The following is a 57,671-nucleotide window of genomic DNA, read 5'->3' on the forward strand; positions in this document are numbered from 1 at the left end:
GATCCGCAAGAGCGCCAAGGGGATCATCAGGGCCGCGAAGGGGATCAGGTCTTGAGCCCGTCCGCCGGACTTCCCGTCCATGCGGCAGCCGCAACCGCCGTCGATGCCGCTGACCGCCAGGTTCGGGTCGCAGGCGTCGCCCACGCCGTCCTCGTTCGAGTCGGGCTGGAGCGGGTCGGAGATGAACGGGCAGTCGTCGTCCGCGTCCGCGATGCCGTCGCCGTCCATGTCGCCGTCGCAGACGTCGCCCCGGCCGTTGCCGTCGGCGTCCGACTGGTCCGCGTTCTTCACGATCGGGCAGTTGTCGCCGGTGCCGTTCGGACCCGCGTTGCAGATCTCTCCGGCATCATCCGAGACCGTGGCCGGGCCGTCGCAAATGCCGTCGTCATCCACGTCGGGATTCAGGGGGCCTTCGCCGTTCTGGTACGTCGGTCCGTTGACCTCGTCGCTGTCCGAGAGGCCGTCGCCGTCCGTGTCCGGTTTTGTCGGATCGGTGTGGAAGACGCTCTCTTCAAGGTCATCCGGCAGGCCGTCACCATCGCCATCCAGGCTCGTGCCGATCTCACAAGCGTCGCCGACGTTGTTGTGGTTGTCGTCCTTCTGATCCGGGTTCGGCGTGGCCGGGCAGTTGTCTCCCTGGCCCGCCGCGTTGGGCGTACAGGGATTGCCGGTCACGGGGTCCGTGCCCGATTCGGCGCCGTTGCAGATGCCGTCGTCGTCGAAGTCCGGATCCACGATGGTCGTGGCTCCGCCGCAATTTTGCTTGGCCGCGTCGAGCGGGAAACAGTCCACGCCGTCCTTGGCGCCGTCGTCGTCGCTGTCGTCATCATTCGGGTTCGTCCCGATTTCGGTCTCCAGAGTGGTCGTCAGCCCGTCGCCATCGGGATCGGTCTCGCCCGGACTGACCGGCTCCGGAGCGCACTGGCCCAGGCTGTTCTTGACCACGCCGTTCAAGAGCGGGCACGGATCGTTGACGGAGCTGCAGCCTCCCACCATGTTCGGACCGTCGCAGGCGCCGTCGTTGTCGGCGTCCGGATCGTACGGATCGGGATCCGAGCCGTTCTTCAGGCCGTCGCCGTCGATGTCCTCGTCGCAACGGTTCCCGCGTCCGTCGTTGTCCATGTCCTCGGTTTCGCTGCAGGCGGCGGCGTCGCCGACGCCCACGCCGCTGCAGACGTTGTCGGAGGCATTCGAGAAGCAGGCCGCGAGATCTGTGCTGTCGCAGACGTTGCCCGTCGAATCCTTGTCGCACTTGTCGGTCGCGTCGGGGATGCCGTCGCCGTCGCTGTCGTCCGGGTTCGAGCAGGCCGGATTCGTGGAGCAATCGGAATCGTCGCAGTCGACCTTTCCGTCGCCGTCGTTATCGACATGGTCGTCGCAGTCTTCCGTCCCCGAGCAATGGGCGGTGTCGTCCGCGCAGTCGGTGTCCTCGCAATCGATTTTGCCGTCATTGTCGTTGTCGACGCCGTCGCTACAGTTTTCTTCCGTCTGCGGACAGGCGCCCGGGTTCGAGGAGCAATCGGTGTCCTCGCAGTCGGTCTTGCCATCGCCGTCATTGTCGACGCCGTCGCTGCAGTCGGTCTCCGAAGGCGTCCCCGTGCAGTTCGGATCACTCGCCGAACAGATCGTCACGTCGTGGATCCAGGCGTAGTTGCTCTCCATGTTCTCGGGTTCGATGTTCTGTCCACCCTCGGTGCAGATGGCCTTGGCCGTATTATCGACGATGAGTTTGAACTTGATGAAGTCGATCTTCGCCCCGTTGGAGACCTTGATGGGGCAGTCGCCCTTGCCCGAGGCATCGAGGACGACGGCCGTGTCGCTTAAGGAAGGGCAGCCGGCTTCCGCGTTCGGGCCCGTCGAAACGCACTTGCGGAAGGCAAGACCGTAGGTCGCACCGTCCGGAGGCGTGTTGTAAACGAGGAAACCGCTTGGGACCGGGATCGTCTGCTCGGCATAGAATCGGACGGCCTTCTTGCATTGACGCTTGGAGTCGTCGGTGTCGTCGTTCGTATTGCCGCTGTTATAGAGGTCGACCGCCAGCTTCAGGGCCGAAGAGCTCCCGTTGCTGATGTCGCAGTAAATCTCGCCCCACGCCGCGTCGGCCCGGGAGGCTCCCGCCCCCAAAACAAGCGCGAACGCCGCAACCGAGAGCACTTTTTTCATTACCGATTTCATAAAACGGCCCCCTCTTCCTTTCTTCAGGTCAATGGGTTTATCGACCCCCGGGTCAAAAAGTTGCGAAAAAACAAGGGGCGGTTCCTTGCGGAAACCGCCCCTTGACACTGCTGCAAAACCGCTACTTTACGAAGAGTTACGCTTGGTTAACGGCCCGCTTTTTCCTCAGGATTCGGAACAGGATCAACGGAAGGCCCATCGCCATCAAGGGCAAGGCGTCCTTCGTCTGAGAAGCCCCGCCATCCATTCGGCAGCCGCAACCGCCGCCGCCTCCCTGGAGGAAGGAGAAGTTCGGGTCGCAGGCGTCGCCGATGCCGTTGGAATCGCTGTCGTTCTGGTCCTTGTTGACGAGGAAGGGACAGTTGTCGGTGTCATCGCCGATGCCGTCGCCGTCCATGTCGCCCTCGCAGACGTCCCCGACGCCATTGCCGTCCGTGTCGAGTTGGATGTCGCCGTCTGAGATGTCCGGGGTGTTCGGTCCATTGGAGACGAGCAGACAGTTGTCGCCGTGGCCGTCGAACGGCTGGCAGATGACGCCGCCGGCGCCGTCGGTGACCGTGCCCGCGCCGTCGCAGACCCCGTCGTCGTCGCAGTCGGGATCGGTCGGGCCGCAGGCCGGATAGAACGGGCTCGCCACTTCCTGGCCGTCGGAAAGACCGTCGCCGTCGGTGTCGGGGTTATTCGGATCCGTGCCGAAGACGCCTTCCTCCAGGTCGTTCGGAAGGCCGTCGCCGTCGCTGTCGTTGCCCACGGAGTTGCTCCCTCCCGGCTCGCAGGCGTCTCCTGCGGAGCTACCGAAGGTGTTCTCCTGACCGGGATTTGGAACCAACGGGCAATTGTCGGAACCGTCGTTGACCGTGTCGCCGTCGTCGTCATCGTCGCAGGGGTTGCCCAGGCCGTCGCCGTCCGTGTCCGTCAGGTCGGTCGAGGCCACGCTGTCGCAGTTGTCCACGCTATCGATGATGCCGTCCCCGTCGCTGTCACCCGGTACAGTCGGGGTGTCGCAGGCGTCGCCCGTGCCGTCGCCATCGGCGTCGGCTTGGTCGGTGTTGGCGACGAGCGGGCAGTTGTCGGAGCCGTCGTTGACCGTGTCTCCGTCATCGTCGTCGTCGCAGGGATTCCCCTGGCCGTCACCGTCCGTGTCCGTCAGGTCGGTCGAGGCCACGCTGTCGCAATTGTCCACGCTGTCGATGATGCCGTCCCCGTCGCTATCCGGGATCGCGCCGGCTTCGCAGGCGTCGCCAATGCCGTCGGCGTCCGCGTCGGCCTGGGTCGCGTTGGCCACGAGGATGCAGTTGTCGTCGCAATCGGTCGTATCACCAGAGACGCACTTGCCGTCACCGATCGTGCCCGAGGCGTCTCCGTCGTCCAAGATGCCGTCGTTGTCGTCGTCCGGGTCACAGACGTTGCCCAGGCCGTCGGAATCCGTGTCCGTCAGGTCGGTTGACGGCACGCTGTCGCAGTTGTCGACGGCGTCCGGAATCCCGTCGCCGTCGGCGTCGCCGGGAAGGTCGCAGGCATCGCCGATGCCGTCGCTGTCCGCGTCCTGCTGGCCGGCGTTCGCCGTCACCAGGCAGTTGTCGTCGCAGCCGGAGGTCGCCCCGCCCGTGCAGCGGTTGTCCCCGACAATGCCGGAACCGTCGCCGTCATCGAGAATGCCATCGTTGTCGTCATCCGGGTCGCAGGGATTGCCCAGACCGTCCATATCCGTGTCGGTGAGGTCGGTTGAGGGCACTGTGTCGCAATTATCCACGCTGTCGATGATACCGTCACCGTCCGTATCCGTTCCGCCTCCCGGCGTGTCGTTCAGGTCGCAGGCGGCATCGATCCCGTCGCCGTCGGCGTCGACTCCCGTCTTGGTCTGGGGGGTGCCGTCCACCTGGCTGATGCACTTAGTGGGCGGGCAGCCGCCGTTGGCGGCCGAGCCGGCCTCGGTCGGGCATAGGTCGACATCGTCGACCAGGCCGTCACCATCGGTGTCGGTCGTGCCGGGCACATCGCAAACGTCACCGATGGCGTCGCCATCCGCGTCCGCCTGATCGGCGTTCGAGTCGAACTGGCAGTTGTCGTCGCAGGACGTCGTGGCCCCACCGGTGCACTTTCCGTCACCGATCGTGCCCGAACCGTCGCCGTCATCGAGAATCCCGTCGTTGTCATCATCCGCGTCGCAGGCGTCGCCTTCCGCGTCGCCGTCATGGTTTTCCTGGCCGGGATTCGGAACGGACACGCAGTTGTCCACGTCGTCGTTGACGCCGTCGCCGTCCGTGTCGGTCGGAACCGTCGGGGTGACGGTCACGCTGTCATCGCACGACCCGCCGAGGCCGGTCGCATTCAAGGTATACGTCGTCGCCGAGGCCGGATTCACATGCTCCGTTCCGGAGAGATCGGTCGAGATCGTCGCGTCTCCGGCCTTGACGGTGGCCGAGGTCGCGTTGGTCGTCTCCCAAGTGATGTCGAAGCCGCCCGAGGCAACCGCGGCCTTGGTGATGTTGCAGGTCGGGGCCGGGGGCGGCTGGTTGTCCGAGCCGATGATCCGCACATTGTGGAGCCATGCGTATTCGCTGCTCATGTCCTCAGGTGCGATCGGGGCGCCGCCTTCGGTGCAGATGGCGTAATTGACGTCCGGAACCTTGACCGTCAGGTTCAGGACGTCGATCTTCGCCCCGTCGCTGACCTTCATCGGGCATTTGCCGTCGTTCGCCGTGTATCCGGAGAAATCCAGGGTTACGGCCGTATTGCTCGTCGTGCTGCAACCGGCCTCGGCGTTCGGGCCGGTAGAGACGCACTTGCGGATCGCCATGCCATAAGTAGCGCCGTCGGGCGGGGTGTTGTACACGAGGAGGCCCTCGGGAATCGAGATCGTCTGCTCGCCGAAGAGCCGGATGGCCTTCTTACATTGACGCTTGGCGTCGTCCGAATCGTAAGAACCGTTTCCGTTGTTGTAAAGGTCGACCGCGAGCTTCAGGGCGGATCCGCTGCCGTTTGAGATGTCACAGTAGATGTCCCCCCACGCCGCTTCCGCCTTCTTGGGGGCGAGTCCGATGACCGCCGCCAATGTAAGGAGAATAAGACCGCCACGAACGAACCGCTTGCAAGACGCCATAAAATGCCTCCGTGCGGAGGTTGGCTCACCTCCGTCGGCCGCATTATCGCGGGCAGCCCATAAAAGTTGCTCAATACTTGGGAAAATAAGGGTTCTGGGATAGAAAGCAATAAGGGCCGCCCCCCTTTCCGGGGAGCGGCCCTTCCGACCTTGCGGTCTCACTCTGATCTAGTCTTCTTTTCTGCCCCCGCGAACCGCTCCCAGAAGGAGACCCGGGAGGCCGATGGAGAACGACATCATCAGCCCGTCTGATCCCATCGCCGTCGCGCCCGGAACCAGAGAACAGCCGCCCTCACCCGCGCCTCCCTTGAAGAAGGCCAGGGTCAGATCGCAGATGTCACCGATGTCGTTGTTATTCTTGTCCTCCTGGTCGGCGTTCGGGTTGAACGGGCAGTTGTCCGTCTGATCCGGCACTCCGTCGCCGTCGAAATCGCCCTCGCAAGCGTCGCCGACGCCGTCGCCGTCCGTGTCGAGCTGGATCTCTCCGTCCAAGATGCCCGGGGTCGCCGGACCATTGGAGACGATCACGCAGTTGTCACCGTGGCCCTCGAAGGGCGTGCAGATCACATTGCCCACGCCGTCTCCCACCGTCGCCGGACCGTCGCAGATGCCATCATTGTCGCAATCCGGGTCGAGCGGTCCGCAGACGGGATAGAACGGGCTCTGGACTTCCTCGCCGTCGCTCAGACCATCGTTGTCCGTATCGGGATCGTTCGGATCCGTTCCGAAGTTGCCCTCCTCATCGTTCGGAATACCGTCGCCGTCGGTGTCATTGACGGACTCGTCAAAAACGTTGTCGCAGATGTCGCCCACACCGTCGCCGTCCGCGTCCGCCTGGGAGGGGTTCACGGCAAAGGGGCAGTTGTCCGACGTGTTGGGGATGCCGTCTCCGTCCATGTCCGGATTCTCGAAGTCGCAGGACGCTCCGGTCGAGTGGGCCGGATCCAGCGGGGCGCAGTCGGCCCCGTCGCCCAATCCGTCATTGTCCGTATCGGGATCGTTCGGATCGGTGCCGAGCGTGATCTCCAGCGGAGTGCAAACGCCGTCCCCGTCCTGATCCTGGCAGTCATCGCACGCGTCGCCCAAGGAATCGCCGTCGGCGTTCTCCTGGCCCGGGTTCGCGATCAGCGCGCAGTTGTCCGAACCGTCGGGCACGCCGTCGCCGTCATCGTCCGTGTCGCAGGGATTGCCCTGGCCGTCGGCATCCGTATCCGTCAGATCGGTCGAGGCCGTCGTGGGGCAGTTGTCCGACGCATCGGGAATACCATCGCCGTCCGTGTCCACCACCGCCGTGACCGGGTCGCAGGCGTCACCCAGGCCGTCCGCATCGGAGTCCGTTTGCGCCGGGTTGGGGACGCTGGGACAGTTGTCGCTTACATCCGGCACGCCGTCGCCGTCGTCGTCCGCGTCGCAGACGTCGCCGGCGCCGTCGCCATCGACATCATTCAGGTTCGAGGACGCAACCGTGTCGCAATTATCGATGAAATCGAGAATTCCGTCGCCGTCCTGATCGTTCGGATTCTCGCACGCGTCGCCGATGCCGTCCGTATCCGTGTCGGTCTGGGCCGGGTTGGGCACCAGGTCGCAGTTGTCGGTCGTGTCGTTCACGCCGTCGCCGTCGTCGTCCGCGTCGCAAGGATTGCCGTCGCCGTCCAGGTCCGTATCGGTCAGGTCGAGCGAAGGCGTCGTGGGGCAGTTGTCGATATCGTCGCTGATTCCGTCTCCGTCCGTGTCGGTGAACGCCCCGTCGCACGCGTCGCCCAACCCGTCCACGTCGCTATCTTCCTGGCCGGGGTTCGCCACGAACGGGCAGTTGTCGGCTCCGTCCAAGTGGCCGTCGCCGTCATCGTCCGTGTCGCAGGGGTTGCCCAGACCGTCGCCGTCCGTGTCCGTCAAATCGAGACTCGGTGTCGAGTCGCAATTGTCAATGTCGTCCAGGATGCCGTCGCCGTCGGCGTCGCCCGGGAAGTCGCAGGCGTCTCCTAGGCCGTCAATGTCCGCGTCGGCCTGACCCGGATTGGCCACCAGCGGACAATTGTCCGAGCCGTCCAGGACGCCGTCACCGTCGTCGTCGTCGTCGCAGGGGTTGCCCAGACCATCGCCGTCCGTATCGTGGAGGTCTGTCGAAGGCACCGTGTCGCAGTTGTCGATATCGTCGTCGATGCCGTCGCCGTCGCTGTCATTGGAGACCGGCGGGTTCGTATCGCAGGCGTCGCCGATGCCGTCGCCGTCCGTGTCGGTTTGGGCCGGGTTCGGCACCAGGTCGCAGTTGTCCGGACCGTCAAGAATCCCGTCGCCGTCATCGTCCGCGTCGCAGGGATTGCCCTGACCGTCGCCGTCCGTGTCGGTCAAATCGAGACTCGGGGTCGAGTCGCAATTGTCGACGCTGTCCAGGATCCCGTCGCCGTCGTTGTCATTGGGCGTGTCGCAGGCGTCGCCCACGCCGTCGATATCCACATCCTGCTGGCCGGGGTTCGGCACGAGGTCGCAGTTGTCGGGACCGTCCAAGACTCCGTCGTTGTCGTCATCGGGGTCGCAGGGGTTGCCGAGGCCGTCGCCGTCGGTGTCCGTCAAGTTCAGGCTCGGAACCGTGTCGCAGTTGTCGGCGTAGTCGAGGATCCCGTCGCCGTCCACGTCGGTCACGGTGGCCGTCGGGTCGCAGGCATCACCGAGGCCGTCGCCGTCGGCGTCCTCCTGGGTCGGGTTCGCCACGAACGGACAGTTGTCAGCGCCGTCCAGGTGGCCGTCGTTGTCGTCATCCGTGTCGCAGGGATTTCCCTGGCCGTCGCCATCCGTGTCCGTCAGATCCATGCTGGGCGTCGAGTCGCAATTGTCGATCGAATCCAGAATTCCGTCGCCGTCCGAGTCGCCGGGCGAGTCGCAGGCATCGCCCAGTCCGTCGATGTCGGAGTCCGTCTGGCCAGGGTTGGGGACGAGGACGCAATTGTCGGCTCCGTTCGGCACGCCGTCACCGTCCATGTCCGGGTCACAGGGATTGCCCAACCCATCGCTGTCGGTATCGGCGAGATCCGTCGAGGGAACCGAGTCGCAGTTGTCGATGGAGTCGATGATGCCGTCGCCGTCTGAATCCGTGGCAGGCGGCGTGCCCGTGTCACAGGCGTCTCCGATGCCATCCAGGTCCGTGTCCTGTTGACCCGGGTTCGGCGTGAGCGGGCAGTTGTCGGCCAAGTCCGCCACGCCGTCGTTGTCGTCGTCCGGATCGCAGGCGTCGCCCTGGGCGTCACCGTCGGTGTTGGTCTGGATCAGGTTCGGGACGGAGGGACAATTGTCCACGCCGTCCACGACACCGTCTCCGTCCGCATCGGCCAAGATGTCGCACACGTCGCCGATACCGTCGAAGTCGGAGTCCGTTTGAGCCGGATTCGGCACGAATTGGCAATTATCCGTCAGGTCGGGCACGCCGTCGTTGTCGTCGTCCGGATCGCAGGCGTCGCCTTGGGCGTCGCCGTCATTGTTGAGCTGGATGGTATTGGGGACAGTCGGGCAGTTGTCGACCGCGTCGATCACGCCGTCGCCATCCGAATCCGTCGCCCCCGGAGGGAGGTCGCAGGCATCGCCGATGCCGTCGAGATCCGTATCCATCTGGGACGGATTGGCCACGAGCGGGCAGTTGTCGACGCCATCCAGAACGCCGTCGTTGTCGTCATCCGTGTCGCAGGCGTCGCCTTGGGGGTCCGCGTCATGATTGGCCTGATCGGTATTGGCGACCAGCGGGCAATTGTCCGCGCCGTCCAAGACGCCGTCGTTGTCGTCGTCGGCATCGCAGGCGTCGCCTTCGGTATCGCCGTCGTTGTTCTGCTGGCCGGGATTCGCAACAAACGGGCAGTTGTCGAAGGCATCCGCGAAGCCGTCGTTGTCGTCGTCCAGGTCGCAGGCGTCGCCCTGGGCGTCGCCGTCGTTGTTGGCTTGCGTCGGGTTCGCCGTGGTCGGACAGTTGTCGCTCGTGTCGATGACGCCGTCGTTGTCGTCGTCCGGATCGCAGGCGTCTCCCTGACTGTCTCCGTCGTTGTTCTCCTGTCCCGGGTTCGCGACCTTGGGGCAGTTGTCGCTACCGTCGAGGACGCCGTCGTTATCGTCGTCCGGATCGCAGACGTCGCCCAGACTGTCGCCATCGGTGTTCGTCAGGTCCGTCGAGTTGGTCTCGGGGCAATTGTCCGGTGGGACCGGAATCCCGTCCCCGTCGGGGTCCACGATCCCCCCGGTGCCCTCGATCCTCACGTTGTGGATCCAGGCGAAGTTGTTGGCTTGATCTTCGAGAGGGATGGCCTCGCCCCCGCCGGTGCAGATGGCCTTGGCGGGATTGGGAACACGGACGGTCAGGTTCAGGATGTCGATCTTCGCATTATTGAAGACGCGGATGGGGCAGTCGCCCCCGTTGGCCGTATAGTCTGAAAAGTCCAGAACCACCGCGGTGTTGCCGGTGGTGTTGCATCCGGGTTCCGCGTTCGGTCCGGTCGAAACGCACTTCCGGAAGGCGACGCCGAAATTGGCTCCGTTCGGAGGCGTATTGTAGATCTCGATGCCGTTCGGAAGGGCGATGGTCTGGTTACCGAAGAACCGTATCGCCTTCTTGCATTGCCGCTTGGCGTCGTCGGTCTCGCTCGCTCCGTTGCCGTTGTTATAGAGGGCGACGGCGAGATCCAGGGCGGACCCGCTGCCGTTCTCGATGTCGCAGTAAATCTCGCCCCATGCGGCCTCCGCGCTCTTGGGACTCACGATCCCCGACGCGGCGACGAGAAAGACCGCCGCGAAAATCGCCTTCCGCACACCGAATTGTTTGGGAAATTTCATAAACCCTCCGGACGACGAGAGATCCCCCCGCCGCTGCGGGCTTCTTCGCGAAGGCAAAAACTTAGTTGCGTGATTTTTGTCAGGGTCAGGAGATTTTTAAGCTCCTAATTTCCGAGGGTTTTCAGGGTCTTCTCCCGGGCTTCACCTTTATATCTCTTTGGAGCCGAGTTTTCATCGCCCGCAGATGCCCGCCGGACCCGGTTTTGCCGCCCGCTTTTTTCGAAAAAGGACGCAACCTTTGGGACCCCTCCGCGATAATGCTTTCAGTCAGCATTGAAGGGGATTTGTAAATTTTAATATTTTAGGAGGGATCGTCATGAGCATTAACATCACCGTCAGGCCCAGCGGGGCAACGTCGGGCGGAGACAGCAGAACGATCGAGGGCGAAGGCGCCATCGACACCCGGGCCGAGGCTGAAGCGGCATTGACGCTCCTCCCCGAGGGAAGCACGAACGTGGTGGTCGCGGGCGACCGGACCTACACCCGCGAGCAGCTCATCGAAATCCGTGATCGCGCCCCGGCGGCTGCGGCCCCAGTTGCGGCAGACCGCGGCACGACGGCGGCGGACGGCATGGCCAACGGCGTCGAGCTCCAAGGCTATTACGGCGGAGGCGTCGGTTCCAATCCCCACGACGGCGGCGGCGCCCGTCTCTCCTGGGTCCCCAGCTGGCGGGCCGCGGGCGACGAGCACACCTTGCATTTTGACCTCCCGGTTGGTCTCGATATCGGCCACTTCAGCATGGGTTACACGCTCCCCGGCGGCGGAGACGCCAATTCGGCGTTCACGCGCTACGGGTTGCGGGTCGCCCCCACCGCGCGTTGGGTCCCGCCCTGGGCGGACCGGCGGCTTTCGCTCTCTTTGGGCTTAGGGCTGGGCGTCGGAGGTTTCACCACGGCGGACAGCACGATGGTTTCCGTTCCGACCACCTGCACGCCGGGCGATTTCGGCCGCGGCGAGTGCGAACCGGACGCGGGTCCGCGCACGGGCAACGGCGGAACGACCGGTCTCTTCAATCCCCGCATCGGCAATTCGCGCGGGACGAGCGGCGCTTATTTTGATATCGGCCTTCCCCTCACCTTCGGCGTCAACTTCGCCCGCGGTGATTGGGGCAACGTCGGCGGCTTCTTGAGCTTCGAACCGGCCTACACGCACATGATGCCCGGCGACGGCGACGGCTTCGGTTTCTGGTCCATGCGCGGCGGCTTGGGCATCCGCGGCACCTTCGGCGGCAGTTCCGTCGAGCGTCCGCGCCGGCCGGCCGGACCGACCATCGAAGATGCGCGCACCCATTCCACCGAAATTCCGGGGGGCGCCGCCTTCACCCTCGCGGATGACGCGGCCGTGCGCACCTTGGGCGGCCTGGGCGCGAACGCCCGCATCCTGGGCGTCCAGCTCGACGACCATCCGGAAGACACCAGCGCTCCTTATACGTTCGACGCGGCCTGGATGACGCCGGGAGCGCACACGATCAAGATCCGTTATCGGAACCCGGGCGACACGGAAGACCGCATCCGCCCGGTGAACATCACGGTCGGAACTCCGGCCCCGGTCAGCGTTCCGGAAGGGGGAACGGGCGAGGCCTTCGGATTGGTCCTCGACATGCCCAGCACCGCGACCCGACCGGCGCCAGACGTCGTAGGCGGCGTTTCAACGCCGCGCCCGGTCCGGGTCGGAAGGATCACGACGACCTCGAGCTTCCCGGAGGGCGCGACCTATCAGATCTACGTGGACAGCAATCCCGTCGGCTCGGCCGCGGACCTTCCGCGCGACCGCGCGACGGAACTGACGGTCCCCGCGACCATCGGTGACGGGGATCATCAGATCGAGGTCCGAGTCAGCCGTCCCGGCATGGCGGAGATCCGCTACCCGGCCCGGGCGGTCCGCGTCGGACCCGGTGTCGCTACGCTGAGCGCCGCGAGCGTTCCTTCGAATCCTCCGAGCGGCGGCCACTACTACAATGACCCGATCCGCGTCACGGTGACGAGCGATGTCGCGACCCGCGCCCGGATCACGGTCGGATCGCACACGGAAGACGTGAACCTGGTCGTCGGAGTCAACACGATCACGATGACCGGAGCCCCGAGAACCTGGACCACCGGCGGAGCCGCCGGACGGTCGACCCAGACGGTGCGTATCCAGCCGCTCGACGCGGCGGGCGCCCTGACGGGAACGGCCGTGGAAGCGGGATCGGTTGTCATCCGCAGGGCGGGCGGTGGCCACAGACGATCGCCCACCACGACCAGGCCCGCGCGTCCGCTCCCGTAGTATTGGACGGTCGACTCCGGGTGACTGATGCAAGCACGATGGTGAAGAATGGAGAGTATTTATGACCGTATGTCGTGACGTACCTGCCGGGTTGGAACGCAACTGGCAGAACCTCAACGAAATGTATGTGGCCGTGGGCGTAAGACGCGCCGGCGACGCCGGAACGGCCTTGGCGCCGCCCTCGACCTACGCGGACTCGCAGACCTTGTCCTACATGGTGGGACCATCCGGAGCGCCGCGGCGATCCATCGATATCTCCATCTTCAACGACGTTGACGCCCGCGCCTGCTTCTTCCGATGGGCCGGGTACGATGAAACGGCGATCAACGCGCGCGTCACGGCCATCCGGAGCGAACACGCTGATGACCAGGCGGCCGCCGATGCGGCCGTCGCGACCTACCTGGCGACGTTGCCGGCCCTGCAGCAGCAGATCTACCGCGTTGTCGGTATGATCAGTATCTTCCGTCTGGATTACCGGCGGGAGGGCGGGGCGAACGTCGGCGGCGGCAACCGAGCCAATCCCGATTCCCCCGAAGCCGCGGACCCCAACATCATCACCGATTACGAGATCCAGCAGTACGCCGCCGAGGCCCTGGAAGGCGGGGATGAAAATCCCGAATACGTGGCGACCGGCGGACGCATCCTGAGCGGCATCCACGCGATGATCGGTCTCATGCACTATGTCACGACACCGGCACCCGCCGAGGATGGTCCTCGCGTCGTGGCAACCGAACCCGTGGACGCCGGACCGGCGGTCGTTCCGACCGTCAATCCGAATCCTGCGTCAAGCAGGTCTTGGGTTTCAGAGCATTTGACAGAACTGATCGTCGGCGGCCTGACGGCTGTCGGACTGGGCTCCTTGGCAACTTATCTCGTCATGAGAAACCGCGGCGCTTCGACGGCCGAGCCCCGACCGAATACCTCGGTCACTGTAAATACGTCCGTCGACCGCGCGGGAGAAACCCGGACCGAACGCGCATCCACGCCACCGCCGTCCAGCGGGAACAGCCCGCGGGTCGTCGCCGACACCACCGGAAAACCTCCTGCTTCGGGCGGAGACACGGGTCCCCGAGTCGTGGCCGACACGACGGGAGCGCCCTCCGGCGGCGGTACTCCCTCGCGAGGAACCCCGACGGTCGCCGTGCCCGACGACATCGCAAGCGCCCTGGCCGGTATTGACGGCAACGCATCGCCCGCGGGCGGAGCGCGTCCCAGCGGAACCCCGTCCATTGACGGCGTCACGCCCGAGAATGTCATCATCAGCGGAACGACCGCCGAACCCGTCGCGGGCGTCACCCCGGCGGTCGTGCGGGCCCAGATCGTCCTCCATTACCGGCACTTCCTCTCCCAGGCGGCCCGCGAGGCCCTGGCGGCGGGACGGCCACTGCCGGCGGACGGCGAGCTGGTGGCCAGCGCCTTCTCACGCGAAGTCAATGAGCTGACCGACCGGGTCATCGCCGAGTACCACCGGATGTCGACGGCCGACGCCGATGCCCTGCGCGACATGTGGACCTCGCAGCGCGACGACGGCCGCCCCATCGTGCGCCGCGGCGTCCCTCAGAGACTGCTCATGAGCGTCGTGGGCGACTACATCACGGCGGAAGCCGCACGCGCCGGCTCGCCCTTCGAGGGCGGGTTCGGAACGGAGGTCCGCCGCGAGGCCGAGCGCCGATCCGGAGAGACGGACTACTTCGAGAGGGGCATGCGCGAAGTCCTGCGCGACCCCGTCCGCCTCGGACGCTAAGACAAAGTCCAAACAAGTCCCCCAAAAAGCCGCCCCGGCCCAACGCCGGGGCGGCTTTTTTTGCCCTATTCCGGATCTCATTCGTTTTAGAACAACATTTTCAATTTTCCGCCGAAGAGGCCGCTGGAGTCGAAATCCGTCTCTATGGTGGGAACCTCGCTCAATTTGATTTCATTGGGTCTGACCTCTCAAATGGGTCTGGGACTGGGCATCAACCGGCTCGGGGCAAATCTCGGAAATCTCCTGCAATTACAAGGGTCTAACGGAGACGGCTTCAACCTCTCGGAGTTTGTGGCCGACGCCCTCCCCTGGGCGGCCGGCGCGACCGCCCTGGGGATGGCAGCCGGTGCGGGGATCTATTTCGTCCGCCGCTGGCGGGATCGACAAGCGGCCCTCCCGCCTCCGGGGATGACGGACGCGCGTCCGGACCAGCTGAAGACCTATTTTCAAACCCCCTCGTCCGACCGCGAAAGGGCCCGGCCCCTCCTCTTGGGCTACTCGCCTACGGCCTCGGACGAAACCTTGGCCGAGACGGAACGGCGGATCGCCTCGGAGATCGCCGACCTACAGGCCGCTCTCACCGCCCCCCACAACGAAAAGAACAAGAAAAGGATCGCCGAGGCCGTCCAGTCCTACGAAGACATTCAGGCCTTCCTTTCCCTGCGGCGGGGCCGGACGGTGCGGGTTCGCCGGGAATTCCTCGACCATCCGGAAACGGCCCACGCCACCGCCGTTAGACGCCTCTCGGCCCTCGAAGCGCACCGGCTCGTTCTGATCGCCCATTACTTTCAAAAGGCGCACATTTCACGGAAGAGCGACTTGCCGGACACCGAGCCGGAACCGAAAACGGTGTCCCGATACGCAGGCCTGGACGAGAGACAGAGACGCCAGCTCCACCTTCTGGCCCTCCGGACCTGGCAGTCGCTCTCTCCCGAGGACAAGGACTTCTTCTGGGAACTCCGACAAAAGGGCGACGACCTGCGCGGGACCTCCGTCGCGCCGGATTTTCTGAGACTCTTTGCCCGTCTCGTTCCGAATCCAAAATTCCCCATGAATATGGACGCCTTGGCCGGCGAACTCGCGGGCCAAGTCACCGCACGCGTGAACGAGCTCAAGAACGGGCCGGAACTACCGCCTCATTTCCGGAACATCCATGGCGGCATCCTCTTGCTCCGGAGCGGCGAGCGCATGATGGGTAATATCAAGATCCACCGCCACCTGGGGACCGCCAAGGTCCGCATCACCCGCGAGGTCGGACCGTCGGACAACCGGCAGGTGTCCGTATTGGAATACTCTCCGGAACAAGTCCTGACGATCATCGGCGACGAGAAAAAATCCCAAGTACATTGGACGCACCCCGACATCCAGCTGAACGGGGACGACAACAAGACCGCCCCCGGCATCGTCGCCGACCTGCGCGAGTACCCCTCCCCCTCCCTGGGCGGCGACCACCGCGTCCTGGTGAACTTTGCGGACGAGCGGCTGACCAAGAATCTTCAAAGCTTGGAGGTCCTCCGCGAAAAGCTGAAGGGCGGCGAAGTCCCCCCCGCGAGCGCCGTCAGAAGGTTGGCGGGCGCCTTGCTCAAGAAAAACACGAACCCGGACGCAGAAGCCGTCGCCGCAAAGAGCGGTCCCGGCATTCTGCACGCCCTCATGGACGTCCTGAACGCCGGCGGCCAGGCCGAGCGCGCCCTCTTGATCCAGATCATCCTGCAATTCCTCGGCATCCCTTCGGCCTTTGAGCGCCGGGACGCTACGGGCGAGGGCGAGACCGCCGCCTTTTGGGTGCGCGTCGCGGTCCCCGGGGAACCGCAGGTGATCCTTTGCCCGGGGCGGGACGGGGCGGTTCCGGAAGGCGACCCCGACTTTGCCTCCTTTCAAGACCAGACGCCGCAGTCGGGATCCCATGGGGCGCCCACAAACGGACTGATCGCCCCCGCTCCCATCGCGCACGCCATCGTTTCGGCTCAGGGCGAAGACAACACGCCCATCCCCGCGCCCGCTCCGCCTCCACCCGATGATTTCGACGACCGTCCGACCCAGGTGATCTCCCGGCCAAGACTGTTCGACACCCCCGTTTCGGCGGCACCGGACGCCGAGACGGACGAACCGACCGTTCAGGTCCCTTTCGAGACCCTGAAGTCCGAGTCCCTCAGGCACGGCGTGACGGCCGAATTGAAGGAGCGTTACGCCCTCTTCGCGACCGACACCGACGCGGCGCGCGAGTTTGCGCGGAGAATCAGCGAAAAGGTGTACGCCGCCTGGGACCAGGCGGGACGGCCGGACCTGGAAGCGAACGAACAGGGAGAGGCCGTCCTCATTCCGGAAAGATTCATCGAAGCGGTCATGAACGCCTGGAAGGCGAGCCTGCAAAAGAACAAGGGCGCGATGGCACGGCGCATCCTGGCTGAGCTGGGCGACCGTGGCGACCGCGCAGCGCGGCGGAAGCCCGCCGCCGCGTCCCTCCCACAGGCGAGCGTTCTTCCCGACGACGACGACAACCGGCCGACACTCATCCCGCCTGTCGCGGCTCCCGAACGCGAGAACATCGCCGTCCCCCTCACGCGGCGGTCACGCGCCACCCCTCCGCCGCTGCCCACGCCCGAGGAATTCGCCCGGCAACAGGAGGAAGCGGCGATTGAGAGAGCCACGGACATTCTCAAGCTCCGGTATCCGGTTTTTCATGAACCGCCCTATCAGGGTCTGGCGACGGCCATCGCGCGCAACGCCTACCGGCAGGCGGGAGGCGATCCCGACGCACAACTTGAAGCCATTCTGGGTCTGGTCGCCCAAACGGCGCCGGCACTGGAGACCAGGGCCTCGCTTCAGCCGGTGCTTGCGGGGATCCGCGCCGCGGACGCGGTCATCTGGGAGCTCACGGACCGTTACCCTGCCTTCCGCAATGCAGGCTGGAAAGGCTTTCTTCCCAACGCACTGGCCCACATTTTCCGGGCGTGGCAAATCGCCGGTTCCAAATTCGAAACCGCACCGGACGGACGGACCGTCGTCCCGGAGCAGGTTTTTGAAAGCGGGTTCGCCGATTTCACTTCTGGTCTCACGCGGGACTATCCGAACGTGGAGCCCGAAATTTTCGTCGAGGCCTTCATCGAGGGCGATTCGGACATTCGGGAAAAGCGATGGGTCATCGAAGTTGATCCCGAGAAGGACGCGGACATCATCGTCGGCGACGGGCCCGACGCAGCCGGGGAACCGGCTCCGGAGGCGCCGGTTACGGCGACGCTGTCGATCCCGACCCCCGCACCGACCTCCGACGCCCCCGTCTCTGGGACCGCCTCCGCCGTCTCGAACATTTCAGTCGTTCGCCGGCTGCCCGAAGCTGCGCCCCACGAGGACACCTCCTCCGAGATCCTCCGGCGCTATCCATCGCTGGAGGCCCATCCGGCCCTCGTCCGGACGCTCGCCGAGCGGTCCGCGCGATTGGCCGCCGAGGACGCCTCGACGCCCGCGGTCGACCGGACGCTCGCCGAATTGATCCGCGCCCTTGCGGACACGGCCGTTCCGAAAACGCCCCGCGAGGAGATTCTCCGGTCACTCATCGAAAAGGACGTCGCCGACGAACTGGCCGAGCGTTACGGCGTCTTTCAGGAGGCGGCCTTCGCCAAGCTCAAGTCCGTCATGGCCCGCCGCATCTACGACGTTTGGGACGGCAACAACCGGACCTTCAACGGCACCGCAGCCGTTCTGCCGCTCCGCGTGCCGGAAAAATTCGTCGACCAGGGCATGAACGTCCTCTTGACGCCTCTCCGTGCGTCCGACCCCGAAATGGCCGACCGGATCATGCGCTCGTACCGGGGAACCCGCGCCGAACGAGCCGAACGTCTGGCCCGGCCGGCGTCCGCCCAAGCCGTCCGGCCCGTGCCCATCACACAGGACAACGTCCGCATCGAACTGATGCATCGGTTCCCCGCGTTCTTCGGCGCCTACGGGAATCTTGCGACGGCCTTCGCCAAGGACATTTACGAAGCCTGGCTCCAAGAGGACCCGGAGCGGACGCTCGAGCAGAGCGGCGCCGGCCTCCGCGGGCTGATCCCCGAGTCCGTCCTCGAAAAGCGGATTCCCCTCTTCTACGCCCGCGTGGAACAGGCCGGACACGCCGCGCTCGTTCGCGCCATGAAGGAAGACGACAAGGGCCCCCGCTCCAAGCGCGGGACGGCCGTCCTCGAGTTCGACGTTCGATTCGCTCGCACCGGCTAGCGACCTCATCGGATCGCCCCTCGAAGATCCCCGTGAGTCTCATTTCTACCTCGAGTTGCATTCCTACCTCGCCGCAACGTTCGCGCCTTACGGCCGAAAACCAAAGCTGAGACTTGAATTTTTCAGGTCAAAACTGCGGGAGGATTTATGTCGGGGACACAATGCGCGGATTTCGGGGGAACGGAACTGGGGGAAACCCTGTGCGTCATGCCGGAGGGTCACGTCTATCCGGGACTCATCACGTACCGCGACGGGCGCGTGGCGGACATCACCTCGGAGAGCGGGGGAACCGTCGTCATCGCGGGGCCCAACGGCACGGGGACGGTCACGATGGAGGGCGTCGGCGCCGAATCACTGGCGATCACACGCGGCATGGCGGACACGGAAATCGGCGATTGTTCCGCGCGCGGGATGGGCGGGGTCTCCTTCTCCCCCATGATGTCACGCTACGAGGGCGAGGAGATCACCTGGTCCGCGGCCGAGGCCCGCGAGCTTTCGCGAATCCTCGGCGTGTCGGGGACGCGTTCCGGATCGGCGTTTTTCTGCTCGAATCGCGAAAACGCGGGCGCCCTAGTCGTGGCAAGCGACGCGTTCCACCGTCCGGACCTGATCGCCGGCATCGAAACCCTCGACTCTTCTTGCGGCGATCTCGATGACACGCACTGCGCGGCCATGCTCGCCTCCTTGAGAACGGCCGCCGGAATGCCGGCCCCCGAATCGTGGTGGAACCAGATCCGGGGCATCGCGGGATACTTGATCGGCGGCGTGGTCGTCTTCGTCGTGGGCGGTTTGGGTTCGCACGTCGCGGCTCGGTGGTGGGACGGACGCGGTGGCGACGGCAACCCTCCGGCCGGCGGGGCCGGCACGGGATCGGGCACCGGCGTGAGCGCGCCTTCATCGAACCCTGTGAGTGAGACGACGAGCGCCTTCACCGAGGAACAAGGACTTTGGACGGGACTCGCTGTCACCTGCGGTGTCGCCGCCGCGATCCTTTGGGCTGACGACGCGACCGTCATCGGCGTCGTGGACGACCCCGTCGCCGCCGTCGCAACGGTCGCCGCCGTCGCATTCCTGGGGCTCGCCGTCTTCTCGGGCGAAGACACGTCCGGCGTGCCGGAGGCGTAAAGACATTTCCTCCCTTTGTTAAACTCCTTGTTTCCCTTTTGAATCACGAAAAACCCGAATTGCTCCGGGCGGTTGCCGTTCTTTTGCCATCGCGTCGTTTTTGAAACGCAACATTTCCAACGCGGAGCCGATAACCAAAACGGATCTCTTAACTCATGGAGGCTCTATGTCGGGTAATCAGTGCAGTGACTTCGGGGGGACGAATCTGGGGGCGAGTTTGTGTTCGATGCCGGCCGGGCACGCCTACGAAGGGCTGATCACCTATCGGGACGGCCGCGTGGCGTCGATCCGAAGGACCGACGGGGCCAACACCATTTTCGCAGGACCTAACGGAACGGGCGACATCACCCTCGCCGACTTGGGAACGGCCGCCATCGCCCTCACGCGCACCCTGGCGGGAGGCGAGGTCGGCGACTGCGCCGCGCGCGGCGCCGGCGGCGTTTCGTTCTCAGCCCTCCAGACCACCTACAACGGCTCCGCGATCACCTGGGAAGCCCCCCACTTGGCAGCGCTCTACCGCGCCCTGGGATCTTCGGGAGGTCAATCCGGAAACGCCTTCTTCTGCTCGAACCGCGAAAACGCACGGGCCTTGGTCGTCAACAACGACACTTTTCACCGCCCCGCCCTCTTGGCGGGGATCAGCGCGCTGACCTCCAACCGGAGCAATTTCTCGGAATTGGATGACGCCCACTACAACGCGATGCTCCAGTCGCTCCGCGCCGCCGCCGGCGTGCCGGAGCCCCAGTCCACGTGGGACCAGGTCAAGGGCATGGGGGGGTACCTCGTGGGCGGTATTCTCGTCTTCATCCTCGGCGGCGTCGGCGCACACTTGGTTTCGAAATGGTTCGACAACCGCGGCGGGCCCAAGGGTCCCGGCAGCGGAAGCGGCGGAGGAGGCGATCAAGACGCCTTCGTCCGCGGACTGATCGAAGGACTCCGCGCCGCGGGCGCGACGATCCCGGAACCGGTCGCCAACCCTACGCCCGTAGCGAACCCGACGCCGACCGGAAATCCCGTCACCAATCCGGGAAATGCCCGGGTCGCGAGCGCCCTCGACATGGCCCGGGCCATCCGGGGCTTCAACGGCGGCACGTCCGTGGTCCCGGGCGCACCCGGAGCGGTTCCCAACGTCGCCGGTCCCGGCGTCAACCCGGCGCTCATTCCGGTGCCGGTCCCGCCTCCGGTGGTCGTCCCGCCGGTCGTGGTCCCGGCCCCCGCACTGGTTCCCCGGCTCGTGCCGGTCGTTCCGTAAAAATTAAGCCATTCCTTCTCCAAAAACCCGGGGGATGCCGTTGAAAGGAGCCTTGAATGTCTCCGCCAACTTTTCCCCAACTCCTGGCACCCACGGGATTTTGCGGTCCCTCGGAGATCGGCCCCGTGTGCTACGCCGATCCCCTGGTGGTGAATAGTCCTTCGTCGATCTATTCCGGGGACTCGGTCACGATCCCGTGGAGCGATTTTTCCACGCGGGGGCTCCTGCCCTACTTTCGCGAAGGCCGGATGGACTCGGCCCCTCCGACGCCCCCGCCTCTCGACCAAAATCTTCCGCTCTCGGAGTACCGTGATCGTCTGCCGGCGGAGTTACAGCCTTACCTCGCCCCGCTCGTCCAGATCGAGGCCGAGTTCGGCGTGCCGGTCTCCTTCCGCGTCGTGAACCTCCGCCTCTCGACGGGCGAGGAGGTCCCTCAGATCTATTTCTTCCGGACCGGCGAAGAGGGTGAAACGCCCTGGATGCGGTCGCCCCGCGGAGGAGGAGGCGCCGGACCGGCGCCCGAACCGACCACGTTCGGTCTCACCGTGAATCTTTTCGGCGGTGCCGCGGCCGTCGTCGCCTACGACCACCTGCTCATCCGGCCGCTCATCGACAATGGCCTCGTACCGCCGGAGATGCACAGCCCCCTGCTCTTCACCTCCCTCATGACGGGCCACCTGGCCCTCCATCGTGCGGGCCTCGTCAAGGCCGCGCCAGGGCAGGCTGTGCGCGGGATGCCGACGTTCATGGGATTTCAGATGCTCGCGGGGCTCCTGATGGAAGGTCTGGGTGTCGAGCCGGGTCCGGCCCGCGATCTGGGCACCCTCACCCTCTCCATGATGCCCCTCCTCTTGGCGCGCCAATCGCCGGTCCTGGCGGAGGCCCTGGAGGCCGCCGCGGCGGGACGGGGCTTTCAACTCGCGGGGCTCTCGGGGGAGGCGGCCACGCTCCGCGTGGGGGCCGCGTTCGCGCGGATCTTGGGGTGGATCGGCCTCATCGACCTGGGCGCCCGCCTCGGGACCTGGGGCATCGGCAACATCGTCTCCGCCGTCTCCTCCGGCGACACCCGGCACAACATGAGGATCTGGAACCTCATCCGCATGAGCCAGGACATCATCAACCAGGAGGACTGCGGTTCCTTCGCCGCGTCGGTCTTCGGCTCCTTCCTCACCTTCGGCGACACCGTCCATTCATGGATCGACGACGACTACGACGCCTATTATCAGGACCGGGTCCGGCGCACCTACCTCGGACTCGCGGAAGGATCCGACGAATTCGGCGAATCGCTCCACTCGAGCCTCGCCGCCATCATCGGGCGGCATATCTCCGTGACGCCGGGCGGGACGGACGGAACCTACGCCGTGGATTCCGTGAATTGGGACGGCATCGCGGCCGACGTGGCGGCCTTTTACCAGGAGGAAGACAACGCGGACAATATCCGGGCCGGATACGGCCTCGTGGACGATGCAACCGCCCCGATGACCGCCAGCGGGATCTCCGAGTTGATCGACATCGTCTCCGTGAACGGGGAGATCCCGGACAGAGACCAGTTCCGCGTCCATTTCCGGAACTACGCGGGCCTTCAGCTCTTCCGTAAGCTGCAAACCTTGGAGTCGCGCGCCTTGGAGCTGGGACTCGCCGAGGACGTGGACGGCGTCCGCGTCTTCCGGATGCCCTCCGACCCTTCAAGGCTCACCGCCGCCCAAAACGAGTTCCTGACGGGCGAAGGACTCCGGCTCAGCACGGAGATCGCGTACCTCACCCTCTTGGAGGAGGCCATGGAACGCTGATAAGTTTATGAAATTACTTAGGATAGTAAGAACGCAACATTTCCGCATTCCAGCCGATAACAATAACTGGGGGAGTGTGATTCCATGACGTGTAATCCGGCCATTGCGACTTGCCTGCCTCCGATCGCCTCGGCGTCGACCGGCTTTTTCGGCCCCAATGACCTCGGGCCTGTCTGCAACGCCGCCACCCCGGCCGACTCCTTTGGGATGTGCGAGGCCCCCCTGGCAAGCGCCGGGGACGCCCCGGGGATGGCCTCACTGTTCGCGCCCGCACCCCTCGAATGCTCAGCGGACAGGGGACTCCCACCGTCCAATGTGGACCTCCGATTGGCCGATTACCGGACGAGCTTGCCCGGGGAACTGACCCCGTACATCGAGCCGATGCTCCGCCTGGAGACCGAGTTCAACGTCTCCGTCTCCTTCCGAATCGTGCAGGCCCGTCTCTCGAACGGCGAGACCGTCCCGCAGATCGTCTTCTTTCGCACGGGCGACACGCCGTCGATCGCGGCGACCGGAACCGGAGGGAGCGGTCCGGGCGGTCCCGGAGCCGCAACCGCGCGGACGCCGACATCCACCGGAATGTTCGTGTCCCTCACGGGGGCCGGGGCCGCCATCGTCGCCTACGACCGGTTCCTGCTGCAGGCCCTCGTCGACCGCCACATCCTGCCCGAAGAGGCCCGCATCCCTGTCCTCTTCACGAGCGTGATGGCCTCGCATCTCGCCCTCTACCGGGCGGGTCTGGTCAGCGTCGGTCCGGTCGAAGGCTTAAGGGGTCTGCCCACGTTCCTCGGCTACCAGATCCTCGCCCGGCTCCTCTTGGAGCGGATCGGTGCGCCCACGAACTCGTTCAGCACCGATCTCGCGGGCGTCACGCTGGCGACCATGCCGTTCATCCTCCAAAGGCTCTGCGCGGAATCCGCCACGCAACTCTCGACCGCCGCCGGAAGGGCCCTGGCGGAAGGCGCGGTCCTTCGTGCCGCTGCGCTCGGCACCGGCGCGGAGCTGATGGTGGGAGGGGCGTCAGTCCTGCGCGTCAGCGCGGTCTTCGCGCGTATGTTGGGCTGGATCGGCATCATCGATATCGGCGCGCGCGCCGGGGTCTGGGGAATCGGGCGGATCTACTCCGCCGCCTCCAGCGGCGATTACCGCACCAACGTCCGTCTCTGGAACCTCATCCGCCTGAGCCAGGATATCTACAATCAGGAACGGTTCGGATCGGTGCTTTCCGGTGCCTTCGGGATGATCTGGACCTTTTTCGACTCCGTCGACTCGATGGTGAGCAGCGAATCCGACGCCTTCCACACGCGCAATGTCGAAAGGATTCGGGACACTCTGGTCAGCGGCTCCGACGCGTTCGGTGATTCCCTCCACCAGAGCCTGATCGCCATCCTCGCGCAAAATACGCGCTTCTCCCCCGACGGGGCGGCGACGACGGACTGGGACGCGGTCGAACGGGACGTACGCGCCTTCTACCGGGACGAACGAAACGCCGAAAACATTCGGAACGGCTACAACATCGTGGACGACGCCACGGCGCCGATGACCTCCAGCGGCATCGAGAGCCTGATCGGCATCGTCAGCGACCGGGGAGAGATCCGGAACCGGACGGAGTTCCGGGAACACATGGCCCGCCACGTCCGGATCCGCCGGATCGACGTCGCCCGGCGCCTCAACGAACGCTCCTTGGAACTGGGCCTGTCGGAGGTCGTCAACGGCGTTGCCGTCTCCATGATCCCGACCGATCCCGCACAATTGGAGGCCTTCCGGACCCATCTGACGCCCGCCCAGCGTGAGTTCCTGGACGGAGAAGGCCTCCGCCTCTCCATGGAACTGATGACCCTTTCCACCCTCCCGCATTAGTGCCCGTTAACCAAACGTCTCCAATGAGAATCAAATAAACTCTATAAAGTCATAGAGTTAACTGCGTTAACCTGCTTTTGTTATTAAAACGCAACATTTCTTACCCACGGCCGATAACTAAAACTGAATTTCAATCCATCAACGGCAAGAAGGAGTCTAGGTGACCTCTCCCATCGTCTACAATCCCATGGCGACCGCGACCCTGAACGCCGGTTCCGTCATCCAAACCCAGCAGCTGGAGATCCTGAGCCGGCCCTTGGACGGTTTTGTCGAGGGAAGAAATTACCGCCTGAACGACGTGATGTCCTCCCTGCCCGTGGGGCCGCTCCGCAACACCGCCTCCCTGCTCGCGGGCTCGCCCGACACGATGATCACCATGCGCCTCGCGATGGCGGCCGACGGGTCGGTGACGCCGCAATACCTCTTCCGCCAGGCGGGCGACATCCCCTTCGAGGGTCCATTCGTGCGCGTGGGCAACGGCGGAGGCCCTCCGGCAGAACCGATCCCCGGAGGCTCTCTTGCGGTCACGCTCGGAGGCTCCGCCATCCTGATCGGCACCAACGTCTTTCTCGCCCAGAACGATGTCCCGGCCCCCGTGATCGGACCCTTCGTGGGCGGCACCTACGCCCTGGCCGACGTGGGCGGCCGCTTTTTCACCGCCCCCTCGGCGCGGGTCCCGGCCGCTCCTTTGAATCAGTTCTTGAACCAGGGTCTCACCTCGATGGGCGTCGGAACGACCGTTCAGTACGGCTGGTCCTACGCCTTCGACGCCTTGGGCACGCCGATGGGCTCGGACGCGAACACCTACGGGAGCATCGGGGGCACGCTCCTCACCTTCGCGCCGGCCATCAACTCGCCCTTGAATCCCGTTTACTCGCCGACCTTCGCCAACGCCTTTCGGTCCGCGATCGGCGTGGGCCTGACCGGGGCCGGCGAAGGCTCCTACGTCTTTCTGGCCAAGGGAGGGTGGGCGGGGGGCGCGGGCTGGTCCGGAGGCGCCATGCAGGGTCTGGGCGCGGCCGGGGCCGTCATCATGGGCAGCCAGCTCGGGGGCTGGATCACCGAGGCCGCCACCGGGATGAACGATACGAGCGATCCTTACGGACAACTCGCGCGGATGGCCCGTGACCGGATGTACTCGGAGGCCTGGGGCTGGTTGGGCCGGAGTCCCGTCGGCCATCTCATGGCGGGGTTGACCGTCCTGTGCGGCTACGGAGACGAATTCGCCGAAGGTCTGGGCTATGCCGAACAAGCGATCGTCCGCGACACGCGCAGCTTCACGGACAACATGGATTCGAACCTCGTCGCCTTCCTCATGAGGAGCGCCTCGGACCGCGAACAGGAACCGATGGCGATGCAGGACCTGGAAGCGGGCATTCGCACCTTTTACAGCGACAACAGCACGGCGATGGCCAGTTCCTACCGGGTCATCGACATCCTCCGCCGCACCTTCAAGCTCGACCGGGACGAAGGCGGGATGACCCGTTTCGTGGACGCGAACGGCCACATCACCGACCGTGCGGCCTTCAACACCTTCGCGGCGGGCGTGGCCGAGCGGGAGCTGAACATCCGGTCGAGGCGGCTCACGGCCTTGTGGGAAAGATACGGCATCACCTTGTCGGCGACCGGCCAGGTGACGCCAGTACGGGGTTCAAGTTTCACGCAGGAACAGGTCGACTTCCTGGAGGGAGACGGCGCGCGCTTGGGTTCGGAGATCATGCGCCTCACCAACGCCCTGGCGACGCTCCGTCCGTCGCCGGTCATGACGAATTAAATCAGTAGAAAGTCCGCTTTGATTTCAAAGGGCCGGGGGAACCCCCCGGCCCTTTTTGTTTTTCCGCCGGTGTCTTTTCACCTCGAAATGTTAACAATTGTTATCATAAAAATATATTTACTGAAATAAGCAACATTTCTTCGTCCCCGCCGAAAACCAAAACGGAGCCTCACTCTTTCGAACAGTCAACGGAGGTCATATGTCTGGAGAACTGTGCAGCGATTATACGGCAACAAAAATGGCGGAAGGGCTTTGCTTGACAGCGGCACAACACCCGCTCGGTGAACTCTACCTCTATGCGAACGGCCGCGTTGCCGACATCAAGGAAGTATCCGGCGATAAGGTCACCTTTGCGGGTCCAACCGGACAGGGCCGATACGACTTGGAAGGCGTCACCCCAGACTCCCTGGAGAATACGCGGAAGATGCAGGGCGCGGAGGTGGGCGATTGCTCGGCCCAGGGCGGCAGCGTCTCCTTCGAGATCCTACCGACCGACAGCGGCATCACCTGGACGGCCAAGGATCAGATCGCCCTCAGTCGTATCTTTGGAGACCGAGTCGGCCGCGCCTTTCTATGTTCGGACCCCCACAATCAGGGCACGATCGGCATCAACACGAGCAAGGCCTTCAATACCCAACTCATCCGGGGCTTCAAAAAACTTCAAAGCGAATGCTCCTCTCTCCTGGGCGAAGGTTCCGCCGACAAATGCGCCGCCTTGAAGGGCGTCGCTAATCTCTACGTGCCAAAGGGCGAGCAATCGACCGGGGAAAAGATCAAGGCGACCGCGATATATATCCTCGGCGGTATCTTCGTCTTTGCCGTGGGCGGACTCGCGGCCCACATCCTGGGCAATTGGTGGAACAACCGCGGCGGCGGCCCGAAGCCTCCGTCCGGAGGCGGTGGAGGCGCGAACGATCTGGCCGCCGTGGCGAGTCTCCTTGCGGCACTGGCCGCAGCCGCAAATGGGCTGAAAAATGCCCCTCCCTCGTCCCCCGCTCCCGGATCCCCGCCGGAAGGCCATCCCCGCGTTTCCTTCCCGTCTGAGCCCACGGAGATCCGCGTGACCGGACGGGGCACCTCCTGGGAGGAATACGCCGCCGGGGCGACGATCTTGGTCGCGACCGCCTTCCTCCTTCACAAGGCCGGAAAAGGAAGGGCCGGGGGCGTCGTCGCGGAGGAGGGCGTCATGGCGAGCTTCCGCCGTGTGGCCTCGCGTTACGCCATGCCGGCCGCCGCGGCGGCCGCCGGGGCCGTCGTCCTCATGAACCTTCCGAATGATGCCCAGGCCGCGCCCAATGGTGGCGGCACGGGCACGCAGGTCCAGAAGAACAAGGCCACGCTCGAGCTGTATGGAGGCTCCGAATAGGGCAAATGTATCCAATAGTTAACGATTAATTTTTATTTAAAAAGGCAACATCCTTGACGATTCGACCGATAATCCTAGTGGGGGATTATCTTCCATGACTCTCTTTCGGTCCACGAAGGATGTGAGGGCGGATTTTCGGAGGCAGGACCCCTCCTTGACCGCGACCACCAAGATCACGAAGAGAGACGAGCTTCTCGCCTACCTCTCCGACGACTTTGGCCGGGACCTGGACGACGCCGCCGTCGGTTTGGGCCCCGTCCTGCTTTACGTCGGCGACCTGAAGGCCCATTCGCAGGATCCTCAGAAAGGGGCTTGGAACGACGTCCACGAAGTCATCGATCCCCTCCTCTCGGAGACCGGGCGCGAAAGGATCCGGAAGTTCGAGGGCGACCTCATCGCCGCCGACACCGGCGGTTCCGCCGACGGAAGCCCGGATGGCTTCGTGACGCGTTCCGAGGCCGTCGCCTTCGTCCAAAAGAACCCCCAGCGCTGGCCCAACGTCGCCTTATTCTTGGCGAAGGCCGACGCCTATTTGAACCGCCTCCCGGATTATCTCGCGCAAGCTCCCCTCACGAGCGATGAGCTGGGCCGCCTCTCGGACCTCATGAGCCTCTATGCCAAGGAACTGGAGAAGGGAGGGGCCGACCGCGCGGTTTGGGGCACACTCTACGGACTTTCGCTCCAGGAGTTCCCCTGGGCCCCTTCCGCGACGGACAGGCAACGATCCCTCGAACTCCTCACAATGGCGCAAAATCCGGACGGCAGCTACGATTTGAACCGCCTCTCGGAGGAGGAAGCATCCGAACTGAAGGGCTTGGTTCCCGACATCATCCTCCGTGCCGCCATCGGTCCATTGACGCCCGAGGAGACCGCGGCCGTCCACCGGCTCCTGATGATCCCGCATACGGGCGCCGACTACGACTTCCAGAACCAGGAAAACCCCGCCCCCCTCATGCCCGCGGAGATTGGCATGCTCGATCATCTCCTCAAGAACGCGAACGGCGCGACCTTCATGGGGATGACGATCGTCTCGGGCGAGGGCGAGGAGGATTTTCTTTCGGAGAGGAACCAGGCCGTCAGCGACTTCCGATCGGAGATGGCCGCGGCGAAGGGGAATCAAGGGGCGATCGAGCGGGCCTTGGACAGGCTCAACAGGACCATGGCCCGGCTCGAGGCCGACCATCCCGGAACCATCGCCGCCTCGAATCTCGTCGCGCGCGCCTATCTGGGGAAACTCACCCCCGTCGAGCTCGGCGCCCTCAGGGTTTGGATGGGGGAACAGGAGGAGGCCCAGGGTTTGAGCTGCGACGGATTCCTGGATTGTCTCAAGATGAAGGGACTGCAGTTCTATCAGGCGATCGCGAGAGATCCCGTCGGGTTCCTCGGTCCGCTCGCCGCCCCGGCGCTCTATCATCATTTCTTCCTCAAAAACGTCTTTGCGAAACGCCTGGCCAACCTCTGCGGCGGCGGCCCCGTCGAAAATCCCCGCGAGCTCTACCGGCAATACGAAAAGTTCGTCAAAGAACAGTCCCGACTCGGCGGTCTGAAGGGCATCCCCCGCCGCGTCCTGCAAAACCCATGGGTCGGCCTCGGAGTTTTCATGGGCGCCCAACACCTGCTGCCCCAAGGCAAGGACAGCTTGGCCATCGACGTGGCCTTAAGCCTCGCCGCCTGGGAGTCCTTCGAGACCTACGACGCCTTCTTCAACCCCCTGCTCCAGCAATTCGCTCAGAAGAACGGAGTGTGCCGGCCGACGCCGGTCGAGACCCAACCCGCCGAAGCCCCCGCCGTGGAAACGGCAACGGCCGCCGATACGACCCAGGTACGGGCCCTGACCGAGTCGGATTACTTGGAGATTGTCAACGGAGGCGCCCCCGCCCTGGATCAAGCCGCCATTTCGAAGCTCCCTGCGGAATTGCAGTTCCTCTTCGGCGAAGATCCTCTGACCGGGAAAGACGCCCAAACGAGCGAGGAGTCCTTCTACTCGCTGATCCCCAATACGGGTGAACCTGGGTCCAAGATCGCCGATCTCCTGATCCAGCGTTACGCCGCCGATCGTCCCGGGCTCGCCGCGAAAATCCGCGTGGACATGAACCAGATCCTGCCCGTCTTCCAGGAATCCGGGGTCATCAGCGTCTCCCGGACGAGTTCGGTCCGCTGGGCCTTGAGGCAATACATTCAAAACCTCGAGGCGGGTGGATTGCTCCGCGCCTCGGCTTATGTGCCCCTGATCCGCGAAGGAGGGGCCGTGGAGAGCTATTACGCCATCCGCGGGTCCCAGGCGTTCCATCGCTGGGCCGCCCAAACGGAGCGCCAGAACGGCATTTACGACCGCCCCTTGGAGCTCGGCTTTGACGAGGCGGCCAAGGAGCATTGGGAGTCCCTCGACGAGATCGCCGCCAATCGCGCCGAAGCGGCGGCTCAGGCCCGCGCGAGGGCCGCGCGACTCGTGATCGACCCGGCCTATGCCGATCTTCCCCGGGAACTGCATGTCGTCTTTCGGGACTACGTCTATTTGGGCGGCGAGATGGCCGAGGACGATCTCTACGCTTTGGCCGAGGCCGCCCCCCGGGCCGGCGAGCTGCTCGCGGCGCACTTCGCCCCCAACGATCGGGCCCTTCAATCCCAGATCATTTCGGACGTGAACCTCCTCTTTACCGTCCGCGATCCCACCGACATCCAGGCCGCCAACGGCCTGAAGTGGGCGCTGCGCGAATACATCACGGGACTTAAAACGGGTGTCCCAGCGGACGTCGCATCGCTTTACGAACAGATCGCCACGCCTTCCGGAGCCCAGAGTGTTCATTTTGCGGAAATGCAGAGACAGGCCAGCAAGCAGTGGAGCGAGGAATACGAGCTGAAACACGCAAGCGAATCAATCCCGGAAGGGTACATCTATAATTATTTGACGGGTGAGACTTACAAAGACCCGGATCCCGATCGTCTGCAGGATGAGTCGGCTCACGAGTGGTACATGCAAAACGATCCCATGTACCGTTTCGACCGGATGATGATCGCGACGACGGGAAGCAAGGTGCCGGTCTTCATCATCATCCCGACACCCGCCCTTGGATGGGCCATGGGCAGCAGCGCGGCCGTGGAATCCGCGCCGGCGTTCGTCCCGGCCCTCGCGGGAGCCTACTAATGACCCCTTTTCGTACGACAGACCAGGTCAGGAATGATTTCGCCTTAGGCCGGGACGGACAGATCACCAAGCGCGACGACCTCCTCGCCCATCTCTTCAACGATTTTGAAGGGGACTTGAGCGCCGCCGCCGCCGGCCTTGGGCCGGCCCTCTTCGACGTCCGGGGGCTCAAAGACGGCGATTCGAAGTGGAAGGACATCCGCGGCATCCTGGACCCGCTTCTCTCACAAACGGCGAGGGAACGGATCCGCCGATTCGAGACCGACCTCATCGCCGCCGACACGGGAGGAGCGGCCGACGGAAGCCCCGACGGTTTCGTCACACGGACGGAGGCCACCGCCTTCGTCAAACAAAATCCGGATCGTTGGCCCAACGTCGCCCTTTTCCTGGTGAAGGCCGACGCCTATGTGAACCGCCTTCCGGACTACCTCGCCCAACCCGACTTGAGCAACGATCCGGAGTCGGTTGGTCTCCTCTGGGGGATCCTGAACCATTACGCCGGCGAGTGGAAGAAGAGCGGGACGGAGTCCGCCCAGTGGGGAACCCTTTACGGATTGCCGCTTCAGGGTTTCCCTTCGACGGACCGGTCCAATCCCCCCGACTTGATCCGCCGGGCCACGAAGGGGGAACTGAGCCCCGAGGAACTTTCGGCCGTGCACCGTCTGCTGACGATCCCCAAACACGGGAATGCTTATGATCTCGCCGCGGCCGGAAGCCCCGCTCCCTTGACCACTGAGGAAATCGTGGCCCTCGATCAACTGCTCCAGTCCGCCGACGGAGCCGTCTGGATGGGGATGAGGATCACGTCCGGAAAAGACGATGACAGGTTCTTTTCCGAACGGAACCGAGCGGTCGCCGACTTTCGGTCGGAGATGGCGGCGGCCAAAGGAAATGAAGCCGCCGTGCGCAAGGCCTTGGACAAATTCAACGCGACCCTCGCCCGGCTGGAGTCCAAACATCCGAGCGAAGTTTCAGGCGCCAGCATCCTCGCCCGTGCGTATTTGGGCACCCTGACGCCGACCGAGGTGAGCGCTCTCCGCGTTTGGATGGGGGAACGGGGAACCCCGGCCTGCACCGGTTACGTCGACTGCCTCGTGGCCACCGCCAAAAGGGCCCTTCCCGCGATCGTCCGGGACCTCGGTCCCGTGATCGGAGCCTCCCTCTTGTACCGCAAACTGGTCCTGCCCCGGCTCTTCGAGAGGCAGCTGACCCAATTTTGCGGGGCCCCCGTGGATGACCCCCGAAGGGCGTTCCGGGACTATCAAAAATTCCTGAAAGAGAGGATGGCTTCCGGGGGTTTTTTGAAAAATCTCCCGCGGCGCGCCCTCGAAAACCCGTACGTCCAGCTCGCCCTCCTCACGGGAATCAACCTGGCCGCCGGCGGGGACCATCCCGTCCTGAACCTGGCGATCGACTGGTTCTTCATGACCGATCCCTTCGGAACCTATGATGCCTGGAACACGGCCCTGATCGGGGAATTCGCCGGACGATATTCCGGGACTTGCCGTCCTTCCGGGTCCGCGGAAACCATCGCGGTCCCCGCTCCCCAAAACGTCGCCGCCGGGGACCCCGCCGTCTCCCTGGCTGAGATGTTCATGGTCCATCCCGAGCTGAACGTCCTCCAGCCGAGGAGTTTCATCTCGGATTTTCCCCAGGAGCTCCAAGTCGCTTTCATGAAGGATCCCAAGGCGGCGGGCGAGATGACGCTGCTTTCCTGGAACCTCCGGGGCACCAACCTGGAAGACGCCCTGGTCCGGCGTTACGGCCGGGGCGAGGCTCAGCAGGCGGCCCAAATCCGCGCCGAAGTCCGCCCCCTTCTCGAGACCTACCGAACCCAAGGCGCGACGCCGGGTCTGTTCATGGCCCTGCGCGCCTTCATCCTGTCCCGGGAGCTCCAGCGCATCGAGGTCCGGACGGGCGAGGTTGCCCCGCAATTTGTTGCCGACGAGCTTCGGTTCCGTCAGGCCGTCGAGGCGGCGGAGCCGGGTCTCGCGGGTTACCTGGCAGGGCTGCCGGAACGTCCCGATTTCAGCCTCCGCGTGGCGCGCATCGCCGAGGCGGGAAAATTCCCGGAAAAGATGACCGAAGCCGATTTCGGATTCTTCTTAAACAGGGTCCCCGGCGCGGCCTCCGGCGCCCCCGTCGTCTATTTTCCGATCCCGGCCGGGCTCGAATTCGCCTTCAGTCCCACCAACCTCTATTTCTCGGAAGCGGATTTCCAGACCTTCCAATCGGTCGGCTCTGAGGATGTCGCGGAGGCCCTGGTCCGGGCCTACTCCAAGGAGGAGGCCACCGCCGCCCGCATCCGTGCCGACGTGCCGGCGCTTCTCTCCCCTTACGCGCGTCCCGACCTCCCAGCCATGATCATGACGCGCATCAACGGGGCCAAGTGGGCCCTTCAATGGTACGTCTCCCAACTGGCCTCCGGCGGTGTTCCGAGCGAGGACGCGGTGAATGTCGCGGTCAGGCAGGCCCAGACCTCCGGCGTGGTGGGTTCGTATTTCGAGATCCAGGAATCCCTCGGCGGCTTCGCCGTCAACCACATTCCCAAGACCTTCGACGAGGTCGCCTCCAGCCATTGGGCCGGCGTCCGCGCCCACCGGGCGCAGCAGGCCGCCGACGCCGCGGCCGCCGAACGCGGCTGGAGCCGCGCGATGGCCAAGGACGGAAAGATCCCGGAGGGATTCCAGATGTGGGATTCCGGGGAGCTCTGCTATCAAGGCAACCCGGTCTATAAGGACGACGACGGCAAATACTATACGATCGACATCGGCAAATTGAAGGAGACCTCCCTCGGAGCGATCGGAGCGGACGGCGCCTGGAACCCTGCCAGCGTGCCTCTCCTGCCGATGGTCGTGGCGCCCGCCATCGTTCCCATCACGGTCCCGTCCTTCAACTTCTCGCCGGCGATGCGGCCGGCCTTTATTTGATCAGATAAACAGATTATCCGGCACGTTCTGCTGGGGCGCGGCGCCCTTGCGGGGGGAGGCCTTGACGATCTCCGCCTCCTTGGCGAGGGCGTCCTTGAGGAAGGTCCTGCCGAGTTCGATCCACTCCTTGGCCGTCGATTCGGAGGCCGGCTTCTTTCTCAAGCCCTCGACGTTTTCTCGGAAATCCCTCCATTGCGGAAGGATCCCCGTCTTGACGAAGTGGTTCTCGAACTCGTGGATGCTCTCGGAATCGACGAAGGGCTGGACGAGCCTGTGGAAGAGCAGGCCGTTCGCCATCTTGGCCAGTGCCTCGTAGGCCTTGTGACCCGCGGAATCGTACTGGCCGTGGCCTAAGTGGGCCTCGGCCATCTGAAGCAGGGGCTCGCCGTCGCGGACGTTCGGGACGACGTCCGCCACCACCGCCCCGGCGCACTCGCCGATGACGCCCTTCTGGAGGGCGAATTCCTGCTTGTCCTCCCAGTCGGTGTAGAGGTCCGGGCGCTCCTGGAACGTGTGGGCCTTCAGCAGGTCGGGCTCTTGCGTGAGGAGATTGATGACACCCTCCTTGCCCAGCTTGCCATAGAAGTCGTTGAACGCCTCGCCCGGCTTCCGGTTGTCCGCGTAATGCGAGACCAGGCGGATCACCGCGTCGGGAACGTTTTTGGACGGGATCTGGGTCGTCAGCTGCGCCACCACCATGTCGCGTCCGGGATTGCCGCCGATGAAGAGCATGAAGGCGGGCATCGTCTTGCCATCCATGGGGAACGCCCCGCCGTGGAGGCCGATGTTCGCGATGTGATGCTGGCCGCAGGAGTTGGGGCAGCCGCTGATCTTGATCACGACATCCCTGGCGACCGCGGACACCTTTCCGTCCTCCGCGTAGAGACGCCTTTCCAACTCGCGCGCCAGTCCCATGGACGACGAGATGCCCAGACGGCAGGTGTCGGTGCCCGGGCAGGCCAGCACGTCGTAGATCGTCTGGGGATCGGTCTTCGCGAACCCGATCTTTTTCAATTCCTCGTAAAGCGCGGGCAGGTCCTGGTCGCGCACCCAGCGGATCAGGAAGTTCTGGTGGACGAAGTTCCGGCACTTGCCGCCGGCATAGCGGCGCAGGATGTCCGAGAAGGCGCGCATTTGGCGGGGATTCATGTCGCCGGTGGTGAGGCGGATCTCCGCCATCGAGTAACCCTTCTGCTTCTGGGGCGTCACGTTGGTCTTTTTCCAGGCGAGGAATTCCGCTGATTCCGAGGCTTTCGGGATCTTCTTGTCGTCCACGACCGGGGGCTTCTCTTCCCAATCCGAAAGGTGTTTGAGGTAGTCGTTCCAGGCCGGGTCGACCCTGATCGACGTCCTCTCCTTCGTCACCTCGTCCTTGAATTTCTCAAACCCCCACTTGTCGATCAGGAACTTGATCCGGGCCTTGGAGCGGATCTTCCGCTCGCCGTGCCGGTCGAAGACCTGCAGGACGGCGTGCGTCCAGGGGATCAACTCCTCCACCGGAAGAAACTCGTGCAGGACCTTGGCGATGCGCGGGCTGGAACCCAAACCTCCGCCCACGAAGACCTTCCAGCCCCTTGTCCCATTCTCGATCTTCGCCACCACGCCCAGGTCGTGCAGCATCGGCAGCGCCGTGATACGCCCGCCGCCGTCGAAGGCGATCTTGAACTTGCGCGGAAGGTTCTGGTTAATCGGGTTCCTCAGGAGATGATAGGCGACCCCGCGCGCATAGGGTGTCACGTCAAAGACTTCGTCCGGATCAACGCCCGCGCCGGGGGAACATGTCACGTTCCGGACCGTGTTGCCGCAGGCCTCTCGGGTCGTGAGCCCCACGGCCGCGAGCTTGCGCATGAGCATCGGGGTGTTCTCGAGCTTCACGTAATGGATCTGGATGTCCTGGCGCGTCGTCAGGTGGCCGTTGTCGTGTGCGATGGTCTCGGCCAACTCCGCGATGCAATCGATCTGCTCGGCCGTCAACATTCCCAGGGGGATCTTGATCCGGATCATCTGCACGTTGTCTTGGCGCTGGCCGTAAACCCCGTGCTGCAGACGGAAGCGCTGGAAGGTATCCTGGGTGATCTCGCCCGCCCGAAACTTCTTGACCATGGCTTCGTAGCGGTCGATTTCTTCAATAATTTCAGGATCGATAGTCGGCGGCGTCGTCATAGTGCTTTCATATTCCTGGAAATGATCCGGGAGGTCAAGTAGGGGCGATCAATTGACATATCTCAAGGAATCACCTTATTTTGCCCTCATGCCGAACTTCCAAGAGCTGATCAAGAAGGTCAAATCCGAGATCCGGGAGATCCGGCCGGACGAGGCCGCGAAAAAGACCAAGGACCCCAACGTGGTCTTCGTCGACGTCCGCGAGCCCGACGAATGGGAGGGGGGCGTCGTGCCGGGCGCCGTCACCATCCCCCGGGGTCTGCTCGAGCTCCAGATCGAGGACGAGGTCCCGGACCGGAACCGCGAGATCGTCTGCTACTGCGCCGGCGGCGTCCGCTCGGCCTTGGCCGCCAAGGCCTTGAACCACTTGGGCTACGGAAAGGTGTCCTCGATGACCGGCGGCTTCAACGGCTGGAAGGACGCCGGACTGCCGATCCAACAAAAGAAGATGCTGACCCCCGCGCAGTCCTCGCGCTACGCCCGGCACATCCTCCTCCCGGAGGTGCGCGAAGAGGGCCAGTTGAAGCTCCTGGAATCGCGGATCCTCCTGATCGGCGCCGGGGGCCTCGGCTGCCCGACCGCGATCTATCTCGCGGCCGCGGGCGTGGGCACGATCGGCATCATCGACTATGACTCCGTCGACCTTTCCAACCTCCAACGCCAGATCCTGCACAGCGAGCAGGAGGTGGGGAATCCCAAGGCGGAATCGGCGGCGCGGCGGCTGAAGGGCATCAATTCGGAGATCAAGATCGTCCCGATTCTGGAGCGGCTCTCGCGCGACAACGTCATGAAGATCATCGCGGATTACGACATCGTCGTGAACGGCTGCGACAATTTCCCGACGCGCTATTTGATCAACGACGCCTGCGTCTTCGCCAAGAAACCCTTGGTCGACGGCAGCATCTTCCGGTTCGAGGGCCAGGTGGCCATCTTCCATGCCGCCGCCGGAGGCCCCTGCTACCGCTGTCTCTATCCCGAGCCGCCGCCTCCGGAAATGGCGCCGTCCTGCGCCGAGGCCGGGGTCTTGGGCGTGCTGCCGGGGATCATCGGCTCGATTCAAGCCGTCGAGGCCATCAAGCTCGTCTTGGGAACGGGGGACACGCTCATCGGACGTCTCCTCATGTATGACGCGCTCTCGCAGAGGTTCCGCGAGATGAAGATCCGCCGCGACCCCGGCTGCCCGGTGTGCGGCGACAAGCCGACGATCAAAGAGTTGATTGACTACGAATGGTTTTGCAGTCAACCTTCGCCGACCGGGCGATGACGAGCATCGCCCCTACACACAATTAAAAGGAGAAATTTTATGATCCAAGTCGGACAAAAAGCCCCCGAATTCAAGGCGGATGCGGCCCTGGGCAACGACGAATTCAAGTCGATTTCCTTGGCCGACTACAAGGGCAAATGGCTCGTCCTCTTCTTCTACCCGCTCGACTTCACCTTCGTCTGCCCGACGGAAATCAACGCGTTTTCCGACGAGATCGACAAGTTCAAGAAGGTGGGCGCCGAGGTCTTGGGCGTCTCGGTCGACAGCAAGTTCTCCCACAACGCCTGGGCGAAGACGCCGCGCAAGGAAGGCGGCATCCAGGGCCTCAAGTATCCCCTGCTCGCCGACATCAACAAGCAGATCGCGAACGACTACGGCGTCCTGCTCCCCGGCGGCATCGCGCTCCGCGGCCTCTTCGTGATCGATCCGGACGGGGTCCTTCAGTACCAGACGGTCAACTTCCTCAACTTCGGCCGGTCAACCGAGGAGACGCTCCGGGTGATCCAGGCCATGCAGATGGCCAAGACCTCCGGAGAGGTCTGCCCCGCCAACTGGAAGCCGGGCGACAAGACGATGAAGCCCGACCTCGTCAAATCCAAGGAATATTTTGCGTCGGTGAAATAGCACCTACGGAATCACGTCAAAATCCGCATAGGTCCTGACCTTGAGCGTCGGGTTGTGCAGCTTCTCGTAGCCGATCGTCGTCACCGGCTTGGTGCCGTAGTCGTGGCCCGGGTAGACCTTGGTCGACGGATCCAGCGCTTTGAGCTTCGAGAGGCTCTGGAAAAGCACCTTGGGATCGCCCCCGGGCAGGTCCGATCGCCCGCAATTCCCCTGAAAAAGCGTATCCCCGGTGAACAGATGCGGGATCAGGTCGCCCGGCGCCTTGACGAGATAACATGCCGATCCCGGCGTGTGACCGGGCGTGCTCAAGGCGGTCACGATCAGGTTTCCGACCTTCAGTTCCTGTCCGTCGGTCAGGGAGATCAGCCTTCCCGTCCCCTTCTGGAGGGGCCGGTCATCGTCCTTGTGGATGTACACCTCGGCGCCGGTGGCCGCGACCACGGCCTCGACCCCTTCGATGTGATCGAAGTGGTTGTGGGTGAGGAGGATCTTCGTGATCCGGAACCCCTCCACCTTGGCGATGTTGAGAAGCCGGTCGACCTCCCAGGCCGGGTCCACGTAGGCGCACTCGTGCGTCGAGGGGTCGCCGATCAGGTAGTTGAAGTTCTGCATCAGGCCGGTCTCGACCTGTTTAATGTACAGCGGGGCTTCCATAAATAATCGGCATCATTTTGAGCCCGAAGTAGATGGTCACGGCTAGGAGGATCAGATTGTAGGCCGCCATCTTCTTAATCGCGTTCGCCAGCCTCTCCTGCCGCTCAAGCGTACCCTCGATCACCCCATTGGCCATTCGTTGCAGCTTGAGCCCCATCCCGAAGCATTGGCCGCCGGCAATGAGGAAGATGAGCGTGGTGAGCCCGAACTTCCACAAGAGGACGTGGCCGACCGACGAATAGTAGAATTGGCCGAAGCCGATCTTGAGGTCGGTCAGCCGCATGGCCCCGGACATGAAGACGGTGCAGATGCCCAAGAGGAAGATGGGATGGTAATACTGAATCGCCGCCGCCAGCGTCTTCATGCGCTGGGCCCGGTCCTCGATCGACTTGAGCGAGGGGAACATCGCGCCAACGAGAAAGAGGCTGCTCCCCAGGCTTATGGCCACGCCCGTCACGTGAAGCCAGCTCAAGACGTGGATCACTGCCCGTCCTCCATGGGACCCTTCGCGTCGAGGCGGCGGATCAGGTCGTGCATGATCCCGTGCATCTTGAAAATGAACATGAGGCAGAGGGTGAGCGTCAGCGCCACGATCCCGATGCTCGCGAACGACCAATAAAGGTGGGAGACGAAGAATTTCTGGCCGTGCGCGGCCACGAGGCCCGCGCGCATCGTGAGCGCCAGGGTCAGAAGGGAGAGGAACGAAAGGGTCAGGGCGATGGCGCGCATAATGACTTTGCCCGAGGAGTTAGGACACCCCCCGGGCAAAGTCAACTTGGGCTCGTATTATTGTGCCAGGAACGCCTGGAATCCCATCTTGTTCACCTCAACCGCCACATCCTCCTTCCTCACCTTCGTCGGATCGATCTCGACCTTGCATTTGCCTCCGACGTGGTCGCATTCGGTCGAGAGGATGCCCAACCGGCCCTTGAGACCCTTTTGGATCTTCTCGGCGTCGAGGCTGTTCTTCATCCCCTGGACGTCGAAAAGGACTTTTTGGGATCTGTCCGGCTGGCTTCCGGAGGCGTCAAGGGCCGGAGAGGCGAGAACGGCCGAGAAGATGCCGACGAAGAAGACCCCTCCCCTCAGGATCGATTCGAATATCGAGCGTTTCATAAAGCACCTCCCGGGTCATCCCCTAGCCCGCTTCCCGCGGGACAGCTCTCGCTACGGCTCGTAGCGGAAGCTAGAAGAAGTAGTAACGAACACCAATGCCTCCGGTCAGATCGAACTCGGTCTCCGGGGCCACCTTGACGCCCGGGCCCAGCTCCAAGAATACCTCGACCGGATGATTCACCCACTGGACGGCGAGACCGACGGGCACGCGGATCGCGGCCTCCGTCCGGTCGTCGTCGCCCGCGTTGATCGCGACCTTGCCGCCGCCCCCCACGTAAAACGGAAGCGTGATGACGTTCGTATCGACGGGAATATCCAGAATTTCGAAGGTCGCGTCGCCGATGATCGTCAGGGCGTCATCGATGAACGACCAGGCGAAAATGCCGTCCAAGGCCCAGCGTTGGGTCAAATATCCCTTGAGCGTGAAACCGGTCGGTTCGCCCAGGTGAAGACCCACGCCGAACCTCTTGCCCTTGGGCCCGTAGGCCGACGGCGACTTGGCCTGCAGGGCCGGCGCCGCGCAGACCGTCAGAAGGACCGCAAGGAAAGAAGAGAGAAGGATCCTTTTCATAACGCCTCCAGATGAAAGTCAGCAGTCACCGTCTCCTCCCCGCCGACATCGACGCGGGCCGTCGCGTCCTGATAGCCCTCCTCCGAGGCCGTGACGTCATAGGAACCCGGGGCCACGCAAAGCTCGTAGTTCCCCTCCGTGTCCGTTTCCTCCGAACTCTCGACCTCAGCGTCCTCGGCGGAATGAGCCGTGACGGTAGCGCCGGCCAGGGCCGAATCGTCCGCTGCCTTGGTCACCCGGCCGCTGATAAAGGAGTCGGCGTCCGGACCTCCGACCGTCGCGTGAAGGACCGGCTTGAAAAGGATCTTTCCGTTTCCGGTAAAGACCAGGGAATGAGCCAGGTCGATCCTCACGACGATATGGAGTTCCCCGTTTTCACTGACGACTGCGTTTTCACCCTGAAGTTTGATCTTGAGACCCGAGGTATAGGCGCTCGGGAATTTGACGTCCTGCTCCTCTCCGCTCGCGAACCGGATGAAATTCCCTTCCGCCATCAGGACCAGCCTGATCTCGGACACGCTCCGGCCCGCCGGCAACGTGATCTCCCCCAATCTTTCGAAAATACAATTCCGGAGATCGAGAAGATTGACGGTCTTTCCTTCCTCGAAGGAGGCCACGGTGACCCATCCCCCTTCGTCCTCCTCGCCATCATCCGCCTCATCGGCATCGCCTTCTTCATCGGCGTCCTCGCCGTCCAAATGCACCTTCACGCTTTCAATCGTGACGAAAACCCCTTCGACCGTTTGAAGATCGACCTCGGGGGAGGACGTGTTCAAGGCGGCCGCCGAGCCCCCCCCTGAACCGCCGGAATTTGAGGAAAGGCTCACAGAAAGCCGGCCTTCTCCGCCCGCTCCATCGCAGCCCCAAAGGCCAAATGCCGCCATGACCAAGAATAGAGAAACAATGAACGTCTTCATAAATCATCCTCCTCGTTCCCTTTGCACAGCGTTACATGACCCGGATCGTCTGGACCATCGCCATGAAATCCGGCACCTCCTTGAAGTCATCCGTGTTTTTGATTCCTAAGGCCCGAAATAGAATTCATTCCGCGTCAGGATCCCGTCCTTGTCGCGGTCGAGCTTCCGGAAAAAGTGCATGCGATCCCTCCATTCGCTCCGTGTCAGGACTCCGTTGCGGTCGGCATCCTGCTCTGCGAACCGGTCGACGCCGATCTGGACGTAGGAATCCAGTTCCCGTTCGCTCAACACGCCGTCCACGTTGGCGTCCAGGCGGGTGAAGTCCGCCGGCTTGCCCTTCCATTCGAGGCGCGAGACGACACCGTTTCCGTCGAGGTCATCGGCCAGGGACCGGTTCGGGGATTGCGACAGGACGTCGTCGACGGACGGCGCGCGGCTTTCCTCCGGATGCGGGGTGGCGACGTAGTCCGGCTTTTTGACCGTACCGCGGTCCTTCTCATCGCCGGAGACCGGACCCGACAGAAAGGACAGCGCGGCGACGACCAGAAGGACAAGAATCACAACAGATGGGTTGCGCGACATAAAGCCTCCTTCCCCCGATGATGGGTCCCAGGTTACGGGTTGGTGACAACCACGTCCTGGATATGCAACTCGATGCGGCGGTTCAGGGCCCGTCCGGGGTCCGCGAAGGCGTCCTCCTCGGGGGTATCGCCGCCGTCATCAACGGGCTCGTTCACCGCGATCGGCTCGGATTCGCCGCGGCCCTCGGCCGACAGGCGGCTCGCCGGAATGCCGTTCTGGATGAACCAATTCATCACCGATTGTGCCCGTCTTTCGGAGAGCCGTTGGTTGTACTCGTCCGTGCCGCGCTCGTCGGTGTGGCCGACGACCAGCACGCGGACGTTCTGGGCTTGAAGCTCCGGTAGATTGCTTCTCAAAACCGGCTCGGCGTCGGGACGGATGTCCGCCTTGTCGAAGTCGAAATTGACGCCCTTCAAGACGATAATCCGCGGCTTCGGCGGCGGAACCGGCTTGCCGACGTGGTACCAGCGCTGCTTCTTGCTGTAGGCCGGGCGATCGTGGTCCCACGCGTCGGGCCGGTTCTTCTCCGTCAGGTAATACCAACGGGCACACCGGGCGTCTTCGGATGGAGCCTGATCCCGGCAGGCGGCGGGGGGCTCGTCCTGCACCGGCACGAACGTGGCGTCCTCCCCGGCAAGGACCCCGGGGATCGTCAAAAGGCCGAGAGGGCCGGCCAACATGAGATGAATCACGGTTTTTTTCAGTATCTTGAGGAACATAAGCCCCTCCTTCCACGTGCAAAGGGATTGCAACCGGGATGCCATCCCGGCGAGGCACGAAAACTCCGTGTTTTCAAGGAGGACCCGGAAGGGGGCCTGTCACGAATGAGTACGGCTGGACGGATGTTTCGTTACGTTCAGGACTTGAGCCCGTAGGCCTTGACCAGGCGCGAAAGCTGGGGGCGGGCGACCTTCAGTTTCTTGGCGGCGAGACTGATGTTGCCGCGGGATTCCTCCAAGGCGCGGCGGATGGTCCTTTTCTCGAACGCGGCGCGCATGCCGCTTAAGGACTCGGGGTCTTTCGCTTCCTGTCCCCCCCCGTCCTCTCCGTCGCCGGCGCCGAACAATTCCTCTTTCTGGCGCAGCTCTTCCGGTCCGATGCTCCGCCCCGCGCACAGAAGACAGGCGTTGAAGATGGCGCTCTCCAACTCCCGGATGTTGCCCGGCCAGGGATACGCGGCCAGGAGGTCCATGGCCCGCGGGGTCAGTGTCTTCTTGGCGACTTTGTGATCCTTGGCGAACTTTTCCAGGAAATGATCGACCAAGAGAGGGAAATCCTCCTTCCGGGCCCGGAGAGGCGGCAGGGTGATTCGCACGCCGTGAACGCGAAAAAAGAGATCTTCACGGAACTTTTTCTCTCGCGCGAGGTCCTTCAGGTCCCGGTTGGAGGCCGTCAGGATCCGCACGTCCACCTGCACGACCTTCTGCGAACCGAGCGGACGGATATGCCGGTCCTCCAGGACCCGGAGGAGCTTCGCCTGCATGGCGAGCGGCATGTCGCCGATCTCGTCCAGGAAGAGAGTCCCGCCGTTCGCCGTCTCGAAGAGCCCTTCCCGGTCCCGTTCCGCGCCGGTGAAGGCCCCTTTCGCATAGCCGAAGAGCTCGGCCTCCAGGAGCGTCTCGGGAATCGCGCTGCAGTTGACCGGAATGAACGGCCCCTTGCGGCGCGGCCCGTTGAAGTGGATCGCGCGGGCGATCAACTCCTTCCCCGTCCCGCTTTCGCCGTGGAGAAAGACGGACACGTCGCTGTCCGTCACGCGGTCCAGGAGCTTCAGGACCTCCATGATGGGCGGGGAACGCCCGATGATCTCGTCGTAACGGTATTTGAGCTCCAAGGCGGCCTGTTTGACGGCCAACGATTTCTGCGTCCGGTCGAGTTCGACGACCTTTTCCGACAACGTGGATTCGAGCTGCCGGTTGAGCGCCTCGATCTCCTCTTTGGAGCGCTGGAGCAGCTCTTGAGATTTCCGGATCTCGAGCGCCCCCTTTTTCAATTCCTCGAAGGCCCAGGCATTGGCGATGGCGATGGCGGTCTGGTCGGCGAAGGCCTGCAGGAGCTCCATGTCGGCCTCGGTGAAGGCCCCCCGCTGGTGCCTGTTGTCGAGGTACACGGCGCCGATCACGGCATCACGTACGCGGAACGGAATGCAGACGATCGATCGGAGCTTCAAGTCGTGGATGGAAAGCGAATGGGAGAACCGCTCGTCGGTCATGGCGTCGATCGTGATCGCCGGCTCCCCGGTCTTCAGGACGCGGTTGACCAGGGAGCTCGAAAAACTCCCGTGCTCCCCTTCCGCGCCGGGTTCGGCGTCCCGCGTCGCCTTCACGACGTTTTGTCCGCCCTCGCGGAGGATCAGAAAACCCCGCTCGGCCCCGGTCAACTCGACCATCGCGTCCATGATGACTTCCAGGATCTCGTCGACATCCTGCAGAAGACTGATCCTCCGGTTGATCGCCAAGACGCGCTTCAGAAACGGGGGAGCGGGTTCCGCCTTCTCCCGGGGGGCCGGGGCCGCAGCCTCCAATGGGGTTGCTTCCTTCGCGGGCTCTTTCGCGGCCTTCAGGGCATCCTCCATTTCCGCGAGGTTTCGCTCGGCGATGGACTCCTCGTGGGGGCTCTTCAAATCATGGAACAGCCTCTTCCCTTCGCGGTAGGCCGCGAGGGCCTCCGGGAGACTTCCCTTCTTCTTCAAAAGGTCCCCCGAGAGGAGGCGTCCGTAGGCGATGAGAAACCGGTCCCCTTTTTCGATCGCGATCTCCTCGGATTGCCGGAGCTTCTCCTCCCCCTTTTCCAGGGACCCCGCGGCGATGAAGAGGTTGGCGAGATTGCTTTTGACCTTGGCGATGCCCGGCCGGTAACCGATCGCCTCGAGGATCGCCTCGCTCTGGGAATAGTAGGAGAGGGCCTCCTCGTATCTCTCCTTCAAATGATACGCGTATCCGAGGCTCATCAAATACAACCCCTCGCTCAGAACGTCTCCCCTCCCGCGGCTCAAGGCGACGCTCTCCTCGTAGAAGGCCTTGGCCTCCTCCCATTTGCCGTCGCGGATCTTCAGATTGCCCAGGTTGTTCAAGAGCGAGGCACGGGAGGCCTTGTCCTGGAATTTTTCGAAGGAAGACAAGGCCTCGCGAAAGGCCTCCTCCGAGTCGGCGTACTGTCCCAGGTAGTAGAGGGCCTCGCCGAGGGTGTTGAGGAGAAGGCCCCTTTGGGCCCCGTCGATGGACGCTTGGGGCCCTTGGGCCAGCCGCGTTCCTTCCTCGCGCACCCACTCGAAGCGGCCCTTTTTCAAACCGATCTGAAGCAAAAGGAGCTGGACCCGCTGACCGGTGAGGCCTTGGAGCAGGTTTTCGGCCTCATCCCAGTTCCCCTGACGGTGGTAGATCTCGGCCAGGAGCCGCCGGGATTCCGCGTCGTCGCGGTCCTTGTAGAAACGAACTGCCCATTCGTAAAGCCGCTCCACGTGCTTCTTTTGAAGCTCCTCGGCCTGGGCCGGCGTCAGGACCGGCTTCTCGGGACCCAAGGGAAAATTGAAGTGAAACTGGAGATTCAGGGCGCGGATGACGTCGTTCGCCTCCTCGAACCGGTCCGCGGGGTCCTTGTTCAGAAGCCGAAGGATCAGAAAGCCGAACTCCTTGGGCATCGCGGATCCCTCTGGAACCGGGTTCATCGGCATCACAAACAGGTGCTGCTCCACGAGGGTCGGTGCATCCCGGCCCTCGAAAGGAGGATGCCCGCTCACCAGTTCATAGAGGGTCGCTCCGAGGGAGTAGAGGTCCGAACGGCCGTCCACCGGCGCGCCCATGAAGAGCTCGGGGGCCATGTACGGGAGGGTCCCCGAGACCGTTCCCGGCTGGCCCGCCGCTCCTTCGGATTCAGGGGCTTCAGAGACCGCAATGGCCCGCCGCGCGAGCCCGAAATCGACCAGCTTGAAACCGTTTTCCGCCTTTTCATTGATCAGAATGTTGCTCGGTTTCAGATCCCCGTGAAAGATCCCTTGCTGGTGGAGAAACTGCAGGACCTGACAAACTTGGGCGGCGATGGCGGCGAGCCTTTGGAAACTCAGCCTTCCCGACCATCGGGACAGCGGTTCCCCCTCGAAATACTCCTCGGCGAGGAAGAAACTCTTGCCGTCGGGATCGAATCCGATCTCATAGATCTCCGCCAGGGACGGATTGTGAAGGCGGGACAGGATGGAGAACTCGTTGCGGAATTCGTCGGCGAGTCCGGATGGGTGGTGGGAAAAAGGGAAGACCTTGAGGGCGACTTCCCGGCCCCTCTCGCGGTCCGACGCGAGGTAGACGATCCCCCGAGAGCCCCTTCCGAGCTCCTTCAGGATCTCAAATCTGTCGCCCAGGAGAGTACCCACGAAAAGAGACCTCTCTCATGACGCGATGCATTCTATCAGATTTAAGGAAGGATGGGCAATAATCGTAAGGGGGGACTCCCGAAGACCGATTCCTCGATCGTGCGATTTTCCTGAAGCTCCGCAATCAAGGCGTCGACCACGGCCTTCAAGGACCGGGTCTCGGCGAAGATGCGCCGCTGGCGGTCCGCGCTCGAACCCGACCGAAGGATGTCCCTCACCCATGAAAGCTCTTCGGCGCAGTTAAGCGTCGCCGCCGCTGGCTTCAAGATCTCCAAGAGCTTCTCGATCTCCTCCTTGATCGGCCGCCGGTCCTCCCCTTCCCGGAGGATGATATGTCCCTCCAATCCGTAGCGGGCCGCCTGCCATTTGTTTTCCGGCGCCGTCCAGTAGCGCTGCATCCGGATCTGACCCGTCCGCCCCCCCTTTTCGAGTTGATCGTCGATCCAAACGACCAGGCACTGCACGAGGGCCACGAGGGCGAGCGTTTCATGCAACGTCGGGATGCCGTCGAAGACGCGGACCTCGATGGTTCCAAAGTCATAGTGAGGTCGGATGTCCCAATAGAGATCCTTGATGGAGCCGATCGCGCCCGTGGCCTGAAGCGTCTCGAAAAATTTTTCGAACTCCTTCCATCCCGGCAGAAAATACGGCAGGCCGCCGGTCGGGAACGACTCGGTCACGGCCGCCCGGCAGGAGGCGAGCCCCGTGTCGGTCCCTCCCCAGAACGGGGAACTCGCCGACAGCGCCAAGAGATGGGGGATGTACGGAATCAGCGCGTTCAGGATGGCGATCGCCCGCTCGCCGTTCTTCACCCCGACGTGCACGTGAAGCCCGAAGGTCGTCCAGCGGCGCGCCAGCCACTGGAATTTTTCCAGAAGATGCGTGTGCCTCTGATCCGGAAAGATCCTCCGCTCCCGCCAATCCTGGAACGGATGCGTCCCAGAGACAGCGATCTTCAATCCCTGGGAGTTCGCGATCCCCCGGAGCCGGTCCATCTGCCGGGACAGATCCTCCGCCACCTCCCGCACGTTCGCGCAGATCTTCGTATTGATCTCCACCATGGCGACCGTCAATTCCGACTTCAGGCACAGATCCTCGACGCCCTCGGCGCGCTTGAGGACCGCTTCCGCGGCGGCGGCCAGGTCCTTGCTCGTACGATCGATCAGCTGGACCTCGACCTCCACGCCCAGCGTCGGCTTCACGCATCCCTGAAATTCGAGAGACATGGACGCTCCCTCTCAAAGACCGTCATAATGGGAAACGGCCCTGGTACAGAGCCCGCGGGTCGAAGGGGACGCGGGCCAGACGTAGCTCGTAATGAAGGTGCGGCCCGGTCGCCGCGCCCGAGCTGCCGACGAGGCCGATCACGTCCCCCTTTTGGACCCACTGACCTTCGCGAACGAAAAGTTTCGAGGCATGCCCGTAGACCGAGGACGCCCCGAATCCGTGGTCGATCGCGATTTTTCGGCCGTAGCCGCGCTCAAATCCCGCGAACGCGACGATCCCGTCCGCGACCGCCCGGATCGGCATGCCTCTCCGCGCCGCGATGTCGATCCCCTCGTGAAAATCCGTCGCACGGTAAAACGGCGATCGCCGGTTTCCGAAACCGCTCGTCACCCTCCCGGGCAGAGGCCAAATGGCCTCCGAGGCGACGGCCAAAAAGCCAGAACGCTGGTCCGGAGAGCAGACAAGGTCGTCGCCGCCGAATTTCAGGACGGGACATAGGACCTCATCCCCCCCTCCCCGGGCGTCTTGGACGTATTCGGCGAAGGCCGTTCCTTTCTCGCGTTCGAAACGCGGCACGACGACCGTCCCGATCGCCAACAAAACGACCGCGATGAGCCGGAGTCCGGGCATGGGGTCCTCCCTTTTGGACATCAGAGCAATAGAGCAATTGGGCGGCCAAGAGGAAGAACATCGATCCTATCTGGAATTATTCGGTTCTTTGACCTTGGAAGCGGTCGTGACCGTAAGGAGGCGTGACGGAGGTGTCACGTTTTGAGCGAGTTGTGGTAGGCTCTTGGCCGGACGCGTCATGGAAGAAAAGACCAAGTCCCATCGAACCTGGAAAATGGCGGCGGCGACGGCGGCCATAGCCGTCTGTTATTTGATTGCCGGAAGGCTCGGCCTGTCGGTCGCGGCCCAGCATGCGAACGTCACGTTCGTCTGGCCCCCGGCCGGCTTGGCCCTGGCGGCCCTCCTCTTGGGGGGCTATCGCCTCGCGCCCGGCGTTTTCCTCGGCGCATTCCTGGTCAATACCCTCACCAGCCTGCAATGGCCGGCGGTACTGGCCATCGCCTGCGGCAACACGATCGAGGCGCTCTTGGGGGCCTTTCTGCTCCGGAAAGTCCTCGGGTTTCAAAATGCGATGGAACGCCTGCGCGACGTCCTGGGGCTCATCGTCTTGGGGGGGCTCGTGAGCACCACGGCCGCGGCCACGATCGGCGTCACGAGCCTTTGCCTGGAAGGCAGCGCCTCTTGGGCGTCCTACTCCTCCCTGTGGTTCGAATGGTGGGTCGGGGACATGCTGGGCATCTTGGTCCTGACGCCCTTCCTGATGACCTGGAGCGACGTCCCCCATTTCCTCACCACCGTGTGGAAGGCGCCCTGGAAGGTCCTTGAGGTGATCGGTCTCTTCGCGCTTCTGATCGCGGCCGCGCAAGGCATTTTCGCAGGGTGGCTGGACGCTCACCTGGCGTCCCATCTCCGTTCCTATATTTTTCCCCTGCTGATCTGGATGGCCATCCGTTTCGGGCCGAAGGGGGCCACGGCGGCGACGCTCACCGTTTCCGCCTTCGCGGTCTGGGGAACCCTGCAGGGGTTTGGCCCCTTCGCCGGCCGGACGCATTATGAAGATCTTCTGTTCCTGCAACTCTTCCTGGCGGTGGCCGTCCTGACCGCTCTCCCCCTCGCCGCGTCGATTTCCGAACGGAAGCGCGGCGAGGAGGTCAAATCCGAGTTCGCCTCGATGGTCTCCCACGAGCTCCGAACACCCTTAAGCTCCATCAAGGCGGGTATCGAGGTCGTTTTGGACGGAATCGACGGCCCCGTCACCGAAGATCAGCGGAAGACGCTCGGCATCGCCAGGAACAACGTCGTGCGGCTGACTCGCCTCATCAACAACGTCCTCGACTACTCCAAATTGGAATCCGGCAAGATGGACGTCTTCTTCGAAAGGACGAATATGTCCCAGCTGATCCGAGAAACTTGTGACCTGATGAAGCTCGCCATGCAAAACAAGGGGATCTCCTTTAGCCTGGATCTCCCTTCCGAGCCGCTGTTCGCGGTCTGTGATCCCGATAAGATCAAACAGGTGGTCATCAACTTGCTCGACAACGCCGTCAAGTTTACGGACAAGGGCGGAACGATCGTCGCGGGTCTCCGTTCGTCCGACCGCCACGTTCTTATCGACGTGAAAGACACAGGGATCGGGATCAAGGAGGAAGACCAGGAAAAGATCTTCGAGATGTTTGGTCAGGCTTCCGGAAAAATCAAAAGACGCGGATCCGGAGTCGGGCTTGCCGTCTGCCGTCTGATCGTCGGCCAACACAAGGGCCGGATCCTGGTCGACAGCCGGCACGGCCGGGGAAGCCGCCTCACGGTCGCCTTTCCGGACTCCCTTCCCGTGAAGAAGAAGGCCGTCCCTCTGACATAAGGCAGTCGCCGACCGCCATCAGCAGCATCTCGGAATCGAGGGGCTTCGTCAGGAATCTCACGGCTCCCTCGCCGATGGCGTAATCCACCACTTCCCTGTCGCCATGTCCGCTCAGAACGATCACGGGAGGCACCTTGACCCCCGGAGGCAGCCAATTCTTGGCGTTCCGTAAAAAGGCCGTCCCGCTGGCGTCCGGCAGACCTAAATCCAAGATGACCAGATTGGGCCTTTCTTTTCGAAGCGCCTTCAAGGCGTCCTCAACCGTCAATGCCGAAATGCAGGAATAGCCGCCGGCATTAAGCTTCTTCGCGAGAAGGTCCTGCATGTCCTGATCATCCTCGACGATGAGGATCTGTTGGTTGGGTGTCGTCATCTCATCCTCCTTTCCCGAGCAAGTTCGTGATGGTTTCACGAAACTCCTCGGGGTCATAGGGTTTGCGGATAAATCCTTGCGCTCCCAGTTGATTCAAACAGTACTCCTCCTGAGATCCATGGGCGGAGAAAAAAACGATCGGAGTCGACTTCAGTGATTCTTCCTCGCGAATCCCCCGGTAAACATCGATACCGGACAGGCCGGACAAACGGATATCCAGGAGGATCAAGGCCGGCCTTTCTCTCCGAACCGCCTCGACCGCCCCTTCTCCTTCATAGAGGCAGACAACGTCATGCCCCCACGAGCGGATACGGCGCGCCGCCAAGTGCGCGACGTCCGGCTCGTCATCGATGATCATGAGTTTCATCGACGCATTCTACTCCCCTCGACCGGCAAAGTTCAACCCGCCAGACTCGACAGAAAATTTCGTTCGTGATACGCGGGCCCTATGACCATTGTTTCCGCCGTCTTCCTCATCTCCCTCGTCGCCTGGATCGGCGGCATCATCTTCTTCTCGTTCATCGGCGCCCCGTCGATCTTTCACAGTCTGCCGCCGGAATTCGCCGGCAAGGCCGTTTCGGCGATCTTTCCGAAATACTACCCCTTGGGCTGGATCTGCGGCCTCGTCGCCTTCGCCTGCCTCCTGGTCTCTGGGTTCAAGACGGGCACCTGGTCGTGGGCCAAGCTTCTCCTGATCGCGGTGATGGTCTTTCTGACCGTCACCAACGGCCTCATCACCCACCCCAAGGCGCGCGCGCTCAAAGAGGAGATGCAGATCACGCAGAGCCAGACCGAGCTCGTCCACATCAAGGAAGTCTTCGACCGCATCCATCGCTGGTCGGTGATCAACAACGGGATCGTCCTGTTGCTGGGATTGATCGTGATTTTTCTGACGGCGAGAAGACTTCAGATCTAGCTTTCCAGGATCCATTTCAAATAGCGAGGCGAGCCGCCAACGATCGGGAGCACGACGAATTCGGGCAGATCGTAAGGATGGATGGCCTGAATCTGCATTTCGAGTTGTTTCGCCTTGAAGGCCGCCGTTTTCATGACGAGCAGAAGCTCCGCGGCGCGACAAACTTTACCTTTCCAGCGGTAATGGGAGACGATCCCCGGAATGACGTTCACGCACGCGGCGAATTTCCCGGCGACCAGATGGCGAGCGATCCGCTCGGCGTCTTTTCTCTTGGCAACCGTCGTCAGGCACACCACGCACTTAGGCATCCATGACCTCGACGCAGACGTCGGGGCCTTCCACCTTGCAGGCGAACGTCTTGACTTTCGCCGCGGGGTTGACCGGATTCTGCCCCGTCTTCACGTCAAACTGCCAGCCGTGCCAGGGACAGGTCACGACCGTTCCCTCGACGTCCCCCTCCCCCAAAGGCCCGCCGCGGTGCGGGCAGACATTGTTGATGGCGAAGAACGAGCCGTCCACGTTGAAGACGGCGATTTGGGCTCCGTCGACCTCGATGATCTTGGCCTGCTTCGGAGTGATTTCCGAGGCCGGGGCGACTTTGACGACTTTGGACATGGATTTCTCCTTATCGAATTATCGAACTCGTTTGTCGGGGCGACTGGATTTGAACCAGCAACCCCCTGCTCCCAAAGCAGGTGCTCTACCAGGTTGAGCTACGCCCCGTACCTTCAGAGAAAACTATAAATGATCGGGACAGTCCCTACCATCAATCTTCTACAGGGAGAGGGACGCCCCGAATGTCATGGAAGGTAACAGCAGAAGGCTGAACGGGTCAATTCTTGCGTCAGGCGTTCGCTGTCTTTGCGGTCTTGACGGAAACCTTTCCCAGATACTCGTCCTGCGAGAAGTCGTCGACCGTGATGGCGTCCAGCCGCATCTCGTCGGCCTTTTTCAAGTTCTCGGCCTCGGCCTCCGTGATCACCTTCGCCTTGAGGGCCTCCTCCACCAACTTCGGTCCCTTGACCTTGGGCAGTTTCTTCTCTTTGATCGCCTTGCGGATCTTCTTCTCGGTGCCCTCCGCCACCTTGACGACCTTGAAGGTGTCCTCCAGCCGCTTCAGGGCCTCGCCCTCCCGCTTGGGAACGTAGATGCCTTCCGTCATCCGGAGGCGTTGCTCGCCGTCGGTCTGGATGAGGCGCGCGATCTCGCGGGTCACGTGGTCGGCCGGCTCGTCCTCCAGGGCGTTCACATGCGACCAGGCGCGGACGACCGTGCGAAAAAACCAACCCAGCCCCAAGGGACCCCCGATGTTTTCAAAGATGCCGTCAAACGCACGCTGAATCTTGGCCAGCGCCTGCTGGAGACAGAAATGGACGAACGGCAGGTCCTCCTTGCGGCTCCCTTCCGCCTCGAAGCGGCGGAGGACGCAGGTTCCCATGTACATCCACGAAAGAATGTCCGCGTAGCGTCCGGTGATTTTTTCGCGGAATTTGAGCGTCCCTCCCAGCATGCCCATCGCGACATCCGCCATGACGGCAAAGGAGGCCGAGATCCACGCGATCTTGCGATAATATTGGGAGACGGGGCCGCCCACGGGGGAGCCGGCGAGCCCGCCGCGGGTCGCGCTCAAGAGAGCCGCGCGGCAGAGGTTCCGAACCACGTGGCCGACATGGCCCCACAGGGCCCGGTCGAAGTCGGCGAGATCTCCCTTTTCGATGGCGGCCACCTCGCGAAATGCGAAGGGATGCGCGCGCATCGCACCCTGCCCGAAGATGATCAAGGTGCGGGTCATGATGTTTGCGCCCTCGACGGTGATGGCGATCGGAGAGCCCATGTACCCGTGGGCCAGAAGATTCCGGGGTCCGCGCGAGATGCCCGCGCCGCCGAGGATGTCCATGCCGTCGTTCCAAATGCTTCGCGCGAGTTCCGTCGTATTGTACTTGGCCATGGCGGTGATGACCGGAGGCTTGATGCCCTGGTCGATCGCCCCGCAGGTAAAGCGGCGCACCGCCTCGATCAGGTAGTTGTAACCGCCGATCCGGGACAAAGGCTCCTCGATTCCTTCGAACGAACCGATCGGCACGCCGAACTGCTTGCGGATGCTCGCGTGGGCGCTCGCGACGCGCGCGGTGAGCTTCGCCGCGCCGGCCGACTGAGCCGGAAGGGAAATACCGCGCCCCGCGGCGAGCGATTCCATGAGCATCTGCCAGCCGCGCCCGGCCCATTCCAGGCCGCCGATGATGGCCTCCTCGGCCGGGACAATCACGTCGTGGCCCTGGGTGGGACAGTTGTAAAACGGCACGCCCAGGGGATCGTGCCGCCGGCCTAGGACGACGCCCTTGGTCTTCGAGGGAATGAGGGCGCAGGTAATCCCCACTTCCTCCTCCCCCTTGCCCAGGAGATTGTCGGGGTCCTTGAGCCGGAAGGCGAGGCCCAAGACCGTGGAGATGGCGGCGAGCGTGATCCATCGCTTGTTCCAGTTGAGCCTCAGGTAGAGCCTGCCATCGTCTCCCTTAAAAAGGACGCCGCTGGACGTGATCGACCCCGCGTCGCTGCCCGCCATGGGCTCCGTGAGAGCGAAGCAGGGAATCTCGTCGCCGGTGGCGAGCCTCGGCAGGTATTTCTTCTTCTGCGGCTCGGTGCCGTAATGAATCAGTAACTCGGCGGGCCCGAGGGAATTGGGCACCATGGCCGTCACACAGAGCGGCACGCAGCGGCTCCCCAATTTTTGCAAGACCGCGCTGTGAGCCAATGCCGAGAAACCAAGCCCCCCGTACTCTTTCGGAATCACCATCCCGAAGAACCGCTCCTTCTTCAAAAGATCCCAGGCTTCCGGCGGAAGTTGGCGCTCCTGATAGACCCTCCAATCGTCCGTCACCGCACAAACCTTTTCGACCGGGCCATCCAGAAACGCTTTTTCCTCCGCCGTCAGCTCGGGATAGGGCTCCTTCAGAATGCCTTTGAAGTTCGGCTTGCCGGAAAAGAGGTCCTTTTCGATCCAGACGACGCCGGCCTCCAGCGCCGTTCGTTCGGTCTCGGAGATCTTCGGCATGAAACCCTTCATCAGCTTCATGATGCCGCTTGTCACGAGTATCCTCCGCAACGGCCTCACGTTGAAGACCACGGCCAGTGCGAGAAGGCCGTAGAGAACCGGAAGGGGCGCGCCAAAACCAATGAGCATCGCCGCCAGGGCCAGGGTCCAAATCAGAAGCGGCGATCCGGTATACCCGAGCACAAGAACGAGAAGGATGGACCCGACGATCCACCAGGTGAGCTGCGGTCCAAGAAACCAGCCCAAGTAGGAACCCATGAGAAACCCCCTAGGATCGGGAAAGCGTCAGGTGACCCAGATTATCGGGCTCAGGCATGGATATCTATTCATTTCTTGAAACTTGCCGACTGCAAACGATCCTTCAGGAGTCGAAGGGCGCGTCCCCGATGGCTGATCCCATTTTTTTCCTGGAGGCCAAGTTCGGCCGTCGTCTTGCCCAGCGACGGGACGAAAAAAAGGGGGTCGTAGCCGAACCCGCCCGACCCACGGGGAACGGTCGTGATCCGGCCTTCCACGCGGCCTTCCGCGACGAGCTCCCGTCCATCGGGATGGGCCAACACCAACACGCAGACGAAGGCCGCTCCCCTCTTCCCTTCCGGAACACCCTCCAACTCCGCCAACAGCTTTCGCCGGTTATCCTCATCCGTGGCGGTCTCACCGGCGTAACGGGCGGAATGCACTCCGGGGCGGCCCCCCAAGACTTCGACAACAATCCCGCTGTCATCCGCCAATGTCCGCCGGCCCGACCAACGGGCCAGCGCATGGGCCTTCTTGCGGGCGTTCTCCAAGAAGGTCTCCCCGTCTTCCATGACCGAAGGGGCGCCGGACAAATCACGCAAAGATTGGAGCCGGAACGGGAGTCCTTTGAAAAATGCGGAGATCTCGACGAATTTGCCCTGGTTGGTCGTGGCGACCAGGAGGTCTTCCATGGGTCAGTACGGGGGCGGGGTGGCTTCGAAATCGCGGGCGAGATTCTCGAACCGCGTAAACGGACCCAGGAAGGCCAGGCGGACGTCGCCGATGGGCCCGTTGCGCTGCTTGCCGATGATGACCTCGGCGATGCCCTTGTTGACGGTGTCGCGGTCGTAAACTTCTTCCCGGAAAAGAAACATGATCACGTCGGCGTCCTGCTCGATGGCGCCCGACTCGCGGAGGTCGGCCAGGATGGGCTTGGGGGGTTTCCGGTTCTCGACCATGCGGTTCAACTGCGAGAGAGCGATGATGGGGATGTTGAGCTCTTTGGCCAGGGCCTTGAGCGACCGGGAGATCTCGGAGATCTCGCGCTCGCGGCTGTCCATGGAGGTGATGCCCCGCATGAGCTGAAGGTAGTCGACGACGATCAGGCCCAACCCTTTCTCCTTCTGGAGACGCCGCGCCTTGGCGCGCATTTCCAAAATATTCATGGCGGGGGTGTCGTCCACGAAGATCGGCGCGTCGGAGAGATCCCCGCAGGCCTGCGTGAGGCGCGGCCAGTCCGACTCGGAAAGAAATCCGCCCCGGATCTTGGACGAATCGATCCGCGCCTCCATGCACAGCATGCGCTGGGCGAGCTGTTCCTTGGACATTTCGAGCGAGAAGATCGCGGAGGGGATCTTTCGCTGCAAAGCGGCGTGCGCCGCGATGCAGAGGGCGAAGGCGGTCTTTCCCATGCTGGGACGGCCCGCGACGATGATCAGATCCGAGGGCTGCAATCCCGCCGTCAGGCGGTCGAGCTCCAAAAAGCCCGTCGGAACGCCGGTCACCATCTCCTTGCGCTCGAAGAGCATTTCGATCGTCTTGAAGCTCTGCTTGACGATGTCCTTCATGGGGAAGAAGCCCTGCTTGATGCGTCTTTGAGCGATGTCGAAGACGATCTTTTCGGACTGGTCGAGAAACTGCTCGACGTCTTCGTTCGCCTCGTAGCCGCGCGCCACGATTTCGGTGGCCCCCTGGATCAGGCGCCTCAAAATGGCCTTCTCACGGATGATCTTGGCGTAGCTGGCCGAGTGGGCCGCGGTCGGAATGCCGTCCACGAGGAGCGAGAGGTAGGCCGAGCCGCCGACGTCCTCGAGGTCGCCCCTCCCTTTGAGGGTGTTGGTGAGCGTGATCAGGTCGATCGGCTCCCCGCGCTCGGAAAGCTCCAGCATCGCCCGGAAAATCCGGCGGTGGGATTCCCGGTAGAAATCGTCCGGCTCCACGAACTCGATGACGCGGTTGATCGCGTCGTTCTCGATCATGATCCCGCCCAGGACGGATTGCTCCGCCTCCAGGCTTTGTGGCGGCAGCCGGCTCGCGATGGATTCTACCTTCGTGGCTTCCATGGCTTATTTTTTGACGACCGTGATCTTCAGGGGGGCCACCACCTCGTGCTGGAGATGGATCTCGACGGTGTACTCCCCGACGTTGCGGAGAGGTTCCTTGATGCGGATGAGGCGGCGGTCGAGCTTGATCCCCTGGGCTTCCAAGGCGGCGGCGATGTCCCGCGTCGAAACCGAGCCGAAAATCTTGTCTTCCTCTCCGGCCTGCTTCTCCAGCGTCACCGTCAAGGCGGCGATCTTCTGTGCCTGATCCTCAGCCTCCTTTTTCGCCTTCTCGCGCTTGGCCTCGATGACCTGCTTCTCCTGCTCCAGTTTCTTCAAGCTCCCCGGCGTCGCGATGATCGCCTTTTTTCGGGGCAAGAGGAAATTGCGGCCGTAACCTTCCGAGACCTTGACCACGTCCCCCGCGCGGCCCAGCGACGGAATATCTTCACGAAGAATGATCTGCATGGAACCCTCCAAAAAACGCGTTAGGCTACCTTTTTCAACTTTCGAAAATCAAACCAAAAATCCGAAACTCCGACCGCCGCGAGGACAACCAGACCGACTTGGAGAAAGATGAAGAAAATCAGGTATCCGGCCAACCTCATGAGAGGCGAGAGGCGGGTCCGGAAAAAGAAAGACGCGACGGAAAGGCCTTGAAAAATAGAGACGGCCGCCAAGACGATGAGGGCATTCAGTGCGATGATGCCCAACACAGGCGACTCAACCGCGTAGACATTCAAAAAGTAGACGGCTCCGGCTCCGATCGGGGCCCAGATCCATATTTCTTTCAGGCGCCAGAGGCCGAAGTCGGGCCAGTTGGGAAAAAGCCTCTCCTCACGGGTCCAGCGCCGCAGAAAAAGCACGGTCAGGCTCAAGACAGCGAGCGTCAGGTCGATCCAGAGGGACGGCAGGACCTGGAGAAAACGGGTCACGACCAGCGGGGCCGACGCCCTCAGGAACGCGGCATCCTCCTCCCCCAACCCGGCGGACTGCTGCAGGTCGATCATGCGGCGGAACAGGTCCTGAAGCCCCGTCCCCACGTTCTGCCAAAGATCCATCTTGGCCGTGACGGCGAACACGAAAAGGCCGGCGACGGGAACGGCCAGTCCCAGAACCGTCATCCAGGCGACGGACGGCTCCAGGGACGACCAGCGGCCGGTCCGGCGCGAGGAATAGGCCGCAATCCACCCCAGCCAGAGATAGTACGAGAGATAGGCGACGCTCAAAGCCAGGACGCCCCGGAGGGACACCGAAGGGTGGAAAACCATCATCGGCAGGAACGTCAGCGGCTCCCCGGGCAAACGGTACAGGGCGACCAGCGCCACCAGCGAAACGGCGGAGACGACGAGGGCCGCTCCCATCCCCTTGCGGATGAACGCCAAGGCAACGGGAAGCGGCGTAAAGACGACCAAGAGGCCCGTCAGAAAAAGGACGAGCGTGAGTCCCGTCGAAAGGGCGATGGCGAGGAACATGCGGGCCTTTTAAGGCTGGTAATTCGCCGTGAACGGAAGAAGCGCCAGAATACGCGCCCTCTTCACGGCCTCCTGGACCCGGCGCTGGTGGTAGGCGCAGTTGCCGG

40 protein-coding genes and 1 tRNA gene (1 of these 41 running past the window's edge) are annotated in these 57,671 nt (G+C 63.3%); 15 read left to right on the plus strand and 26 right to left on the minus strand.

From position 1 onward, the window contains the following. The 3 genes from VLJ37_09645 to VLJ37_09655 all read right to left on the minus strand — a co-directional run. Positions 1–2,175: thrombospondin type 3 repeat-containing protein (locus VLJ37_09645; protein HSA59932.1), on the minus strand; the 2,175-nt coding region annotated here is incomplete at its 3' end. A gap of 136 nt (positions 2,176–2,311) precedes the next feature. Next, positions 2,312–5,278, minus strand: a complete 2,967-nt coding sequence (locus VLJ37_09650; protein ID HSA59933.1) for a thrombospondin type 3 repeat-containing protein — start codon at positions 5,276–5,278, stop codon at positions 2,312–2,314. Between the two features lie 168 nt (positions 5,279–5,446). After that, positions 5,447–10,090 carry a thrombospondin type 3 repeat-containing protein gene (locus VLJ37_09655; GenBank protein HSA59934.1) on the minus strand — a complete coding sequence of 1,548 codons (4,644 nt, stop codon included), beginning with the start codon at positions 10,088–10,090 and terminating at the stop codon, positions 5,447–5,449. Positions 10,091–10,406: 316 nt separating this feature from the next. Here VLJ37_09655 and VLJ37_09660 point away from each other — a divergent pair, with 316 nt between their 5' ends. The 11 genes from VLJ37_09660 to VLJ37_09710 all read left to right on the plus strand — a co-directional run bounded on the left by VLJ37_09660 (position 10,407) and on the right by VLJ37_09710 (position 33,557). Further along, complete coding sequence (locus VLJ37_09660) at positions 10,407–12,356, plus strand: hypothetical protein (GenBank protein ID HSA59935.1); 1,950 nt, start codon at positions 10,407–10,409, stop codon at positions 12,354–12,356. A gap of 61 nt (positions 12,357–12,417) precedes the next feature. Beyond that, positions 12,418–14,100: a hypothetical protein gene (locus tag VLJ37_09665; GenBank protein ID HSA59936.1), complete on the plus strand. Its 1,683-nt coding sequence runs from the start codon at positions 12,418–12,420 to the stop codon at positions 14,098–14,100. A 144-nt stretch (positions 14,101–14,244) separates the two neighbouring features. After that, complete coding sequence (locus VLJ37_09670) at positions 14,245–18,315, plus strand: hypothetical protein (GenBank protein HSA59937.1); 4,071 nt, start codon at positions 14,245–14,247, stop codon at positions 18,313–18,315. Between the two features lie 147 nt (positions 18,316–18,462). Continuing rightward, positions 18,463–19,440 carry a hypothetical protein gene (locus tag VLJ37_09675; protein ID HSA59938.1) on the plus strand — a complete coding sequence of 326 codons (978 nt, stop codon included), beginning with the start codon at positions 18,463–18,465 and terminating at the stop codon, positions 19,438–19,440. A gap of 166 nt (positions 19,441–19,606) precedes the next feature. Next, positions 19,607–20,692 carry a hypothetical protein gene (locus VLJ37_09680; protein ID HSA59939.1) on the plus strand — a complete coding sequence of 362 codons (1,086 nt, stop codon included), beginning with the start codon at positions 19,607–19,609 and terminating at the stop codon, positions 20,690–20,692. A 56-nt stretch (positions 20,693–20,748) separates the two neighbouring features. Continuing rightward, the gene (locus VLJ37_09685) at positions 20,749–22,482 is read left to right on the plus strand and encodes a hypothetical protein (protein HSA59940.1); all 1,734 of its coding nucleotides are present in this window, start codon (positions 20,749–20,751) and stop codon (positions 22,480–22,482) included. A gap of 84 nt (positions 22,483–22,566) precedes the next feature. Then, positions 22,567–24,342, plus strand: coding sequence for a hypothetical protein (locus VLJ37_09690; protein HSA59941.1), 1,776 nt, complete (start codon positions 22,567–22,569; stop codon positions 24,340–24,342). 160 nt (positions 24,343–24,502) lie between these two features. After that, on the plus strand, positions 24,503–26,116 hold the full coding sequence (locus VLJ37_09695; GenBank protein ID HSA59942.1) for a hypothetical protein: 1,614 nt from the start codon (positions 24,503–24,505) through the stop codon (positions 26,114–26,116). A 199-nt stretch (positions 26,117–26,315) separates the two neighbouring features. After that, complete coding sequence (locus VLJ37_09700) at positions 26,316–27,482, plus strand: hypothetical protein (protein ID HSA59943.1); 1,167 nt, start codon at positions 26,316–26,318, stop codon at positions 27,480–27,482. A 94-nt stretch (positions 27,483–27,576) separates the two neighbouring features. Then, positions 27,577–30,627, plus strand: a complete 3,051-nt coding sequence (locus tag VLJ37_09705; GenBank protein ID HSA59944.1) for a hypothetical protein — start codon at positions 27,577–27,579, stop codon at positions 30,625–30,627. After that, positions 30,627–33,557 (plus strand): hypothetical protein, encoded by a 2,931-nt coding sequence (locus VLJ37_09710; protein ID HSA59945.1) that lies wholly within the window; start codon positions 30,627–30,629, stop codon positions 33,555–33,557. Before VLJ37_09705 ends, VLJ37_09710 begins: the two co-directional genes overlap by 1 nt. Here VLJ37_09710 and VLJ37_09715 read toward each other — a convergent pair whose 3' ends face one another. Further along, on the minus strand, positions 33,558–35,720 hold the full coding sequence (locus VLJ37_09715) for a nitrite reductase (GenBank protein HSA59946.1): 2,163 nt from the start codon (positions 35,718–35,720) through the stop codon (positions 33,558–33,560). It abuts the gene before it with no gap. A gap of 88 nt (positions 35,721–35,808) precedes the next feature. On the opposite strand from VLJ37_09715, the gene moeB reads away from it, so the two are divergent. Further along, complete coding sequence (gene moeB / locus VLJ37_09720; GenBank protein HSA59947.1) at positions 35,809–36,984, plus strand: molybdopterin-synthase adenylyltransferase MoeB; 1,176 nt, start codon at positions 35,809–35,811, stop codon at positions 36,982–36,984. A gap of 39 nt (positions 36,985–37,023) precedes the next feature. After that, on the plus strand, positions 37,024–37,608 hold the full coding sequence (locus VLJ37_09725; protein ID HSA59948.1) for a peroxiredoxin: 585 nt from the start codon (positions 37,024–37,026) through the stop codon (positions 37,606–37,608). A gap of 3 nt (positions 37,609–37,611) precedes the next feature. On the opposite strand, the gene VLJ37_09730 is transcribed toward VLJ37_09725, so the two are convergent. The 11 genes from VLJ37_09730 to VLJ37_09780 form a co-directional block, all read right to left on the minus strand. Continuing rightward, the gene (locus VLJ37_09730) at positions 37,612–38,262 is read right to left on the minus strand and encodes an MBL fold metallo-hydrolase (protein HSA59949.1); all 651 of its coding nucleotides are present in this window, start codon (positions 38,260–38,262) and stop codon (positions 37,612–37,614) included. Beyond that, positions 38,240–38,746: a hypothetical protein gene (locus VLJ37_09735; GenBank protein HSA59950.1), complete on the minus strand. Its 507-nt coding sequence runs from the start codon at positions 38,744–38,746 to the stop codon at positions 38,240–38,242. The genes VLJ37_09730 and VLJ37_09735 overlap by 23 nt, the downstream gene beginning before the upstream one ends. Further along, positions 38,743–38,991 carry a hypothetical protein gene (locus VLJ37_09740; protein HSA59951.1) on the minus strand — a complete coding sequence of 83 codons (249 nt, stop codon included), beginning with the start codon at positions 38,989–38,991 and terminating at the stop codon, positions 38,743–38,745. The genes VLJ37_09735 and VLJ37_09740 overlap by 4 nt, the downstream gene beginning before the upstream one ends. 57 nt (positions 38,992–39,048) lie before the next feature. Continuing rightward, positions 39,049–39,378: a hypothetical protein gene (locus tag VLJ37_09745; protein ID HSA59952.1), complete on the minus strand. Its 330-nt coding sequence runs from the start codon at positions 39,376–39,378 to the stop codon at positions 39,049–39,051. A gap of 70 nt (positions 39,379–39,448) precedes the next feature. After that, a complete protein-coding gene (locus VLJ37_09750; GenBank protein HSA59953.1) occupies positions 39,449–39,949 on the minus strand; it encodes a hypothetical protein in 501 nt (166 codons plus the stop codon). Further along, on the minus strand, positions 39,946–40,866 hold the full coding sequence (locus VLJ37_09755; GenBank protein HSA59954.1) for a DUF4382 domain-containing protein: 921 nt from the start codon (positions 40,864–40,866) through the stop codon (positions 39,946–39,948). The genes VLJ37_09750 and VLJ37_09755 overlap by 4 nt, the downstream gene beginning before the upstream one ends. 105 nt (positions 40,867–40,971) lie before the next feature. Continuing rightward, on the minus strand, positions 40,972–41,448 hold the full coding sequence (locus VLJ37_09760; GenBank protein HSA59955.1) for a hypothetical protein: 477 nt from the start codon (positions 41,446–41,448) through the stop codon (positions 40,972–40,974). Positions 41,449–41,480: 32 nt separating this feature from the next. Next, positions 41,481–42,167 carry an OmpA family protein gene (locus tag VLJ37_09765; GenBank protein HSA59956.1) on the minus strand — a complete coding sequence of 229 codons (687 nt, stop codon included), beginning with the start codon at positions 42,165–42,167 and terminating at the stop codon, positions 41,481–41,483. A gap of 137 nt (positions 42,168–42,304) precedes the next feature. Beyond that, the gene (locus VLJ37_09770; protein HSA59957.1) at positions 42,305–45,814 is read right to left on the minus strand and encodes a sigma 54-interacting transcriptional regulator; all 3,510 of its coding nucleotides are present in this window, start codon (positions 45,812–45,814) and stop codon (positions 42,305–42,307) included. A 41-nt stretch (positions 45,815–45,855) separates the two neighbouring features. Next, positions 45,856–47,040: a glutamate--cysteine ligase gene (locus VLJ37_09775; GenBank protein HSA59958.1), complete on the minus strand. Its 1,185-nt coding sequence runs from the start codon at positions 47,038–47,040 to the stop codon at positions 45,856–45,858. A gap of 22 nt (positions 47,041–47,062) precedes the next feature. Continuing rightward, the gene (locus VLJ37_09780) at positions 47,063–47,671 is read right to left on the minus strand and encodes a M23 family metallopeptidase (GenBank protein ID HSA59959.1); all 609 of its coding nucleotides are present in this window, start codon (positions 47,669–47,671) and stop codon (positions 47,063–47,065) included. 178 nt (positions 47,672–47,849) lie between these two features. Here VLJ37_09780 and VLJ37_09785 point away from each other — a divergent pair, with 178 nt between their 5' ends. Further along, the gene (locus VLJ37_09785) at positions 47,850–49,469 is read left to right on the plus strand and encodes an MASE1 domain-containing protein (GenBank protein HSA59960.1); all 1,620 of its coding nucleotides are present in this window, start codon (positions 47,850–47,852) and stop codon (positions 49,467–49,469) included. On the opposite strand, the gene VLJ37_09790 is transcribed toward VLJ37_09785, so the two are convergent. Together VLJ37_09790 and VLJ37_09795 are read right to left on the minus strand one after the other, a co-directional pair. Beyond that, a complete protein-coding gene (locus tag VLJ37_09790; GenBank protein HSA59961.1) occupies positions 49,411–49,842 on the minus strand; it encodes a response regulator in 432 nt (143 codons plus the stop codon). The two genes, VLJ37_09785 and VLJ37_09790, sit on opposite strands and share 59 nt — an antisense overlap. A gap of 1 nt (position 49,843) precedes the next feature. Further along, positions 49,844–50,209, minus strand: a complete 366-nt coding sequence (locus tag VLJ37_09795; protein HSA59962.1) for a response regulator — start codon at positions 50,207–50,209, stop codon at positions 49,844–49,846. A gap of 81 nt (positions 50,210–50,290) precedes the next feature. Between VLJ37_09795 and VLJ37_09800 the strand changes: the two genes are divergently transcribed. Further along, entirely contained in the window at positions 50,291–50,758 is a 468-nt protein-coding gene (locus tag VLJ37_09800) for a DUF4149 domain-containing protein (GenBank protein HSA59963.1), read from the plus strand. Here VLJ37_09800 and cutA read toward each other — a convergent pair. The 9 genes from cutA to rpsR form a co-directional block, all read right to left on the minus strand. Beyond that, a complete protein-coding gene (cutA, locus tag VLJ37_09805; protein ID HSA59964.1) occupies positions 50,755–51,066 on the minus strand; it encodes a divalent-cation tolerance protein CutA in 312 nt (103 codons plus the stop codon). The genes VLJ37_09800 and cutA overlap by 4 nt on opposite strands. After that, the gene (locus VLJ37_09810; protein HSA59965.1) at positions 51,059–51,373 is read right to left on the minus strand and encodes a Rieske 2Fe-2S domain-containing protein; all 315 of its coding nucleotides are present in this window, start codon (positions 51,371–51,373) and stop codon (positions 51,059–51,061) included. Before VLJ37_09810 ends, cutA begins: the two co-directional genes overlap by 8 nt. Positions 51,374–51,407: 34 nt before the next feature. After that, a tRNA-Pro gene (locus tag VLJ37_09815) sits at positions 51,408–51,481 on the minus strand. 121 nt (positions 51,482–51,602) lie between these two features. Beyond that, on the minus strand, positions 51,603–54,068 hold the full coding sequence (locus tag VLJ37_09820; protein HSA59966.1) for an acyl-CoA dehydrogenase: 2,466 nt from the start codon (positions 54,066–54,068) through the stop codon (positions 51,603–51,605). Positions 54,069–54,136: 68 nt separating this feature from the next. Next, positions 54,137–54,739: an XTP/dITP diphosphatase gene (locus VLJ37_09825; GenBank protein HSA59967.1), complete on the minus strand. Its 603-nt coding sequence runs from the start codon at positions 54,737–54,739 to the stop codon at positions 54,137–54,139. 3 nt (positions 54,740–54,742) lie between these two features. Beyond that, on the minus strand, positions 54,743–56,110 hold the full coding sequence (dnaB, locus tag VLJ37_09830) for a replicative DNA helicase (GenBank protein HSA59968.1): 1,368 nt from the start codon (positions 56,108–56,110) through the stop codon (positions 54,743–54,745). Positions 56,111–56,113: 3 nt separating this feature from the next. Then, the gene (gene rplI, locus VLJ37_09835; protein HSA59969.1) at positions 56,114–56,557 is read right to left on the minus strand and encodes a 50S ribosomal protein L9; all 444 of its coding nucleotides are present in this window, start codon (positions 56,555–56,557) and stop codon (positions 56,114–56,116) included. Positions 56,558–56,577: 20 nt separating this feature from the next. Next, positions 56,578–57,564, minus strand: a complete 987-nt coding sequence (locus VLJ37_09840) for a DUF2232 domain-containing protein (GenBank protein ID HSA59970.1) — start codon at positions 57,562–57,564, stop codon at positions 56,578–56,580. Between the two features lie 9 nt (positions 57,565–57,573). Beyond that, positions 57,574–57,671: the 3' end of a 30S ribosomal protein S18 gene (gene rpsR / locus VLJ37_09845; GenBank protein ID HSA59971.1), read on the minus strand. Its footprint extends 142 nt past the window's final position; 98 of the gene's 240 nt are visible here — the last part of the coding sequence; its start codon lies beyond the right edge, outside the window; the stop codon is at positions 57,574–57,576.

The organism is bacterium (assembly GCA_035454885.1).
In the GTDB taxonomy this organism is placed as follows: domain Bacteria; phylum UBA10199; class UBA10199; order JACPAL01.

Coding starts and splice junctions, on each gene's coding strand:
- VLJ37_09765 (HSA59956.1), bottom strand. CDS start 42,167: ATGTTCCTCAAGATACTGAAAAAAACCGTGATTCATCTCATGTTGGCC.
- VLJ37_09730 (HSA59949.1), bottom strand. CDS start 38,262: ATGGAAGCCCCGCTGTACATTAAACAGGTCGAGACCGGCCTGATGCAG.
- VLJ37_09700 (HSA59943.1), top strand. CDS start 26,316: ATGTCTGGAGAACTGTGCAGCGATTATACGGCAACAAAAATGGCGGAA.
- VLJ37_09675 (HSA59938.1), top strand. CDS start 18,463: ATGTCGGGGACACAATGCGCGGATTTCGGGGGAACGGAACTGGGGGAA.
- VLJ37_09680 (HSA59939.1), top strand. CDS start 19,607: ATGTCGGGTAATCAGTGCAGTGACTTCGGGGGGACGAATCTGGGGGCG.
- VLJ37_09790 (HSA59961.1), bottom strand. CDS start 49,842: ATGACGACACCCAACCAACAGATCCTCATCGTCGAGGATGATCAGGAC.
- VLJ37_09660 (HSA59935.1), top strand. CDS start 10,407: ATGAGCATTAACATCACCGTCAGGCCCAGCGGGGCAACGTCGGGCGGA.
- VLJ37_09825 (HSA59967.1), bottom strand. CDS start 54,739: ATGGAAGACCTCCTGGTCGCCACGACCAACCAGGGCAAATTCGTCGAG.
- VLJ37_09810 (HSA59965.1), bottom strand. CDS start 51,373: ATGTCCAAAGTCGTCAAAGTCGCCCCGGCCTCGGAAATCACTCCGAAG.
- VLJ37_09795 (HSA59962.1), bottom strand. CDS start 50,209: ATGAAACTCATGATCATCGATGACGAGCCGGACGTCGCGCACTTGGCG.
- VLJ37_09710 (HSA59945.1), top strand. CDS start 30,627: ATGACCCCTTTTCGTACGACAGACCAGGTCAGGAATGATTTCGCCTTA.
- VLJ37_09760 (HSA59955.1), bottom strand. CDS start 41,448: ATGTCGCGCAACCCATCTGTTGTGATTCTTGTCCTTCTGGTCGTCGCC.
- cutA (HSA59964.1), bottom strand. CDS start 51,066: ATGCCTAAGTGCGTGGTGTGCCTGACGACGGTTGCCAAGAGAAAAGAC.
- VLJ37_09820 (HSA59966.1), bottom strand. CDS start 54,068: ATGGGTTCCTACTTGGGCTGGTTTCTTGGACCGCAGCTCACCTGGTGG.
- VLJ37_09670 (HSA59937.1), top strand. CDS start 14,245: ATGGTGGGAACCTCGCTCAATTTGATTTCATTGGGTCTGACCTCTCAA.
- VLJ37_09725 (HSA59948.1), top strand. CDS start 37,024: ATGATCCAAGTCGGACAAAAAGCCCCCGAATTCAAGGCGGATGCGGCC.
- dnaB (HSA59968.1), bottom strand. CDS start 56,110: ATGGAAGCCACGAAGGTAGAATCCATCGCGAGCCGGCTGCCGCCACAA.
- VLJ37_09785 (HSA59960.1), top strand. CDS start 47,850: ATGGAAGAAAAGACCAAGTCCCATCGAACCTGGAAAATGGCGGCGGCG.
- VLJ37_09650 (HSA59933.1), bottom strand. CDS start 5,278: ATGGCGTCTTGCAAGCGGTTCGTTCGTGGCGGTCTTATTCTCCTTACA.
- rplI (HSA59969.1), bottom strand. CDS start 56,557: ATGCAGATCATTCTTCGTGAAGATATTCCGTCGCTGGGCCGCGCGGGG.
- VLJ37_09685 (HSA59940.1), top strand. CDS start 20,749: ATGTCTCCGCCAACTTTTCCCCAACTCCTGGCACCCACGGGATTTTGC.
- VLJ37_09750 (HSA59953.1), bottom strand. CDS start 39,949: ATGAAAAGGATCCTTCTCTCTTCTTTCCTTGCGGTCCTTCTGACGGTC.
- VLJ37_09740 (HSA59951.1), bottom strand. CDS start 38,991: ATGCGCGCCATCGCCCTGACCCTTTCGTTCCTCTCCCTTCTGACCCTG.
- VLJ37_09690 (HSA59941.1), top strand. CDS start 22,567: ATGACGTGTAATCCGGCCATTGCGACTTGCCTGCCTCCGATCGCCTCG.
- VLJ37_09665 (HSA59936.1), top strand. CDS start 12,418: ATGACCGTATGTCGTGACGTACCTGCCGGGTTGGAACGCAACTGGCAG.
- VLJ37_09840 (HSA59970.1), bottom strand. CDS start 57,564: ATGTTCCTCGCCATCGCCCTTTCGACGGGACTCACGCTCGTCCTTTTT.
- VLJ37_09775 (HSA59958.1), bottom strand. CDS start 47,040: ATGTCTCTCGAATTTCAGGGATGCGTGAAGCCGACGCTGGGCGTGGAG.
- VLJ37_09780 (HSA59959.1), bottom strand. CDS start 47,671: ATGCCCGGACTCCGGCTCATCGCGGTCGTTTTGTTGGCGATCGGGACG.
- VLJ37_09715 (HSA59946.1), bottom strand. CDS start 35,720: ATGACGACGCCGCCGACTATCGATCCTGAAATTATTGAAGAAATCGAC.
- VLJ37_09800 (HSA59963.1), top strand. CDS start 50,291: ATGACCATTGTTTCCGCCGTCTTCCTCATCTCCCTCGTCGCCTGGATC.
- VLJ37_09655 (HSA59934.1), bottom strand. CDS start 10,090: ATGAAATTTCCCAAACAATTCGGTGTGCGGAAGGCGATTTTCGCGGCG.
- moeB (HSA59947.1), top strand. CDS start 35,809: ATGCCGAACTTCCAAGAGCTGATCAAGAAGGTCAAATCCGAGATCCGG.
- VLJ37_09755 (HSA59954.1), bottom strand. CDS start 40,866: ATGAAGACGTTCATTGTTTCTCTATTCTTGGTCATGGCGGCATTTGGC.
- VLJ37_09705 (HSA59944.1), top strand. CDS start 27,577: ATGACTCTCTTTCGGTCCACGAAGGATGTGAGGGCGGATTTTCGGAGG.
- VLJ37_09745 (HSA59952.1), bottom strand. CDS start 39,378: ATGAAACGCTCGATATTCGAATCGATCCTGAGGGGAGGGGTCTTCTTC.